At 46.7% G+C, this 57,270-nt stretch carries 57 protein-coding genes and 1 pseudogene (1 of these 58 only partly in view); 27 read left to right on the top strand and 31 right to left on the bottom strand.

Annotated features, from left to right (window positions below; all coding sequences use genetic code 11):
- From proX to AC6R1O_RS06255, 4 genes are all read left to right on the top strand, one after another.
- Nucleotides 1–892: glycine betaine/L-proline ABC transporter substrate-binding protein ProX (proX, locus tag AC6R1O_RS06240; RefSeq protein ID WP_500656717.1), on the top strand; the 892-nt coding region annotated here is incomplete at its 5' end.
- A 228-nt stretch (nt 893–1,120) separates the two neighbouring features.
- On the top strand, nt 1,121–1,753 hold the full coding sequence (locus AC6R1O_RS06245) for an esterase/lipase family protein (protein WP_500626676.1): 633 nt from the start codon (nt 1,121–1,123) through the stop codon (nt 1,751–1,753).
- A gap of 160 nt (nt 1,754–1,913) precedes the next feature.
- Nucleotides 1,914–2,423, top strand: coding sequence for a magnesium transporter (locus tag AC6R1O_RS06250; protein WP_334552032.1), 510 nt, complete (start codon nt 1,914–1,916; stop codon nt 2,421–2,423).
- Nucleotides 2,424–2,426: 3 nt separating this feature from the next.
- Complete coding sequence (locus AC6R1O_RS06255; protein WP_487902282.1) at nt 2,427–3,458, top strand: HlyD family secretion protein; 1,032 nt, start codon at nt 2,427–2,429, stop codon at nt 3,456–3,458.
- A gap of 74 nt (nt 3,459–3,532) precedes the next feature.
- On the opposite strand, the gene AC6R1O_RS06260 is transcribed toward AC6R1O_RS06255, so the two are convergent.
- A complete protein-coding gene (locus AC6R1O_RS06260) occupies nt 3,533–4,342 on the bottom strand; it encodes a LysR family transcriptional regulator (RefSeq protein WP_334552034.1) in 810 nt (269 codons plus the stop codon).
- A gap of 295 nt (nt 4,343–4,637) precedes the next feature.
- Here AC6R1O_RS06260 and AC6R1O_RS06265 point away from each other — a divergent pair, with 295 nt between their 5' ends.
- Nucleotides 4,638–5,231 (top strand): TetR/AcrR family transcriptional regulator, encoded by a 594-nt coding sequence (locus tag AC6R1O_RS06265; protein WP_500629512.1) that lies wholly within the window; start codon nt 4,638–4,640, stop codon nt 5,229–5,231.
- A 70-nt stretch (nt 5,232–5,301) separates the two neighbouring features.
- On the opposite strand, the gene AC6R1O_RS06270 is transcribed toward AC6R1O_RS06265, so the two are convergent.
- From AC6R1O_RS06270 to AC6R1O_RS06280, 3 genes are all read right to left on the bottom strand, one after another.
- Nucleotides 5,302–5,985, bottom strand: coding sequence for a glutathione S-transferase family protein (locus AC6R1O_RS06270; RefSeq protein WP_500637431.1), 684 nt, complete (start codon nt 5,983–5,985; stop codon nt 5,302–5,304).
- Between the two features lie 64 nt (nt 5,986–6,049).
- Complete coding sequence (locus AC6R1O_RS06275; RefSeq protein WP_500629514.1) at nt 6,050–6,589, bottom strand: hypothetical protein; 540 nt, start codon at nt 6,587–6,589, stop codon at nt 6,050–6,052.
- 112 nt (nt 6,590–6,701) lie between these two features.
- Complete coding sequence (locus tag AC6R1O_RS06280) at nt 6,702–8,678, bottom strand: alkyl sulfatase dimerization domain-containing protein (RefSeq protein WP_500637430.1); 1,977 nt, start codon at nt 8,676–8,678, stop codon at nt 6,702–6,704.
- Between the two features lie 157 nt (nt 8,679–8,835).
- Between AC6R1O_RS06280 and AC6R1O_RS06285 the strand changes: the two genes are divergently transcribed.
- A complete protein-coding gene (locus AC6R1O_RS06285; RefSeq protein ID WP_500629516.1) occupies nt 8,836–9,780 on the top strand; it encodes a LysR family transcriptional regulator in 945 nt (314 codons plus the stop codon).
- On the opposite strand, the gene AC6R1O_RS06290 is transcribed toward AC6R1O_RS06285, so the two are convergent.
- Complete coding sequence (locus AC6R1O_RS06290; RefSeq protein ID WP_500630752.1) at nt 9,773–10,456, bottom strand: hypothetical protein; 684 nt, start codon at nt 10,454–10,456, stop codon at nt 9,773–9,775. The two genes, AC6R1O_RS06285 and AC6R1O_RS06290, sit on opposite strands and share 8 nt — an antisense overlap.
- 227 nt (nt 10,457–10,683) lie before the next feature.
- On the bottom strand, nt 10,684–10,962 hold the full coding sequence (gene ppiC, locus AC6R1O_RS06295; protein WP_334552043.1) for a peptidylprolyl isomerase PpiC: 279 nt from the start codon (nt 10,960–10,962) through the stop codon (nt 10,684–10,686).
- 206 nt (nt 10,963–11,168) lie between these two features.
- Between ppiC and AC6R1O_RS06300 the strand changes: the two genes are divergently transcribed.
- Together AC6R1O_RS06300 and AC6R1O_RS06305 are read left to right on the top strand one after the other, a co-directional pair.
- The gene (locus AC6R1O_RS06300) at nt 11,169–12,104 is read left to right on the top strand and encodes a chemotaxis protein (protein ID WP_500630751.1); all 936 of its coding nucleotides are present in this window, start codon (nt 11,169–11,171) and stop codon (nt 12,102–12,104) included.
- A 200-nt stretch (nt 12,105–12,304) separates the two neighbouring features.
- A complete protein-coding gene (locus AC6R1O_RS06305) occupies nt 12,305–13,321 on the top strand; it encodes a GGDEF domain-containing protein (RefSeq protein ID WP_500633654.1) in 1,017 nt (338 codons plus the stop codon).
- Between the two features lie 148 nt (nt 13,322–13,469).
- On the opposite strand, the gene AC6R1O_RS06310 is transcribed toward AC6R1O_RS06305, so the two are convergent.
- On the bottom strand, nt 13,470–14,402 hold the full coding sequence (locus tag AC6R1O_RS06310; protein ID WP_334552046.1) for an exopolyphosphatase: 933 nt from the start codon (nt 14,400–14,402) through the stop codon (nt 13,470–13,472).
- Between the two features lie 198 nt (nt 14,403–14,600).
- On the opposite strand from AC6R1O_RS06310, the gene AC6R1O_RS06315 reads away from it, so the two are divergent.
- Nucleotides 14,601–14,858: a putative hemolysin gene (locus AC6R1O_RS06315; RefSeq protein ID WP_500626685.1), complete on the top strand. Its 258-nt coding sequence runs from the start codon at nt 14,601–14,603 to the stop codon at nt 14,856–14,858.
- A gap of 44 nt (nt 14,859–14,902) precedes the next feature.
- Here the strand turns inward: AC6R1O_RS06315 and AC6R1O_RS06320 are convergent.
- A pseudogene (locus AC6R1O_RS06320) lies at nt 14,903–15,088 on the bottom strand (UTRA domain-containing protein); the annotation flags it as partial.
- Between the two features lie 86 nt (nt 15,089–15,174).
- Entirely contained in the window at nt 15,175–16,047 is an 873-nt protein-coding gene (locus AC6R1O_RS06325; RefSeq protein WP_500637429.1) for a YdcF family protein, read from the bottom strand.
- A 220-nt stretch (nt 16,048–16,267) separates the two neighbouring features.
- Here AC6R1O_RS06325 and AC6R1O_RS06330 point away from each other — a divergent pair, with 220 nt between their 5' ends.
- Nucleotides 16,268–17,635, top strand: coding sequence for an L-serine ammonia-lyase (locus tag AC6R1O_RS06330; RefSeq protein ID WP_500633651.1), 1,368 nt, complete (start codon nt 16,268–16,270; stop codon nt 17,633–17,635).
- Nucleotides 17,636–17,668: 33 nt separating this feature from the next.
- Here the strand turns inward: AC6R1O_RS06330 and yjjG are convergent, their stop codons facing one another.
- From yjjG to AC6R1O_RS06370, 8 genes are all read right to left on the bottom strand, one after another.
- Nucleotides 17,669–18,343, bottom strand: coding sequence for a pyrimidine 5'-nucleotidase (yjjG, locus tag AC6R1O_RS06335; protein ID WP_500626688.1), 675 nt, complete (start codon nt 18,341–18,343; stop codon nt 17,669–17,671).
- Nucleotides 18,344–18,501: 158 nt separating this feature from the next.
- Entirely contained in the window at nt 18,502–20,070 is a 1,569-nt protein-coding gene (locus AC6R1O_RS06340) for an ABC-F family ATP-binding cassette domain-containing protein (protein WP_500656718.1), read from the bottom strand.
- A gap of 365 nt (nt 20,071–20,435) precedes the next feature.
- The gene (locus tag AC6R1O_RS06345; RefSeq protein WP_500629529.1) at nt 20,436–21,134 is read right to left on the bottom strand and encodes an HAD family hydrolase; all 699 of its coding nucleotides are present in this window, start codon (nt 21,132–21,134) and stop codon (nt 20,436–20,438) included.
- A gap of 16 nt (nt 21,135–21,150) precedes the next feature.
- Nucleotides 21,151–22,053 (bottom strand): EamA family transporter, encoded by a 903-nt coding sequence (locus AC6R1O_RS06350; RefSeq protein ID WP_500629530.1) that lies wholly within the window; start codon nt 22,051–22,053, stop codon nt 21,151–21,153.
- A 66-nt stretch (nt 22,054–22,119) separates the two neighbouring features.
- Nucleotides 22,120–22,824 (bottom strand): phosphonate utilization transcriptional regulator PhnR, encoded by a 705-nt coding sequence (phnR, locus tag AC6R1O_RS06355; protein WP_500656719.1) that lies wholly within the window; start codon nt 22,822–22,824, stop codon nt 22,120–22,122.
- Nucleotides 22,825–22,833: 9 nt separating this feature from the next.
- Entirely contained in the window at nt 22,834–24,558 is a 1,725-nt protein-coding gene (locus AC6R1O_RS06360) for a putative 2-aminoethylphosphonate ABC transporter permease subunit (protein WP_500629532.1), read from the bottom strand.
- A gap of 8 nt (nt 24,559–24,566) precedes the next feature.
- On the bottom strand, nt 24,567–25,673 hold the full coding sequence (locus AC6R1O_RS06365; protein WP_500629533.1) for a putative 2-aminoethylphosphonate ABC transporter ATP-binding protein: 1,107 nt from the start codon (nt 25,671–25,673) through the stop codon (nt 24,567–24,569).
- Nucleotides 25,674–25,998: 325 nt separating this feature from the next.
- Nucleotides 25,999–27,009, bottom strand: a complete 1,011-nt coding sequence (locus AC6R1O_RS06370) for a putative 2-aminoethylphosphonate ABC transporter substrate-binding protein (protein WP_138955325.1) — start codon at nt 27,007–27,009, stop codon at nt 25,999–26,001.
- Between the two features lie 266 nt (nt 27,010–27,275).
- On the opposite strand from AC6R1O_RS06370, the gene phnW reads away from it, so the two are divergent.
- From phnW to phnX, 3 genes are all read left to right on the top strand, one after another.
- Nucleotides 27,276–28,379 (top strand): 2-aminoethylphosphonate--pyruvate transaminase, encoded by a 1,104-nt coding sequence (gene phnW / locus AC6R1O_RS06375; protein ID WP_500629534.1) that lies wholly within the window; start codon nt 27,276–27,278, stop codon nt 28,377–28,379.
- 26 nt (nt 28,380–28,405) lie between these two features.
- Nucleotides 28,406–29,785 carry an aspartate aminotransferase family protein gene (locus tag AC6R1O_RS06380; protein WP_500656720.1) on the top strand — a complete coding sequence of 460 codons (1,380 nt, stop codon included), beginning with the start codon at nt 28,406–28,408 and terminating at the stop codon, nt 29,783–29,785.
- Nucleotides 29,786–29,862: 77 nt separating this feature from the next.
- Entirely contained in the window at nt 29,863–30,678 is an 816-nt protein-coding gene (gene phnX / locus AC6R1O_RS06385) for a phosphonoacetaldehyde hydrolase (protein WP_500629536.1), read from the top strand.
- Nucleotides 30,679–30,980: 302 nt separating this feature from the next.
- On the opposite strand, the gene AC6R1O_RS06390 is transcribed toward phnX, so the two are convergent.
- Both AC6R1O_RS06390 and AC6R1O_RS06395 read right to left on the bottom strand, forming a co-directional pair.
- On the bottom strand, nt 30,981–31,859 hold the full coding sequence (locus AC6R1O_RS06390; RefSeq protein ID WP_500629537.1) for an alpha/beta hydrolase fold domain-containing protein: 879 nt from the start codon (nt 31,857–31,859) through the stop codon (nt 30,981–30,983).
- Between the two features lie 47 nt (nt 31,860–31,906).
- Complete coding sequence (locus AC6R1O_RS06395; protein ID WP_500629538.1) at nt 31,907–32,203, bottom strand: hypothetical protein; 297 nt, start codon at nt 32,201–32,203, stop codon at nt 31,907–31,909.
- 550 nt (nt 32,204–32,753) lie between these two features.
- Between AC6R1O_RS06395 and AC6R1O_RS06400 the strand changes: the two genes are divergently transcribed.
- Nucleotides 32,754–33,224 (top strand): arsenate reductase/protein-tyrosine-phosphatase family protein, encoded by a 471-nt coding sequence (locus tag AC6R1O_RS06400; protein ID WP_500629539.1) that lies wholly within the window; start codon nt 32,754–32,756, stop codon nt 33,222–33,224.
- A 134-nt stretch (nt 33,225–33,358) separates the two neighbouring features.
- Here the strand turns inward: AC6R1O_RS06400 and arsJ are convergent, their stop codons facing one another.
- The 5 genes from arsJ to AC6R1O_RS06425 form a co-directional block, all read right to left on the bottom strand.
- A complete protein-coding gene (arsJ, locus tag AC6R1O_RS06405; protein ID WP_500629540.1) occupies nt 33,359–34,585 on the bottom strand; it encodes an organoarsenical effux MFS transporter ArsJ in 1,227 nt (408 codons plus the stop codon).
- A gap of 49 nt (nt 34,586–34,634) precedes the next feature.
- Nucleotides 34,635–35,132, bottom strand: a complete 498-nt coding sequence (locus AC6R1O_RS06410) for a cyclin-dependent kinase inhibitor 3 family protein (protein ID WP_500629541.1) — start codon at nt 35,130–35,132, stop codon at nt 34,635–34,637.
- 12 nt (nt 35,133–35,144) lie between these two features.
- Entirely contained in the window at nt 35,145–36,146 is a 1,002-nt protein-coding gene (locus tag AC6R1O_RS06415; protein WP_500630740.1) for an ArsJ-associated glyceraldehyde-3-phosphate dehydrogenase, read from the bottom strand.
- A gap of 11 nt (nt 36,147–36,157) precedes the next feature.
- Nucleotides 36,158–36,499 carry a metalloregulator ArsR/SmtB family transcription factor gene (locus tag AC6R1O_RS06420; protein WP_500626700.1) on the bottom strand — a complete coding sequence of 114 codons (342 nt, stop codon included), beginning with the start codon at nt 36,497–36,499 and terminating at the stop codon, nt 36,158–36,160.
- A gap of 76 nt (nt 36,500–36,575) precedes the next feature.
- Nucleotides 36,576–36,947 (bottom strand): hypothetical protein, encoded by a 372-nt coding sequence (locus tag AC6R1O_RS06425; RefSeq protein WP_500626701.1) that lies wholly within the window; start codon nt 36,945–36,947, stop codon nt 36,576–36,578.
- 172 nt (nt 36,948–37,119) lie between these two features.
- Here AC6R1O_RS06425 and AC6R1O_RS06430 point away from each other — a divergent pair, with 172 nt between their 5' ends.
- The 5 genes from AC6R1O_RS06430 (at nt 37,120) to phoU (ending at nt 41,567) form a co-directional block, all read left to right on the top strand.
- Nucleotides 37,120–38,112, top strand: coding sequence for a PstS family phosphate ABC transporter substrate-binding protein (locus AC6R1O_RS06430; protein ID WP_500629543.1), 993 nt, complete (start codon nt 37,120–37,122; stop codon nt 38,110–38,112).
- Nucleotides 38,113–38,182: 70 nt separating this feature from the next.
- The gene (gene pstC, locus AC6R1O_RS06435; RefSeq protein WP_500629544.1) at nt 38,183–39,115 is read left to right on the top strand and encodes a phosphate ABC transporter permease subunit PstC; all 933 of its coding nucleotides are present in this window, start codon (nt 38,183–38,185) and stop codon (nt 39,113–39,115) included.
- Nucleotides 39,115–40,035, top strand: coding sequence for a phosphate ABC transporter permease PstA (gene pstA / locus AC6R1O_RS06440; protein ID WP_500626703.1), 921 nt, complete (start codon nt 39,115–39,117; stop codon nt 40,033–40,035). Before pstC ends, pstA begins: the two co-directional genes overlap by 1 nt.
- Before the next feature lie 14 nt (nt 40,036–40,049).
- Nucleotides 40,050–40,910, top strand: a complete 861-nt coding sequence (gene pstB, locus AC6R1O_RS06445) for a phosphate ABC transporter ATP-binding protein PstB (protein WP_500629545.1) — start codon at nt 40,050–40,052, stop codon at nt 40,908–40,910.
- Between the two features lie 9 nt (nt 40,911–40,919).
- A complete protein-coding gene (gene phoU / locus AC6R1O_RS06450; RefSeq protein WP_263837494.1) occupies nt 40,920–41,567 on the top strand; it encodes a phosphate signaling complex protein PhoU in 648 nt (215 codons plus the stop codon).
- Nucleotides 41,568–41,680: 113 nt separating this feature from the next.
- On the opposite strand, the gene AC6R1O_RS06455 is transcribed toward phoU, so the two are convergent.
- The 5 genes from AC6R1O_RS06455 to AC6R1O_RS06475 form a co-directional block, all read right to left on the bottom strand.
- A complete protein-coding gene (locus AC6R1O_RS06455; protein WP_161441081.1) occupies nt 41,681–41,917 on the bottom strand; it encodes a thioredoxin family protein in 237 nt (78 codons plus the stop codon).
- Between the two features lie 9 nt (nt 41,918–41,926).
- Nucleotides 41,927–42,931 (bottom strand): permease, encoded by a 1,005-nt coding sequence (locus AC6R1O_RS06460; RefSeq protein WP_500629546.1) that lies wholly within the window; start codon nt 42,929–42,931, stop codon nt 41,927–41,929.
- A 132-nt stretch (nt 42,932–43,063) separates the two neighbouring features.
- Nucleotides 43,064–43,630: a sigma-70 family RNA polymerase sigma factor gene (locus tag AC6R1O_RS06465; RefSeq protein ID WP_500629547.1), complete on the bottom strand. Its 567-nt coding sequence runs from the start codon at nt 43,628–43,630 to the stop codon at nt 43,064–43,066.
- Nucleotides 43,623–44,687, bottom strand: a complete 1,065-nt coding sequence (gene arsB, locus AC6R1O_RS06470; RefSeq protein WP_500637415.1) for an ACR3 family arsenite efflux transporter — start codon at nt 44,685–44,687, stop codon at nt 43,623–43,625. Before arsB ends, AC6R1O_RS06465 begins: the two co-directional genes overlap by 8 nt.
- A 45-nt stretch (nt 44,688–44,732) precedes the next feature.
- Nucleotides 44,733–45,071 (bottom strand): metalloregulator ArsR/SmtB family transcription factor, encoded by a 339-nt coding sequence (locus AC6R1O_RS06475; protein ID WP_285357904.1) that lies wholly within the window; start codon nt 45,069–45,071, stop codon nt 44,733–44,735.
- Between the two features lie 606 nt (nt 45,072–45,677).
- On the opposite strand from AC6R1O_RS06475, the gene AC6R1O_RS06480 reads away from it, so the two are divergent.
- On the top strand, nt 45,678–46,499 hold the full coding sequence (locus AC6R1O_RS06480; protein WP_500630734.1) for a LuxR C-terminal-related transcriptional regulator: 822 nt from the start codon (nt 45,678–45,680) through the stop codon (nt 46,497–46,499).
- Nucleotides 46,500–46,580: 81 nt separating this feature from the next.
- Entirely contained in the window at nt 46,581–47,837 is a 1,257-nt protein-coding gene (gene tyrS, locus AC6R1O_RS06485) for a tyrosine--tRNA ligase (RefSeq protein WP_500630733.1), read from the top strand.
- Between the two features lie 400 nt (nt 47,838–48,237).
- Here the strand turns inward: tyrS and AC6R1O_RS06490 are convergent, their stop codons facing one another.
- A complete protein-coding gene (locus AC6R1O_RS06490; protein WP_500656721.1) occupies nt 48,238–49,431 on the bottom strand; it encodes an acetate/propionate family kinase in 1,194 nt (397 codons plus the stop codon).
- Between the two features lie 376 nt (nt 49,432–49,807).
- On the opposite strand from AC6R1O_RS06490, the gene AC6R1O_RS06495 reads away from it, so the two are divergent.
- The 5 genes from AC6R1O_RS06495 (at nt 49,808) to AC6R1O_RS06515 (ending at nt 54,794) form a co-directional block, all read left to right on the top strand.
- The gene (locus AC6R1O_RS06495; protein WP_500656722.1) at nt 49,808–51,421 is read left to right on the top strand and encodes a putative bifunctional diguanylate cyclase/phosphodiesterase; all 1,614 of its coding nucleotides are present in this window, start codon (nt 49,808–49,810) and stop codon (nt 51,419–51,421) included.
- Nucleotides 51,422–51,786: 365 nt separating this feature from the next.
- Nucleotides 51,787–52,866: a porin gene (locus AC6R1O_RS06500; protein WP_500633633.1), complete on the top strand. Its 1,080-nt coding sequence runs from the start codon at nt 51,787–51,789 to the stop codon at nt 52,864–52,866.
- Between the two features lie 170 nt (nt 52,867–53,036).
- A complete protein-coding gene (cueR, locus tag AC6R1O_RS06505) occupies nt 53,037–53,423 on the top strand; it encodes a Cu(I)-responsive transcriptional regulator (RefSeq protein ID WP_500630730.1) in 387 nt (128 codons plus the stop codon).
- An 89-nt stretch (nt 53,424–53,512) separates the two neighbouring features.
- Nucleotides 53,513–54,013, top strand: a complete 501-nt coding sequence (locus tag AC6R1O_RS06510) for an RNA-binding S4 domain-containing protein (RefSeq protein WP_500630729.1) — start codon at nt 53,513–53,515, stop codon at nt 54,011–54,013.
- Nucleotides 54,014–54,179: 166 nt separating this feature from the next.
- Complete coding sequence (locus AC6R1O_RS06515; protein ID WP_487902300.1) at nt 54,180–54,794, top strand: response regulator; 615 nt, start codon at nt 54,180–54,182, stop codon at nt 54,792–54,794.
- Nucleotides 54,795–54,805: 11 nt separating this feature from the next.
- On the opposite strand, the gene AC6R1O_RS06520 is transcribed toward AC6R1O_RS06515, so the two are convergent.
- Nucleotides 54,806–55,702 (bottom strand): LysR family transcriptional regulator, encoded by an 897-nt coding sequence (locus tag AC6R1O_RS06520; protein ID WP_500630727.1) that lies wholly within the window; start codon nt 55,700–55,702, stop codon nt 54,806–54,808.
- A 303-nt stretch (nt 55,703–56,005) separates the two neighbouring features.
- Between AC6R1O_RS06520 and AC6R1O_RS06525 the strand changes: the two genes are divergently transcribed.
- Nucleotides 56,006–57,270, top strand: the 5' portion of a protein-coding gene (locus AC6R1O_RS06525) for an EAL domain-containing protein (RefSeq protein ID WP_500656723.1). Its footprint extends 514 nt past the window's final position; 1,265 of the gene's 1,779 nt are visible here — the first part of the coding sequence; it begins with the start codon at nt 56,006–56,008; its stop codon lies beyond the right edge, outside the window.

Genomic DNA, 57,270 nt, shown 5'->3' on the forward strand with positions numbered 1-57,270 from the left:
ATCCACCGTCGCAGAAGAGACCTTTCAAACACTGGTTGTCAGCCGTGCCCTCGAAGAGCTTGGCTACGAAGTGGCTGAACCAAAAGAGGTGGATTACAACGTCGCTTACACCTCGGTAGCAAAAGGCGATGCCACATTTCTTGCCGTCGGTTGGTTCCCTCTACATGCCGATAAATACACCATGGCGGGCGGCGATGACGTGTTCTACCGTCAAGGCGAATACGTCAGTGGTGCGGCTCAAGGTTATTTGATTGATAAGAAGACCGCGGAACAGTTCAATATCTCCAACATCGGCCAGCTGCAAGATCCGAAAATTGCTAAGCTGTTTGATGCTAATGGTGACGGCAAGGCTGACCTTACTGGCTGTAACCCAGGCTGGGGCTGTGAAATGGTGGTCGAAGCGCAACTCGACGCCTATAAACTCCGTGATACGGTGACGCACAACCAAGGTAACTACGCTGCCATTATTGCCGACACCATCTCACGCTATAACAAAGGTGAGCCAATCCTATATTACACTTGGACACCGTATTGGGTAAGTGGCGTTCTGGTCCCAGGCAAAGATGTCGTTTGGCTGGAAGTCCCTTTCTCTGCCTTACCCGGCGAGCGCAAAGACGTCGACACCTCACTGCCGAATGGCAAAAACTACGGGTTCGAGATGAACTCGATGAAAATCGTCGCCAACAAGACGTTCGCCAATCAAAATCCTGCTGCGGCCAAGCTGTTTGAAATCATGAAACTCGATATCAATCATATCAGTGCACAAAATATGATGATGAGCAAAGGTAAAAACAGCTCAGCGGACATAGAGGCCCACGTTGAAGGTTGGATAAAAGCCAACCGCTCGCTGTTTGACTCTTGGGTTGAGCAAGCTAAAAAAGCCGCCAAATAACCGCTTCCGCCCCTTGCTTCGCAAGGGGCTTTTTGATTGGATCAAGTAAGCGCAACGATATGACCATCAAGCAAACCACTCGCTAATTAATCACTCAACACACATTCATTGCCGCTCACTCTTGTCTCTGGCGGCCGGGCGCGTCATCATAGTCCTTGGCCATCATTTTGTTTTCCGCCCACTTTTTACTCTTCATTTTATTTCGCGGATTTCTCTTGGGAGGCAGTTGTGAACATCGTGATATTACATGGACTCTATATGCATGGCCTGGCAATGCTGCCACTCAGTCAGCGGTTACGAGACCTTGGCTATGACACAAAGACGGTCAGCTACAACAGTGTGGCAATCAATGAGCAAGTTGTGTTTTCTGACATTAGTTCAGCGCTCAGCCGCCATCAACCAAATGTGTTGGTCGGTCACAGCTTAGGAGGATTGATTGTCAAACACTACCTAGAATCGACCCAACCGAGCACAGATGAGATCTCACACGTTGTCGCCATTGGCTCGCCGCTTCAAGGCGCCTCTATCGCAACGCGAATACAGAAGCTCGGTATCGGCGCGATTTTAGGCAACGCACCTGAATTTGGGCTCACTCAACATGAGGAGAGTGTCTGGCGAGTACCACAAAAACTAGGCAGCATCGCCGGTACCTTGCCCGTCGGCGCACGCCCCTTGTTGATGATGGACAATAGCGTCGCCTCCGATGGTACGGTGACGCTCGAAGAGACCAAAATCGATGGTATGACTGATCACATTGCCAAAGATTACAGTCACACCAGTTTAATATTCAGCCGCTTTGTGACCCAGCAAATCGATCATTTCATTCGCCATGACCATTTTGACCATACTGCTGTGCGCTAAAACATAACCAATAGAGATGTATTTCATAAATATCGCTGTGTATGTGAGGTGAAAACAATGTGTTATTCTGTGATATAGATTCAGAATATCCGTTATTCCGAATCGCACATAAGATTCTTGTATTATCGCTGATGGAATAATTACCAAGGCAATATAGCTCATGAATCCATCAAAAAGCGAAGCATCCAATCAAGGAGCGGGTGCAAAATTCATTAGGATCGTCAAGTACATAGCTTTGTTCATTATCAAAGCTGTGGTCGCCATTTCCGTCCTTGTTGGCTCCTCGCTTGCTCTCTCAAAGCTGGGTCGCATTCACGGTAAATCACTCCCTGAAGAGTACTTTTCTGGCGGTTATCCCACCATTTTGCGCCTACTCGATTCTGAAATCTTCATGGGCTTCGTTTTCTTTGTTACCGTCGCGTTGATCGTCTATGTCGCCTACCTACTTTGGCAACTTCACGAAGTCGCGGTTCACAAAGCGGCGGAGATGTCGAGCGCGCACACTCAAATCGTTTTTGCATTGTCTCTTTGTGGCCTGTTCATCGACAAAACATGGTGGGTTCTTGCCATCATCATCGCATTCGCTCGTTGGGACGTGTTAGCCAACGAAATCTCTAACATTATTCGCAATGGCCGCAAGCCTGAAAGCCAAGCACGCGTCGAGGACTAATCCATGAAAGAAATTATGCTACCTTACGTTCTGATCTGTTGGATCTTGGTGAAGGCGGGTGTGGTGCAATGGACACTACGCAACGCGGCTATCATGATCGGGACAGGCTTTTTCATCGCGATCGCGCTGTTTACCGCTCACCGCTTCTGGTCGCCTGCGGACCTGACTGACAGTACCACAGTTAAAGCGCCGCACGCGGTACTTAGCCCACTGCTTGGTCAAGAGATCGATCAAGTGTATGTCACGCACAACCAACACGTGAAAAAAGGCGACTTGATTTACACGCTGAGAACCGAAGATACCGTGTCTCAAATGAAAAGCCTAAACGCGCAAAAATCAGCGGCGGAAGCGGAAATTCTTGCACTGGTGCGCCAGATGGACAACGATCGTAAAACGCTCGACCGTCTCAATAAACTGAAAGATTTTGCTAACGAAGCGCAGCGCGACGACACCCGTACTCGCATTGAGACCACGGAAGCGAAGATCGCCTCGGTGAATGCGCAAATCCTTAATATTGAAGCACAGATCGCCACCGCTGATTGGCAAAACGATCGCCGTGAAATCCGCGCGCCGTTTGATGGTCAGCTAGGCATCACCAACATCGTTCAAGGTACACGCATTGGTAACATGCACCTGTACGATACCAGCAAAAAGTTTGTTGAAATGCGTATCGCCGATCAAACATACAGCGGCATCGAAATTGGTCAGTTTGCTGAGTTTTACGTCGATGCTTACCCAGGTGAAATCTTCCGTGGCCGCGTACACAGCATCACAACCGGTACCGGTGAAGCGCAAGTGTCTGTCTTCAACGGTTCCCAACATGTTCGTCAGCACGTCGGGAACAATATGGGCTCACACGGCCGTACCATTGTCATCGAATTTGTAGAACCAGAAGGTTACAACATCCCAATCGGTGCAACCGGTTCAGGTTGGGTATCGGCGAAAAAGCCGCACCAGATGCTCGGTTTCATGGACATCATTGGTGGTGCAACCGTACGTTTGAAAGCATACAAAGCTTACCTCTCTGCTTTGTAATGATTTCTTGACGTAAAAAAGCGCGCTGTGAATCACAGCGCGCTTTTTTTATTGCTTTCTATTTGATTGACACGTTACTGCTGCCAGTTCAACGCTTGATTAAGAATGATGGGCTCAATGATGTTCATCAACCATTTGGTTTTAGCCGAATTGCGACGTGATGATTTGGTGATCAACGCCGCTTCCAACGTCACTTTGGCGTGGCCGTCATCAGGTCTTACAGGTCGATAGCGAACCGTGTAACAACGATCCATCAATTGATTCATTAAATCATAGTTGTCGACAAAAATGCTCGCTTCGATGCTTGGGTCAAGGCGCTGAAAGTAGTTGTGGTAGTCGTTGATGCCAGAGACCAAAAACTTGACGTATTCGCCAGCGACATTGCCTGAAAATTCGCCCGTCACACTCTGAATACGCTTTTGATAGAACACTTGGGGTTTGTCATTGAGCATGTGCAGACCAATATCGACTTCACCCTCTTCGATCATGGATTCGCTGAGTTTATTCCAAACGCGTAATTCGATGATGGCGTCGGTTTGTTCTCGAATCGCCATAATGATCTCTTTGCCCGCTTGCACCACATATGGCTCCACCATATGGATCACGACTTTCTGGACGTTTTTAGGGTCAAACTCTTCTGGATTGAGCGCCTGCTTGACTTGCGCAAAGGCGTTGCGCAGTTTGGGCTCAATGCTCATCGCATAGGAAGTGGGGGTGAGGCCGTCTGCGCTGCGAATAAACAGAGGGTCATCGAGGTCTTCACGCAGCTGCGCCAACACTTTCGACACATAGGATTGAGAACGTCCAAGTTTACGCGCCGCCGATTGGGTGGAATGTGTCTGCATCAACACGAGAAAAACTTGGAGTGAGTTGTAGTCTCTCATTAAAAATGACCCATCTGGTTTTAACTGTAACGAAAGATAAACAGTATCCTAGCCTATGTCTAGTGTGCGCTTCGCATTATCGCCACATGTTTCTGTTGTTTATCAGCAAGTTGAAGAAAGTTATAAACAAATTGTAGCTCATATATGACTAAGCTAACACAAACCGCCTGATTGATTCAGTAAACCAAGGAAAGATTCTGCACGGCGACATGGCGCATAATCACTCAAGTTGAACGATCGTTACTCCCTTCGCTATACTAAAGCAAACTCGCATTCGTCAACATCAAGGATCCCTATGCCAAGCCGAGCCAAATTCAATCGTGATGATGTCATTGACAAAGCCAAAGACCTCTATTGGGAAAAGGGCTATCACGGCACCTCCATGCGTGCGCTGCAAGAGGCCATTGATATGCGCCCTGGAAGCATCTACGCCACATTTGGCAGCAAAGACAAGCTCTTTAGTGAAGCGTTGCACCGCTATGCAGAGTTGGGTCGTGAACGTCTACAGCGCTGCGTCGCGCAAAGCGATACTCCTCTTGCGGGGCTAAAACAATTTGTGCGCGCCCTAATCATTGATAGCCGAGACAGCGCGCCAAGCGCGATGTGTATGATCGTAAAATCTGTCGCTGAATTGACCGAGTCCGATAATCCTGAGCTGCTCGCTGAAGCGAAAACGCTGCTTCGACGGGTAGAAAGTGCGATTGAGCAGGTGCTCATTGACGCCAAAGCGCAAGGTGAACTGAGCGAGGCGCAAGATCCAGCGGAACTGGCTCGCTATTTACAAGTGCAAATCATTGGCCTGCGCACTTACGCGCGCGCCTGTGACGACCGCTTGTTGATAGAAAACATGATTAACTCGGTATTTAGCCAGTCACCGATACGAACGTAAGCCACCATTGATCCAAAACTAAAAAACACGGCGCTCGATGCCGTGTTTTTCATTACGCGCCTAAAACGAATTAATCCTCTTTAGGAAAGTTAGACGGAAATAGCGCTCGGCGCGCCACATCGTCCACCTCAGTTTTAAACTCACACGTTTTTGCTATCGCGCGTGCCTTCTCTACCGCCGGTCTGGCATTGATCGCGTTGAACCAGCGCTTCAGATTCGGGTATGAGTCTAAGGCAGCGTCGTCACCTAACACAATCGGCGCTTTATCAATCCAACCCCACGCCGCCATATCAACGATGGTGTAGCTATCGCCGACAATGAAATCACGCCCTTCAAGGTGTGAATCCAACACTTGATAATGACGCTGCGCTTCACGGTGATAACGGTTTGCTGAGTAATCGTTGCCTGCAGGTGCTGCGCGTTTAAAGTGCACCGACTGACCCGAGAACGGACCAAGACCAGAAGCGATAAACATCAGCCAAGAGAGCAGTTCCGCGCGATCGTTCGCTTCACCGCCAAATTGACCGGTTTTCTCCGACAGATAGAGCAAAATCGCGTTGGAATCAAACACACGTTGGCCATCGTCTTGCAACGCTGGGGTCTTGCCATTGGGGTTAATGAGACGAAACTCTGGAGTGTGTTGTTCGCCTTTGAGGGTATCAACGGGCGCCAGTTCAAAATCTAGCCCCGCTTCTTGCAGAAATAGCGCCACCTTCATCGGGTTTGGCGTGTGGTGAAAATAGAATGTCAGCATGACTCGCTCTCCTTGTTTGAACACTTATTCAAGCACAACAAGAACGATCGTTCAACTTAATCCATCAATTTGTTTTTTGACCCTTAAAGAGAGCAGTAAACCAATCATCTAACTGCTTCACCTCTGCCGGCTGTCCATTGATGACGACCCAACCCTGGGATTTGGCTTGCGGCCAATCGATCACGCCTGTTGCTAACGCATCCAGCACATCCAGCTCGGTCACCAACAAAAGGTCATCTTCGCTTGGTAGCGTATCACGGCCTTTCATTGACACTTTTTCGCCCAACACGACCTCACTGTAGTGGCCTTTGACCGCTTCAAAGAGGGAGAATGGGATCGGTGAATCCGCCGATTTCGATAACGCTTGAGTAAACGCAAACAGGTAAAACTGCTCCGGTTTCGCTTGATTGGCGAACTGGTTGGATTGGCGTGCGGTGATCACCTTATCAAACACTCCAAGCGAGCCTGGCTCTGAGACAAAGTTAAACCCCGCCGCTTGGTGCAAACCGCACGCCAGTAGCGTCGGTGACAGCATCAATAACACCAGACTAAAACCGCGTTTGGCGAGCGTGGCGCAGTAAAGCGTGAACGTCTTGGTACGCATAAGATTCCTCATTAAACCATTACTCTATTAACAAAAAGGGACCGTGAAGGTCCCTTTGTCGTCAATGATGTCCTTGAGTAGAGTGATGAATGAACTCTACGTTATGTACGACTTAGCGAACAATCAGCATCAAGTCTTGCGGCGCTGTTGGCTTATCAAAGTAGCTCATGAACTGACCAAACCCTTGAATATCACCCGCTGCGAAGGCAAATTTACCAGCTTGCAGATTTTTACCAATCGCTTGTTGTGCATTTGGTCCCGCAAGAAGAATCTCGTTCAATACGGCACGAGTGGTGTCAATCTGCACGTCCGCGGTATCAAGCGCTTTAGTGTGCAACTGAGCAATACCGTTGCGGATTTCGATGGTGAACGCTTCCTTGGTATCGCTAAAGCGGTACGTCATCGCCATATTCACATCAAGCGTGTTTTCCGCAATCAGTGTCGCCGTCATCATGTCAAAAATTTGCTTGCTTGGTAGCGCCGTCAATACGTCAACCGATGCGAAGCTGATCATGTTAGAGAAGTCACGCGTACCCTCAAGTTCAGCCGCCGCGTTTAGCGCCCAGTTACGCCAGTTGATGTTGACCTGCTCAGCAGCCCACGCTTTGTAAGCGTTCGCTTTTAGTTCACGCGCACCCATGTCGTCTTTGTTGACCGTGATTGGGTAAGACAAAATTTCTGCTGCGAAGGTGTGGTTACCTGCATCGATAGCCGCTTGCGCTGTGTGCATGATGTTGTCTCGGCCACCCATGATTTCAACAAACGCTTTCGCGCGTTGCTCGTACGCCATTGGCTCTAGCTGCCACGGGTCACCTTCGAAGAAACCGTTGTAACCCACGTAAATCTGACGAACTGAGTGTGCAACGGTACCGTAGTGCTCACCAAGCCAAGGGTGTCCAGCCAAGTGTGCTGGCAATTTCACTGCTTCAACAAGCTCATCAGGTGTTAGGCCTTTGTTCATGTTGCGAATGGTTTGGTCGTGCACGTATTGAATCGCATCGCGGTAAGCCGTCAAGACATTCGAAACCGCTTCTTTGCCTTCCACAGGACGACCGTGAGAGTTAATCATGACTTCAGTGTCGAACTGACGCATGATGTCGATGCCTTTGAACCATACCGATGGGTCACGGAATTTGGTACCACGAATCGTATGCAGGTTAGGGAAGTTTTCACCTTGCAATACTTCTGCTGCGTGCAGCACTTTTTGCTCTGGTAGGTAAACGACCAGCTCATCCGCCGTTTCAGATGGTACGTGAACGATTTCAAGCTTGACGCCCGCAATCGTGATGTCTAGACGATCTTTAAACTCAAGGTTTGGCTCGATGAATGAGATGTCGCCTTGCATAAAGCGTGGACCTAGGCCGTCATTAACAGTACCGAACTCACCTTCAGGCACGTGTTTTGCGCCAGTGTAAGATGTGCGGTGACCAAACAGTGGACCTAGGTTTGATGACCAGTTTGCCACTGCCGCAGTCAGGGTTTCTTGTGCGATGATTTTTACTTCACCAGACGCCACTTGCTCGTCGGTTACCCAAGCGCGAACGCCGGCAATATGGTCAATGTGGTTGTGTGTGTAGATGATCGCTTTCACTGGCTTATCTGTGATAGCTTCAAATTGCTCTTTCACTGATTGTGCCATTTGTACCGATTCGCCTGGATCGATCACGATGATGCCGTCATCACCTTCAATCATCACTGGTGTATCAAGACCAAAGCCGTAACCTAGGTAGATGTTGTGATCCACTTGGATAATGGCTTGGTCCATTTTCAGGCCGTGCTTGGTGAGGCTTGGGTGAACATGGTCAGACTCCTGGGTAAACGCCAAAGATTCACCCGTTTTTGACAACACTTGAATACGCTCACCTGGCCCCCAGAACATGTTCGACTCGTGTTCAAAAAGTACATCGCTGCTGTAGCGAGCCAGTAAGTCAATATTTTGGTATTGAGCCGCTTGAGAAGTGCGAAGCTCACTACCAACCGTTGACGTTGCTTCAACGGTTGGCGTGTTAGATTCCGTCGCACAGCCCGTTGCGAAGAGCGCACTTGCGATAGCCAGTGGGAGCGCGAGTTTTTTCAATGTCATTGCCATTTTCACGACCTTAATTTTGTCAGGAAACATTTAATCTTTCGCAGTGATTGTATGACTTGATACCCATCGCAAACACAGAGCAATACGATTTCAATCCATCGAAATTACGATATATAATTAAAAGTAGAATCGGCGGATACGATAGGTAAGTAAGCTCATGAAAAACAACGACATCCCTAATTTCAACCTGCTGGCTGTATTCGCCACCGTGATAGAGCATGGCTCACTGAGCCGAGCAGCGGATCATTTAAGCACCAACCAATCCACCATCAGTACGGCGATTGCAAGGCTTAAACAAGAACTCGGGCAAGAGCTGTTTATCCGTCAAGGTCGAGGGGTGGTACCGACCACTTATGCGTTAAGCCTCTACGAACAAGTACGAGACCCCATCCAGCAACTCGGTGGGGTGTTTAATGCGCTCGAACAGTTTAATCCACGCACCTCACAGCGTAAATTTGTCTTGGCCGCGCCAGAGCACTTGCAGTGGGTTTTGCTTGATGGTTTCTCTAAGTTGAGCGACACACAAGTGACCCTTGAGATCTACGATCAACCGGATAATGACGATAAGAGTTATGAAGGGTTAGTGACGCAAAAGTTTGATGCGATGATCGACATCTTAGTTTCTGAGTCACCCAGTATTGAAAGCGCCCACCTTTTCGATGGGCGCTTTGTGATTGTTTGCCGCGAGCAGCATCCGCGAATTCAAGGCAGCATGACTCAAGAGCAATATTTTGGAGAGAGCCATGCCGTCTTAGAGCGCACGCGTAATCAAACCTACAGCTTAGGCCACTACACCAACATAGACATTTCTCGACGTAAGGTGGTCTATCACGGTCGTTCGTTGTTTAACAATATGATGCTGTGCAGCCAGTCAGACATCATCACCATCGTCCCGCTGTCGGTCGCTTTGCAGTTTAAAGCGCGTTTGCAACTGCAAGTGATCAACCCGCCCTTCTCCCACACTCAGATGTCGAACTATCTGATATGGAATAAGAAGCACAGTAAAGACCCGGCGCATCAATGGTTTCGCCAACAAGTAATGCAAAGCTTAGACAACACCAAGCAGCTGATTAACCCGAATATGGGCTCGGGCGTTATTTAAACTCGTAAGTGTACGACGCGCCGAGTTTGTTGGTTTTACCAAAATCATCGTCTGCGATGATGCCGAAGAAGTTGAACGACTGCGCCTCAGAAATTTTGTAGCTCGCACCTGCACCGCCCCAATAGCCCGAGTAACTGTCCGAACCGCGTGATGCACCGCCAAACGTCATCATCGACCATTTCTGAGTCAACGGCTTGAGGGCAAACGCACCGATGTAGCCACCATGGCTCGAAGCTGGCATTAAGACGTAGTCGTTCTCAATGTCGCTCTCATCACGCACGGCAAATTCACCGTCGTTGTAGCTATAACCCGCCATTGGGAATATCTGCCAGCCCATTGGTTCGATATCAAAATAGCTCAAAGGAACAAACGTGCCGATACTGTAGTTGTTTTTGTACGCCTCATCATCAAATTCGGTACGGCTAAAGTTGAAGTTGAGAATACCCATCGGCAACAACCAAGAGCCCCCGACGCGCCACTCATCGCCATCCGCGTTGATACGCCCATTGATCATGCGCGCATCATCAAGGCCAATCGAACCAGAGAACTTCAGCCCTTCACTGTAGGCAAAACCAGCTTTGGTGACAATTTTGGTTGGATCTTCATGGTGCTTCTCTTGAGCAGAAAGCCCGGTCGAAAGAAGAACAGAAGCGAATAAAAACGAAAACTTGCGCATAAACATCTCATGTAAGTTGCTAGAACTGATAATGAGCAACTCAAAGTCCGTTTCATGCCAACACTCATTACAATATTTAGAAATTTAGACCATTTAGTCTAATTCTCATCTGAGCGTTAATGGGAATAACCGATATTCCTACCCCGGTCAATCAACTTGTTTACAAAGCGCTCGAAAGATCTCAGCTTACGGACAGCGGTGGTATGAAAATAGCGATTAATAAAGTATTAGGTGCGGTATAGAACCTTTACCACATGCCAACCAAACTTGGTTTTCACTAGGTGCGGGACCAGTGTCTCACCCTGAAAACAGACTTTGTCAAACTGAGGCACCATCTGACCGCGACGGAATTCACCGAGATCACCGCCGCGTTTGCCAGATGGACAGGTGGAGTATTTCTTTGCCAGAGTCTGGAATTTCGCGCCTTTTTTCAACTGTTTAATGATGTCTTCGGCTTGCTCTTTGTGCTTAACCAGAATATGGAGTGCGGCGGCAGTGTTGGCCATAGTACAAACCTCAATGTTAGGTAGATTTCAACGGAGCGTGATTGTAACCAAACAAAGTGAGATCTTCACCCCATGTTTGAAGCTTGAGTGTCATTAATGCTGCGAATGCCATTCAAGTAAGACTAAATTTGCCCGATATCATTGAACCTACCTCAAGATCCATTACCCTTTAATATAGATAGAGACCCAACGAGAGTATGAAGTAAATGGCGAAAACTCCGAGTAAAGCAAATCAGTCACAAGGCATGTTGATGTTCACGTTGACCAGCAACAAACAACTGTTTGCGATCGGCACACTGAAAGTACGCGAAATCGTACCTTTTCAGCCAACCACTCAAATACCCTACTCGCATCATCATGTGATTGGCACTGTGACCATTCGCGACAAGACCATACCTGTGATTAATATGCCGGCCGCGATTGGCTTTCGTCCTATTCAGCCGGAGGAATACAACGATTGCTACCTGATCGTGACCGATTGTCTGCGTACTGTCGTGGCGTTTATGGTGCGCTCGATTGAAAAAATTATCGAATGTGACTGGAAAGCGATCGAATCGGCACCCAAAAGTGCCGGCAACAATGTGTTCGTCACGGGGATCACACGCTATCAAGACAAAATTGTGCAGATGTTGGATGTTGAGCTGCTGCTCGCCAAGATTTACCCGCAGTACGAATCAACCAAAATTCCAATGCTCACAGACATTGAGCGCGAGCGCCTAAAAGCGCTCAATATTTTGTTGGTGGATGACTCTTCCATTGCACGTAAGCAACTGGGGGATGCGCTCGACAGCATAAATATCCCTTACAAGATTTGTAACAATGGACTCGATGCATTGCAGTTGATGCGTGAAGAGGCCGCGCGCGGCAAACCGATTGAACTCTTGGTGAGCGACATTGAAATGCCGGGCCTGGATGGCTACGAACTGGCGTTTGAAACTCAAAGCGAACAGCAGCTTAGCCGAGTGTATATCATTTTACATACCTCTTTATCGAGTGAAATTTGTGTCGACAGAGCACATCAAGTCGGCGCCCATGAAGCGTTAGAGAAGTTCAATGCCGCAGACCTGATTAAGGCGATGCTGCGCGGGGCGGCCAAACTGGAAGAAGGAAACGTGCGCAACGCCGATGCGGTCAGCATTTAGGCGCGGCCGGCATCTAGGCAAAGTGATGATTTAAACACCAAGCGCTCAATTCGGCTGATATTTTTACAGGATATACATCACGCATTTGCATGAATGGCCTAAATAAAAACTCGTTAATTTTAATAAATTTAGGCATCATTCATCAATATCCACTAATCTTATTTTAAGACTCCTGTTACGGTTAAAACTATACAACAACGATGACAGACGAAGATTTCAAAAAGTCGACGGCGAATTTGAAAAAAGCGGTGCCCCTGATGATGAAACATCATGTTGCGGCCACACCCTCAAACTATGCGCTTTGGTACACTTATGTAGATAATGCGATTCCCAGATTGAATCGTGAACTCGATGCCGTGCTAGAAAACTATGGCATCTGCCCACCCGCTACCTGCGAGCAACTCTACAAAACCCATGTGGCAGGCCAAGTCGAAACCGATATGAGCAACCTGCGAGCCAACATCGAAATATTGGTCAATGAGGTAGCGAGCTCAGTTAGCGATACGCTCACTGACACCTCTCAATTCTCGCAAATGATAGACAAAAGCTTTGAGAGCTTAGAGCGAGTCGATGGTAACTCGATGACCATCGACGAAGTGATGAAAGTGGTGCGCCAATTGGTGTCGGACTCCCATGAAATTCGTCATTCAACCCGTTTTTTAAACAGCCAACTTGAGACAGCGACCGCTGAAATTAATTTGCTCAAAGCGCAACTGGCCGAAGTGCAGCAAGACGCGCTATTTGACTCGCTCACCAGCCTCTACAACCGCCGCGCATTTGACAATGATCTTCGCACCCTTATTCGCTCCGAGCAGAACATGTGTCTCATTCTGGCTGATATTGACCATTTTAAAGGCTATAACGACACCTACGGCCACTTGTTTGGGGACACGGTCATCAAAGGCATCGCAAAGCGCATCCAATTGAGCTGCCGCGAGGGGATCCATGCCTATCGCTTTGGCGGCGAAGAATTTGCCCTGATTGTCCCCAATAAGTCACTGAGGATCGCCAGACAGTTCGCCGATAGCCTACGCCGCGCGGTAGAAAAGCTCTCTATCCGTGACAAGCGCTCTAACAAACCGGTGGGCAACATTACCATGTCACTCGGCGTTGCAGAGTTTGAAGTGGGTGAAAGTGCTGAATCGCTAATTGGCCGAGCCGATGGGCTACTCTACGAAGCCAAACAGCTCGGACGCAACCGTGTGATGCCGCTTTAAGCGCTGGATGATGAGCAAGTGTGCACCTTGTCCTGAACACTGGTCATCTTTTTGGCAACGGATTCTCGATAACACGCACGCCTAATGACAAGCCCCGCTCAACTGAGCGGGGCTTGTATCATTTATCTATTGTGATCAACGTTTTAGCCTAACCGTCTGCGGTGATCGCCGCGATCAGTGCTTGTTCGACTTGGTCGGCTTTGTCGTTATCGATTTGGCAAGTCCCGGCCGCTTTATGACCACCACCGCCGTACTTCAGCATCAACTCACCAACGTTGGTTTTAGAGCTGCGATCAAAAATGGATTTTCCCGTCGCGAAGACGGTGTTTTGTTTTTTGAATCCCCACATCTTGTGAATCGAGATGTTGCATTGTGGGAATAGCGCATAAATCATAAAGCGGTTGCCCGCATAGATGGTCTCTTCATTGGTGAGGTCAAGCAGCACCAAGTTGTCGTACACCGTGGCGCAGCGCATGATCTGCTCTTTGAACAGGGCTTCGTGCTCGCGATACAAATCAATACGCTCTTTGACATCTGGCAGTGCCAGAATGTCTTCGATAGTGTGATTTTTACAGTATTCGATAAGATCCATCATCAGGTTGTAATTGGAAATACGAAACTCGCGGAAACGACCTAAGCCCGTGCGGGCATCCATGAGGAAGTTGAGCAAGTTCCATCCGGTCGAATCTAACACCTCATCTCGATTGAATTGAGCGGAATCACCCTTATCGACGGCTTCCATCATATCTGTCCAGTGTGATGGGAAGACCGCCTCCCCACCGTAGTAATCCCAAACCACACGCGCGGCAGAAGGCGCATTAGGGTCAATAATGTGATTGGGGCGCTCGCCCGCGTTGCGAATCGTCTCGGACAAGTGGTGGTCAAAAATCAAATGAGCGTCTGCCACATAGGGCAAGTTCGTCACAATATCGTTTGGAGTTATGTCAACAAGCCCATCTTGCATGTCTTTAGGGTGTACGAACTTGATATCATCAATCAAATTAAGCTGCTTCAATAACACCGCGCATACTAGACCATCAAAATCACTGCGAGTAACAAGTCGATATGTTTGTTCGGACATCTTGGTTTCCTTTGCCTACTGTCTAAATGGGAAGACCTTCCCTGCTGCTTCTTAAACTTTAGTACCAACAGAGCAAGGTTGAAAACCGTTAACTCAATAAAATTTGGAGTAAAACATACTTTTGGCAAAGTTAAGACACGTTTCTTTAGGTAATCTTCTATACTCGATATGCATCTAATTGAAATTTGGAGATATTACATGAGAAATGCCGCTTTGCTTTTGACATTGCTTGGCGCCGCTGTGCTCACCGGTTGCGCCAACGAACCCGACGAATATGAAGTGAAAGAGTACACATCCATCGCAAATCCAGCCGCTGTCTACTGTGTTCAGCAGCAAGGTGAACTAGATACCGTGAGCGAAAACGACAAACGCGTTACCTACTGTGTGTTGCCAGATGGCAGTCGACAAGAGCAATGGGAATACTATCGAGAGAGTCAGCAACAGCAAAGCCAGTAAACGCCTCCTTAGGAGAAGAGCGCTAGATTAGGCGCTCTTTTATTTTAATAGGGCAAGCTAGACTCAATCGCAATCGCATCATGACGCCAATACTCAATATCAGTGAAAACCGGCTCTCCTGCACTATTCAGATAAACCTTCTCTAACACCAACGCGGACGTACCAACCGTTGCGCGTAGGGCTTGAGCTATCTCACCATGCAACGCGCTCATACGAATGGCGTAGCTTTCTCTGCCTGCTGGACAATCGCCTGCTTAATGGTTGCGTACTGCACTTTCTCTCCCTTCTCCCTCTTCCTCTTCGTTTCGCTGTCAGTTTACGCGCCCTTGTCTGGGAAAGAAAGCTTGCCAAAGTCATGTGATTGTTCTGGATCCCAATGGCGATTGAGCGCTTTAAGGGACTGATCAAAGCAATTTAACGCACCATTAAGCTGTAAAATAGAGATCGCCTCTCTCGTGAAGCGCAGCGCCTCCTCTAACTGAGATAACAGCGCTGCCCCAACTCTGTCTCGCGTCAACGATTGGAGCTGTTCGAGCGCGTGATGCGCCTGATGCTCACAATATTGGCGCCTTGGAGATGGATGAAAATCAATCTTGCCTGCCACTACCCCTTCTAAGTAAACACGGTAGGTCGTCAACGCATCACAGAGCAAAAAACCGATCCCTTGTGTAGGGTATGGGTAAGGTGCCAAGACATGAGCGTCCGCTTGCGGGCAAATAGTGATGCTTAGTCCTTGCCGAGCACACTCTCGCGTCATCATGCCCAGCAAACCCTGCTCAGGGAGCCAGTGTTCAATCTCAAAAATACGCTTGAGGTGATAATCGGTGGAGACAAATAAAATGTTGAGAGGAGTACTTCCCCCTACTAATCCACTTTTCACCAAGGTGTTCGCGGCATTGGCAACATTTTCGATGGTATTGGTGGATGTATCCTCAACCAAGAGCCGATCTTTAGGCAGGCTGGCCCAAAACGAATCGGGCGCACGCTGCTCGAGTGCCTCGCACATCGCGCTCGCCTCTGAGACCGTTTGCCCTGACGTTCGACCGCCACAGAGCACCACGACACTCTGCGCAAGGTTCAATCGTTCTACCTGATGGATCAACGCATCGATTCTTGATTGCCCTTCGAGCGTCAACTGATTGTTGACCAAGCGTTTTCCCAACACAATGACGGCATGAGATATATTCATCAATCGTCAACTTCTCAACTTTTTATTCTAGATATTAATAATCTCTGTACAAAGTTTCGCTCATTACGTAGCGTAAAGCAGACTATTCTAAAAGTAGCTAGAATAAGTAAAGATCAGTGATACTCGTACAGCTTACTCACGGCGCACCGCTGGAGAACGTGGCACAACGAGTACAACAATAAGAGAGCCTGAAACCACAGGTCAATAGGAAGTGATGAACATGCTGTCAATTTTCGACATATTTAAAATCGGCGTGGGCCCATCGAGCTCACACACCAACGGACCCATGCTCGCGGGGTATCAATTTACCCAAGCGTTAAACGAGCAGCTCAACCACACCTCTCGGGTGCAAGTGGACTTATATGGCTCACTCTCATTGACGGGCAAAGGCCACCACACGGATAAGGCCGTCATTCTCGGCTTACTGGGTAACCGCCCCGACACCATAAAAATGACCAGCGCCAAAGCCTTATTGCAACAAGCGATGGACGAGCAACAGCTATTACTTGCGGGTCGCCAAACCATCGCGTTTCATTACCAAGGGGATATTCTGTTCCACGATGACAGCCTGCCTTTGCATGAAAATGGCATGACCATCTCTGCTTTCGATGAAACGGGCGCCATACTGCTTAAAGAGACCTACTACTCGATAGGCGGCGGCTTTATCGCAACGGAAGATGAACTGACCAACGGCAGCAAAATAACCCCCGTTACCGTGCCGTTTCCTTTTAAGAGCGCCGATCAAATGATCCAGATGGCGGAGCAACATGGATTGAGCCTTGGTGGAATGGTGCTGCAAAATGAATTGTGCTTCTTCTCTGGCCAAGAGATTGACGAAAAAGCCGAGCAAATTTGGAAAGTGATGACACTGTGCATGCAACGAGGCTTTGATACCGAAGGCATCCTTGAAGGTGGCCTGAACGTAACGCGACGCGCGCCAAACTTGCTTAAAAAGCTGGAAGCCAACGCCGCCGTTGAAAATGACCCAATGGAAATCATGGATTGGATCAACTTGTTTGCCTTCGCTGTCAGTGAAGAAAACGCCGCCGGTGGCCAAGTAGTGACATCGCCGACCAACGGCGCTGCAGGCGTCATTCCCGCCGTACTCATGTACTACCACCGCTTTATCAAGGAACTAAACCTCAAACAGATCAAAGACTTCTTGGCCGTGTCCGGCGCTATCGGCATTTTGTATAAAACCAATGCGTCCATTTCAGGTGCAGAAGTGGGCTGCCAAGGTGAAGTCGGCGTATCGTCGTCCATGGCGGCAGCGGGCTTGACCGCACTTCGAGGAGGCAGTAATGAACAGATTTGCATTGCGGCCGAAATAGCGATGGAACACTCCTTGGGTATGACCTGCGACCCGATTGGCGGTTTGGTGCAAGTCCCTTGTATCGAGCGCAACGCTATGGGCGCAATGAAGGCCATTAACGCCTCCAGAATGGCGCTCAAGCGAACCAGCAAATGCCTGATTTCTCTGGATAAGGTGATCGCAACCATGTATCAAACCGGCAAGGATATGAATCGTAAATATCGCGAAACCTCACTCGGTGGTTTGGCTGTGATTCACATGGCGCCGTGTGAATAGCCCTAAGGCTAAGTCTCCACTCTGAATACCCTATTACGCCAACAATATCGCTTTGAGATCAAACAGAGACTCTACGGTATAGTTTGGCGTAATGCCTTCTACGTTTGGCAAGCGATGTGTGTTGAGCCAGCAAGTCTCAATACCAAAATTGATTCCGCCCAAAATGTCTGAATGGGGGTTATCGCCCACCATAAGGACTTTACTTTTACACGGCTGCGCCATTTTTTCATGGGCGTGCGCAAAGATCGCCAGATCAGGTTTGGCTACACCGACTTCTTCCGAGATGATCACGTGTTCAAAGTATTCACTCATGCCAGTGCGCTCAAGTCGAATCGCTTGCAACTCGGTAAAACCGTTGGTGATGATGCCAAGCTTTGCGCGCCCATTCAGCGCTTCCATCAGCTCTTTTGCGCCGGGAAGTAATGTGCAGATATCTGCCATCGCTTCAAGAAACGCACGGTTAAGCTCTGCGGTAGTGGTGTTCAGTTTTTGCGCCCACTCAACAAATCGTGTGTGTTTCAGCTCATCAGCGTTAATTTGCCCCTCTTGGTACTTGACCCAAAGCGGCTTATTGATGGCTTGGTAATGGTCATAATCCTGCTCGGTAAACACCACACCCTTACGCGAAAACATCAACTGCATGCCTTTGAAGGCATCAAAGTGGAACAGGGTGTCATCGGCATCAAACAAGATCCAATCGTATTTCATTCTTCTCTCCTCTCTCGTTGGCCGCTAGTGTAGATTGTTTTGGCATAAATGCAGCAGCTAAATTGACTTCTATGACTTAGCTCAATACCCCGCCCTTCAGTGTGGTGAACACTCGACCTATCCTTGTATAACAATGAGCAGCTCTCTGACTTGGCGCGCTACTCACCAATCTGCCATTCAACCCCTGCGTCCGAAGCAAATTCGTCATCGTGAGTCACCAATAAAAATCCCCCGGGATACTCATTGAGTGCACGCGATAAATCTTGTTTCGAGTCGAGATCAAGATGGTTGTCAGGTTCATCAAGCAGAAGAAAGGGCTGATTGAGTTGGTGACTGACAATTAACATCGCCAGTTTCATTTTCTCGCCGCCGCTTAATACATCCGCCAACCGAAAGACAGTGTCACGCCTAAAGCCTACACCAGCCAACAGAGTACGAGCCTTCATTTCCGTCATACCCTGGCACTGGGTTAACAGGTTATCAAGCATAGAGCGATCGCCTTTTAACGCCGCAAAGTGCTGGTCTAGATAAAAGAACTCAGTATTGATTCTAAGCTGCCCGTCACGCAGTGCGTACTCACCGAGTAGGGTTTTGAGCAAGGTTGATTTGCCGCTGCCATTGTCGCCAACTAGCCGTACCTTATCGTTAGCGGTTAAGCGCAGTGTCATCGGCTCTGAGCGACCATACGCTAAGACGCCATTTTCCATCATCACGACCGATTTATCGCTAACCTTTCTCTCGGTGAGATAAAATGTCTGCGCTCGGTTTTCCTCATACCTTGAAGTTAGCGCTTGCTGCGTCTTATTGAGATAGGTTTGTCGCTGCTGCTCATTTTTATTACGGTTTGAGGCACGAGCCGTCGCTTTGTCCTTTTTACCATCGAGCAAAATCTTAGGCTGACTGCCACCGCGGCGAAGTCGGTTGCCTTGTGCGGCTCTTTGCTCCGCTTTCTCCCGGTTACGTTGCACCTCCTCCTTGAGCTGTTTTTGCTGCTTTTTGAGATGGGATAATTGCCGCTCAACCGCATTTTGTTCAACGCGTTGCTGCTCGGCATAGTGATCGTAATTACCACCATAGATATTCATCCCTAGGCTCGATAGCGCCCATATTTCATCCATCTCCCGCAATAACGAACGGTCATGACTGATGACTAACACCGCCCCTGAATACTGCCTGATTTGCGCAATTAGCCATCGCTTCGCCTTGATATCGAGGTGATTAGAGGGCTCATCGAGGATCAATAATTCCGCCTGTGATTCAAACCGTTGCCAAAGCTGAAGACGAGCCAATTGACCACCACTAAGCTGAGCACATAGCATCTGTGGCTTAGGTGGCAAGCCCAATAGAACCAGTTGCTCAGATAGGCGCTGCGGCAAGTCCCACTCCTCACCGACTTGTTCAAACCACTGCGTGTCGCACTCGCCATTTTCAATCCGCTCAAGCGCCTCGAGAATGGCGTGCTTACCCAAAAATTGGGCAATGGTAAGCTCCCCGCTCACTAGCCCGCCTGCGTGTTGACGATAGATTGCTGTCTTTTGCGGAGACATCACATGGCCAGAGCTAGGCGCTACCTCACCTAACAGAATTGAGGCTAACATGGATTTTCCGACCCCATTACGCCCGACAAGCCCAACGCGGGATTTGGTCATCGAAAAAGTTAAAGAATCAAACAGTCGCTCACCATTTTCAAATTGGTAACTCACTGAACTTGCTCGTAAAAATGGCATAGCAATGCCTCCTGTTGTAACAGGGGCCTTCGCCGCAGCAATAGATAACCGAATGTGTGCAATAAGCGAATTCGTTCTTTGAGGATAGAAATCCTAAACGACACGAACAGCAAATAGTTGATAGTGAGCTACGCCGACTAACCCTGTGAATCCAAAAAACCGATGTGATATGGAAGCAGGTTTAGTTGTTCATCGCGGCGCAATCTCCGATAGAAGTGATGTGGGAAGAGTAGCCCAATGACTAAAGTTGGGTCAAGCCTTGTGAATGAGCCACTGGAAGAGTCGTGAGCCACCACTGAGAATAAGCGAGTAGTAGGTTCGCTTTTCTCCATTCGATGAGCGGCATGCTTACAGCCGCTCATCGATTATTTGGCAACCACACCATAAGTATTACGCCCATATTGGCTCCCCCAACACAATATGGGCCAATTGCGCTCTGCCCCTATGATTCTTAGTTTAGGGCATGGATTAACAAGGTAGGTGTAGTCCGCATACTCACACAATGGCAAGTCATTTATGGAGTCTGTAAAAAAGTGAATCTCCGAAAAAGACTGTTTCGTTTCCTTCACCCACTGCTCTAGTCGAGCGACCTTACCCTCGCGATACGTCGCTATGCCGTTTATTTGTGCACTGTAGCAAGCGTGCTGCTCTACCAAATCAATACCCAGAGCAGTTTTAATACCTAAGTAACGCGCTATAACTTCGACTAGAAAAGTGACACTAGCTGAAATAATGATCAACTCTGCGTGTTCGCGTACTAGTTTCTCAATTAGTACCTTAGATTGCGTAAACTGCTTGGGAAGAATATAGCGTTGTACACACTCTTCAACCCAATCACTAACTTGCGCTTTTGGAATAGCCGTAAGCGGTGCTAAAGAAAAATCTAAGTAACACTGCATATCTAACTCTCCTTTCGCATATAGATTCATTAAACGCTTGTCTTCGTCAATAAAGTTATGATCCGTTACAATACCTTTCTCGACTAAAAACTCGTTCCAAATCATAGAGCAGTCGGCATTGATGAGAGTTTCATCCAAATCAAATACATACAAAGGTTTAGACATTTCTTTCTCCAATTAGTCATTTCAGAGCATGAATCAAACCTGTTATCACTAGGACGATTCCTACAGAACGAGTTCGATACCACCTCTCTCCCAAGATATAGATCCCCATAAACAGTCCAAACACAATGCTGATTTGCCTCAGTGCCACCACTAAACTCACATTGTCTGTCATGGTCATCGCAAACAACACCAAGCCGTAGGTGGATGCCATCATTACCCCTGCCATGCTGGCTGTTTTTCGGATCTGCCACGCTGTCTTAATCTCATCTGGCTTGCCTGTAACCAAGCACCACACAAGGGCAGGAATACCTATCGCCCAAAACTGCACGCCTAAGTAAAAGATCGCACTGTACTGATCATTCAAAATCTCTGATGCTTGTTCTGTGAGTAAACTCAGCGCTTCTTTGTCGACCACCGAGTAACCCGTTGTGCCTATTGCGGCAATCAATGCCCAGAACACACCAACGTTCAAATAAGAGCCCAGCGTCATTTGGCGAAAGTTTGTCAGTGGTACCAGCATACAACCAAAGGTAATCAGCAAGAATCCGAGCCACTGCTGACTAGATAATTCATGCCCCAATGCCACACTGATTGCGCCGACCATCATCACAGGCAGTGCCCGAGCAATCGGATAAACCACACCCACGTCTGCGTGCTTATAAGCGACAATCAAACCGACCAGATAGACCATTTGTGAAATGCCGCTAATGAACAGCAATCCCCAAAATTCACTCTGCAATGATGTCCAGCCAATGGTCGCCAAATACCAAATCAGATAAGGGGTAAGAATGGCACAGGCAGAAAAGCTGGCCGCCATCGTAAACGCAAGTCCAGAACCTGAGTTACTTTTACCAAGGATATTCCAGCCCGCATGGAGAACAGCAGAAAAAACGACGAGACCAATCGCCAACAAATCCATTTCAATGTTCCTGTCTGAATAAAATAAAGGCCCCGAGATGGAGCCTTAGATAATGAGAAAATCCACTTAACGATTGAGTTCCGCCAGAGATTCAATGCTGATGGCATCGTGTCGCCAATATTCGATATCGCAATCAATCAACTCACCGTGCTGGTTATAGTTGATGCGCTCCACCACCATCGCTGGCGTACCGGCTGTCGCGCGCAGTGCCTGAGCCATTTCACCCAACAAAGTGCTGGTTGAAATGCGGTAGCGAATCTTTTGATACGTCACGCCATAATGCTCGCGGTAAATGTCCGTCAGTGAGTTTGACAAATCATAGTCCAGCAGATTCGGAAACAGCTCTGGGCGAATATAGTTTGTTACGAATACTACAGGTCTATCTTCAAGGTATCGCACACGGTCGACTCGATACACGTCCGTGAAAGGTTGCAAGTCCAACAAGCGTGCCGCTTGTTTGTTTGCCAACGTTCCTTTTGCTGCGACCAACTCCGTTTTTGGCACGCGATTTTGCGCTTTCGCCATGTTCGCGAAGTTCAGAGTTTGGGTTGGGTCGTAACGCAATGGCTCGGGTGAGATAAACCAACCTCGGCGATCTTCGCGATAGATTCGACCTTCTGCTTCCAGCAGTGATAAAGCTTCACGCAGAGTGACGCGTGTAGTATCGAACGACTCCGCCAACTTACGCTCTGCTGGCAGTTTTTGACGCGGCGATAGCATGCCCGCTTCAATCTGTTCAACAATCGAATCTTTAATTTTTACGTATTGCACGAAGTGTCCTTATCTTTTGCGCCAAGCTTGTGTGCGATTCTCTAACAATTTACCCAAAGTCATCTGAACAATCTTCGCAATTGCGGCAGCCATCATGATCATCACAGCCATCGCTGCTGCAGCGCCAGTTTGACCTGCATCGTCCATATTCAGAATCGAGACCGAAGCCGGAATCGTATCGGTTGAGTAAAGGAATACTACCGCAGAAGTGGTGGTCAATGCATTAACAAACAAGTAAGTCGCAATGTCCAAAATCGCAGGTAAACACACAGGTAATGTCACTTTAAAGAACAACTTGTATTGAGGAAGCTTCACCGATGCCGCCGTGGCCTCAATCTCCGATGGCAACTGCTTTAGCGCTGTCAGTGCAGTCATGTGACCCACTGTGTAGTAATGCACTACCGTGTTAATCACTAAGAATGCCATGGTGCCATAAAGCACGTTCAGGGGATTGTTCGCGTCATTGAAGTAAAAGATGTAGCCCAAGCCAAGCACCATACCCGGAACTGCCATTGGCACCACGCTAAGCATTTGCATCACCTGACGAATTGGACCAAACGCACGCCCTTTCTCAATGCAGTATGCACCGACAAAGATGATAGCTGTGCCGATCACTGCCGTCCAACCTGCCAGCGTTAGCGAGTTGAAGAATGGGCTCCAACCGTAAGTGCTCATTTCAGCAAAGTTGTAGTTGTTTAGCGTCAGCGCTTTGTTCCAAGGCCAGAACGTAACTAACGAGCCATACACTGCCATGCCAAGCACAGCCAACACTGCGATAGAAATGATGCTGCAGTAAACCAAACAAATGCTGTCGCGCGCTTTGTTGGGTTCTGGCTGATAAGGCACCGAGCGAGTGTCAAATAAGCTCTTCTGTTTTTTCTGTACCCAACGGTCTGCACCGAACGCCATTACCGCTGGGAATAACAGCATAATGCTGGTCACCGCACCCATAGCAAAGTTTTGCTGTCCCACCACTTGCTTGAAGATGTCAGTCGCCAGAACGTTGTAGCTGCCCCCAATCACTTTCGGCACACCAAAGTCCGTGATAACCAGCGTAAAGACGACGATAAGCGTACTGATCAAACCGAATTTCGCCGCAGGTAACGTCACCATAAAGAAGGTTTTGATGGGTGAGGTTTTAAGTGCGCGGGCTGCTTCATACAAACGGGCATCTGAAGTGCGCAGCGAAGTGGTTAAGATCATCAATGCATGAGGGAAGGTCCAGAAAATCAAACCCATCGAGATACCAATCACGCCGTAAACTGAGTTTCCTAACAACATCTCTTTGGCAATGCCTTGATTACCGAAAAGGAAGATCAAACTGATCGCCGGTAACAACGAAGGCGCAAGGATTGGCGCAGTACCTAAGATTTGGAACAAACCTTTAAACGGCATGCATGAACGAGTCAGCGCGTAGGCATAACCAAACGCAAGTACACCCACCACCGAGGTTACAATCACGCCCAAAGTGAAGGTGTTTCCCACCGACACCCACAAGCTTGAAGAGGAAAAGTACGTCGCAAAGTTTGCCAATCCAACAAATTCGCCATTGGCATTTTGCACACTCTTGGTCAACATTGCCCAAAGCGGCATTAAGATGAACAGCACCATCATGGTCGACAAGCCAGCGAGCAAACCAAACAACACTAGGTTGTCGCGGCTGACACGTCCGAGTAGGGATTTTGCTTTGTCTTGAGTGGTCAGGCTATTCATCGTCATTGTCTTCGCATCCATGTTTACACCTACGCTGCTAGCGCTTTATCAACCGAGGGCACGGCGTAACCATGCAGTCCTTCTTCAGCAAACTGGATGTAACGTACATCGCCCGCCTTGATATTGAGTTTTTGAAGCGTTTCTACAGGCACATCCACGACGATGGTTTTCGTTGAGCTGTCGTTTTGCAATACGCAATCAATGCGGAAAAACGCCCCTAGAAACTCGGTTGCCGTAACTCGCACAGGTAAAGAGTTGTTGTAGTTTTCAACGAACTTGATGCTTTCAGGACGCACCGCAAGGTCAAAGCGGTCACCACGTTGTATCTTACGATTGGTCAAGCTTGGCGCTGGCATTAGGGTTTCTGCAATTCGTAATTGGGAGTCCGTTGCTACTGAGGTTTCAATAAAGTTCATGCTGCCGACAAACTCAGCGACAAAGCGCGTGGCTGGTTGCTGGTAGATCTCTTGAGGCGTACCGACTTGCTCAATCACACCATGGTTCATTACCACAATACGATCCGCCATCGACAACGCTTCATCCTGATCGTGCGTAACCATGATGGTGGTGATGCCCAGCTTGCGTTGCAACTTACAAATCTCGTCACGTAAGTGAACACGTACTTTTGCATCCAGCGCTGACAGCGGCTCGTCAAGTAACAGTAGACCAGGTGACAGCGCCAACGCCCGAGCCAAAGCGACACGCTGCTGCTGACCACCAGAAAGTTGGTTGGGGAATTTCTCGCCAGAGGTTGGAAGACCAATGGTTTCTAACCAGTAATCCACCTTCTCTAACGCTTCTTTGGTCGACATGCCTTGGTTCTTCAAACCCACTGCAATGTTCTCTTGCACAGTTAGGTTCGGAAACAGCGCGTAAGATTGGAATACGATGCCGAAATCGCGCTTCTCTGGTGGTAGGAATGTGGTCTCTTGACCGTTTTGAAAGATTGCACCAGATGTTGGTAGGTCTAAGCCTGCAATGGCACGTAATAGAGTGGTTTTACCGCAGCCAGAAGGACCAAGAAAACAAACGAACTCGCCCTTTTCGATCGCTAGCGAGATTTTCTTTAATGCAGTGAACTGTCCGAACTGCTTCACTACATTTTCAATATTTAGGTAATGTTGGTTAGTTGACATAACACACGCTCCAAATGGTATATACCAACTTTAGTTTTGGATTGTTACGTTCCAATGACAAATTTATAGCCAGAAGATGACAAATAGATGAAGGGCGATGAGGTTTGTTCAAGTGGTAATTAGAGATTCCCGACTCGCTCCTCCGTCGCTCTCGAGAATGACGTTATGAGTACGGATAGAAGATCCCAACTTTCTTAAGTCCGTCATTCCAGCAAACCTAGATGAGACTAGGAATCTACTTGCCGCAAACTCTAAAATAACAGGGAAAACAAAAAATCCACCTCAACCGAGGTGGACTTCAATATTCAACTCAAAGCAAATTCAATTAAGACTTTGGCTCTGATTTCGCGTCAAACTTCTCAGACCATGCAGCTAGGATTTCTGCACGCTTGCTGCCCATTTGCGCGAAGTCCATCTTCGCCATGTTCTCTTGAACATTAGGGAAGTTAGACACAGTCGCTTTAACTTCTTTATGTGCAACCACTGGGTACATTTCTACGTAAAGCTCGTTTGCTACTTTAGAGATTGACCAGTCGACAACGCGCTTCGCTGCATCAGACTCTTTTACTAGACCAACGGCTTCTGATTCCCAGCCGATGCCTTTTGGTGTGATAACCGCTAGTGGTGCGCCTTGTGTTTTTAGCTTCGCGCCGCGGCTCGCCATCGAAATACCGATAGCCACTTCACCCATACCCGCTTGAACACATGGCTTAGAGCCAGAGTGCGTGTAGTGTGCAATATTCTTGTCTAAGTCACGCATGTAGTTCCATGCCTGATCTTCACCCATGTTTTGTAGCCAAGCAGAAACCTGCATGTAGCCAGTGCCAGAAGAAGCTGGGTTCGGCATTGCAATGTGACCTTTGTAAACCGGCTTTGTTAGGTCTTCCCAAGACGTTGGCTTAGGCAGGTTAAGTTGTTTCGCTACCGCTTCATTGAAACAAACTGCGTTAAAGAACGCATCGTTACCAAACCAAGCTTGGTTTGATTGAGGGTCGTTTAGGTTCGCATGTAGCTCTTCCAAACCTTTTGGTGTGTAAGGCTTAAGAAGACCTTCATCTTTAAGAAGTGCCATTGACGAGCCAGCCAGACCCCAAACCACTTCCGCTTGAGGGTTGTTCTTTTCTGCCAGCAATTTCGCCGTCATGATACCGGTTGAATCGCGAACCCACTTAATCTTGATATCTGGGTTATCTTTCTCAAACGCAGACTTGTATTTAGCAAGAATGTCAGTTTCGAAAGCGGTGTAAACCGTGACTTCCTGTGCTGCCATTGCATTCGTAGCTAGCAGAGAGACAAGTGCAGCCAGCGATCCTTTCATCAAACGGTTTTTCATCATTTTCTCCAGTTAATTTGGCTAAGTTTTAATTTGGTCTGTACCAGTTGACGATAACCACCCTACTGAGCCTTTGTGACGAATTCATGACCATTAAATGGCAGTTTTGCGAAAATTATCGATGAATAATCGTTCAATTGATCCACCATTTTCTGGATATTAAAGTTTTATGAAATTGGAGATTCGCCTATTTACTGCCCTTTTCTTCCTCGCTAGAGTGAACTCGAAATTTGGTGTATACCAATTAGCCTATTCTGATGGAAATCGAGATGAAAAACGAATACCTACTACTGACTCCAGGTCCTCTATCTACTTCTGAAACGGTACGTGAAGCCATGCTAAAAGACTGGTGTACTTGGGATGATGAATACAACAAAGACATTGTAGAAGTGATCCGCACTAAGCTTGTAAAACTGGCGACGGAGCAAGACGGCTACACCAGCGTACTAATGCAAGGTAGCGGCACCGCATCAGTCGAAGCAACGATTGGCAGTGCCATTGGCAAAGATGGAAAATTGTTGGTTGTCGACAACGGTGCTTACGGTGCGCGTATCGCTCAGATCGCTGATTACCTAAATATTCCATGCCATGTAGTTTCCCCAGGCGAAACATCACAGCCACACTTGAACGAGGTGGAAACTGCATTGGCATCGGATCCTGCGATCACACACGTGGCGATTGTTCACTGTGAGACAACCACTGGCATGCTGAATCCAATTGAGGCATTTGCTTCTGCGGCAAAAGCACACGGTAAAGTCGTGATTCTCGATGCCATGTCGAGCTTTGGTGGCATTCCTATCGATATCGCAGAGCTAGGCATCGATTTTATGATCAGCTCTGCAAACAAATGTATTCAAGGCGTACCGGGTTTTGGCTTTGTGATTGCAAAAAAAACTGAGCTCGAAAAGTGCCAAGGTCAGGCACGTTCTTTGAGCCTTGATCTTTACGACCAGTGGCATTGTATGGAAGTGAACCACGGCAAATGGCGTTTCACGTCTCCAACTCACACGGTTCGCGCTTTCTACCAAGCATTGCTAGAACTGGAACAAGAAGGCGGCATTGAGGCTCGTCATCACCGCTACCAAACTAACCAGAAAACACTGGTTGCAGGTATGCGTTCTCTGGGGTTTGAGCCACTGCTGAGTGATGACCTTCACTCGCCAATCATCACTTCTTTCTACTCTCCGACGCACAGTGATTACCAATTCAAAGCGTTCTACACGCGTTTGAAAGAGCAAGGTTTTGTGATTTATCCGGGTAAGGTATCGAACGCAGATTGCTTCCGTATTGGCAACATTGGCGAAGTTTACCCAGCAGATATCGAGCGCTTAATCGGTGCGATTGAAAAAGCAATGTACTGGCAAGTTGCGTAAAGCAGCCTTCTGATTGAGAGAGCGTTATGACTCAGAATATCAAATCGACTCATTTTCGTAGTGAAGGCGATGTCAACACAACACCAGCGCGCCAAGCTTGGAATGCATCGATGGACGACGAACGCACGCAAGCATTATTGAAGCGTGATTCGGAAGTCTTTCTTCATCAAGCCATGTCAACGCCTTGCTTAGATACATTGGAAGCAGCAGAAGGCATCTACATCCAAGATGCTATCGGCAAAAAGTACATGGATTTCCATGGCAATAACGTCCATCAACTGGGCTACGGTCATCCGCATGTGATTAAAGGCGTGCAAGAGCAAATTGCCAAACTGCCGTTTTCACCACGTCGTTTTACCAACGAGACCGCGATTGAATGTGCCGAAAAACTCACCCAAATCTGTGGCGGCGAATTGACCCGCGTGTTGTTTGCTCCGGGTGGCACATCTGCGGTTGGCATGGCACTTAAACTAGCGCGCCACATCACGGGCAACTACAAGGTGGTCTCTCTGTGGGACTCCTTCCACGGCGCATCATTGGATGCCATCTCAGTAGGTGGCGAAGCGTGTTTCCGCCAAGGCATGGGTCCATTAATGGCAGGTGTTGAGCGCATTCCACCAGCGGTGTCATACCGTGGTGCTTTCCCAGTTGCGGACGGCAGCGACGTGCATTACGCCGACTACCTTGAATACGTGATTGAGAAAGAAGGCGGCGTGGGCGCGTTTATCGCAGAAGCGGTTCGAAACACGGATGTTCAAGTGCCAAGTAAAGCCTACTGGAAACGCATCCGTGAAATCTGTGACAAACACAATGTCATGCTGATCATCGACGACATCCCAAACGGCATGGGTCGCAGCGGTGAATGGTTTACCTACCAAGCCTACGACATCGAGCCAGATATGCTCTGCATCGGTAAAGGTTTGGGTGGTGGCTTAGTGCCTATCGCAGCCATGGTCACCAAAGACAAGTACAACACCGCCGAGCAAATCTCCATGGGTCATTACACTCATGAGAAAAGCCCTATTGGTTGTGCTGCAGCACTGGCAACCATGGAAGCTATTGAGCAAGACGGCTTGCTAGATAAAGCCAAAGCCGACAGCCAGTTCATGCGTGAAAAGATGCTAGAGATGAAAGCTAAGTACCCAGTGATTGGTGATGTGCGTGGCATCGGCATGTTGTGGGGCATTGAGCTGGTCACCGACCACGAAAGCAAAGCACGCGCGTATGACGAAGCGGAAGCTGTGCTTTACCAATGCCTCAACAATGGCTTGAGCTTCAAGGTATCGCAAGGCAATGTGATTCAACTCAGCCCACCGCTGATCATCACTCGCGAACAACTGACAGAAGCGTTGGCGATCTTCGAAGAAGCCATCGCCAAAGTGTGCAAAGACTTTAACTACTTCTAACCTCAAAACCAATTGATTCAGAGCGCAGTTCCGACGTGTAGGCAAGCGCTCTGGCAAGCAAAAAAAAAGGATTGAACATGAGCAACTCACCAATTCAAGCAGTGATCTTTGACTGGGCTGGCACTATCGTCGATTTCGGCTCTTTTGCGCCAACCAGTATCTTTGTGGAAGCATTCAAACAAGGCTTTGATTTTGAAATCGACCTTGAAGAAGCGCGCGAACCAATGGGTCTTGGTAAGTGGGATCACATCCAAGCTGTGGGTCGTATTCCTGCGGTTGATAAGCGTTGGAATGAGAAGTTTGGTCGCTCAATGACCAGCGAAGACATCGACGCTATCTACGCAGCATTTATGCCTCTGCAAAAAGCAAAAGTGGCTGACCATGCAGACCCAATCCTTAATGCGATTGAAGTTGTGAACGGTCTGAAAGACAAAGGCATCAAGATCGGTTCTTGTTCTGGTTACCCTCGCGAAGTGATGGACGTGCTAATTCCAGTGGCAGCGGATTACGGCTACAAACCGGATTACGTAGTAGCAACGGATGACCTACCGCAAGGTGGTCGCCCTGCACCATTTATGGCACTGAAGAACGTGATTGAGCTGAATGTTACTGACGTTAATGCGTGTATCAAAGTGGATGACGCAGCACCGGGTATCGACGAAGGTCACCACGCCGGTATGTGGACCGTTGGCTTGCTGCTTTCTGGTAACGAAGCAGGTCTAACGTTTGAAGAATACCAAGCCGCGGACGAAGCAACGCTTAATGCTGCTCGTGAAAAAGCGCGAGCAAAATTGCTCCAGAGCTCGCCGCACTACCTCATCGATACGATCGCAGACCTCCCTAGTGTGATTAAAGATATCGAGAGACGTTTGTACGTTGGTGAACGCCCTTAGTGTGTATTGGTTCTGACTAGATCTGATACTTCAATTTCAAAAGAAGACAGTTACCCACTTTGACTGAAGGCGCTGCATCCGCAATCAAAGTGAGTAACTCTGATGCTTCATACTAATCACCAAACTACCACTATCTAAACTCAACCTTACTGCGATTCAACCACTGCCTGAAAATGAGCCAGCCGCTCCCATTAATCAGAATGATAAAATGCCCAATAGAGATACATGAAAAAGCCAACTGTAATCACAGTTGGCTCAGTATTCCCCCCTTGAACTTTTAAGCCTTATATTGACTAGAGCTGTTAGTTCGGAAAGTGTTTATTTAAGAAGTCCAAAACATGAGCAACGTACTTCTCGGTATCAAAGACAGGTGCACTGTGTCCTACACCTTCTTCAATGAAAAGTTGGTTGGTAACTCCATACTCATCAAGCTTAGCCTTAAGTATCTCACTTTGAGATAGAGGCACTCGCTTATCCAAGGTGCCGTGTAACTGTATATATGGTGGAGTATTTTCATTCACATAACTTGTCGTTGATGCTTTCTTGGCAAGCTTTGGAATATTGTTTGGAATATCTCCTAAGAAACGAGATACAGACGATTTTTTGCTGGTTTTCTTGCCACCTTTATTACTTAACTCAAGTAAATCGGTAGGGCCAAAAAAGCTTACTACGGCTGAGACCTTGTACTTTGGTGGCTCATAGAAATCTACTTGGTTGTATGCCGAGTTAGTCGCACCAATAAAGCCAGCGAGGTGCCCGCCAGCAGAGCGTCCCATGATCACAACATTGTCCACTTTAATACCGAGCTTTTCAGCATTGTCGTACAAATAGTTCAGTGCATCATTAATGTCTTGTACTGGTTGAGGGAAGATCGCTTCTCCACTTAAGCGATAATCAACTGAAGCTAGCGCATAACCTTCATTCAACACAGACTGAAGTAATAATGGGTTCTTTTCTGGGATGGCGTCTTTGCTCCCACGTTTCCATGCACCACCATGTACCCAGACTAATAACGGGTACTGAGTATTTGATTCAACCGAAGGAGTATAAAGATCGAGTTTAATCTCTCTCTCACCTACAGTTTTGAACAAGATATCCTTCTCTACATTGAACTCCCCAGCCAAACAGACAAAGGGCATAAGTAGCAGAGAGGTCATCGCAGACTTAATTTTCGTATTCATTGTTTTCGTATTCATTGTTTTATTATTCGCTTAAAAAAGTGAGTAGATTAGAAAGTCGCTTCAGCCGCTAACCAGTAGCGTCGGCCATCTTCAATGTAGCCAAACTCTTCCTCTGTGGTTTGCTCATCGAACAAGTTATAAACCGCTGCCATTAACTTCACATTCTTAGTTACACGCCAGTTCACACCGAGATCCACGTTAGTAATAGAAGGTGCCAACGTTCTTGTGCTATCACTAGTGATGTTGTTTTTCTCTTTGCCTTGATAGTTCATGCGGGCCCATGAAGCAACATCATCACGCACTGCCCAATCACCATCAAGCTTCCAGTAGGTGGTATAGTACATAAATCTCTAAAGTTTGTGGTAAGTGTTTTCGATACTACAAGGTACTATTGAAACACAAGTCTGGTAGCAGGACAGTTTCCGTGCTAACACGAAAAGGGGCAAAAACAAGTCAACACGAACCTTGCAGACTTAAGGGCACAAAATGAACTATAGAAGCCAATAGAGCGAGTAATGGAGGTACCGTCATGCGCTGCTTTGCGATGGTCTATCCAACATATGATAACGAAAAAAGCGAGCACAAAGCTCGCTTCTATCTATTTGATTTTAAATGTAATTAAAGCAATTCAACCGACTGTTGGGCGATCACAAATTCTTCGTTGGTTGGGTTTCTATTAGTATCGCACCTACTAACAGGGATTTGGACAGAAATGTTTTATATGGTTTACTAAGGTATGGAAAAATTTATTGTGCAATATTGATAGTGCAGACGACTCGCTTTCTCAGCGTATTTCCATGAGTTAGCTCATGCCTATTTTCAACCGTCAACAAACTGTAATGAAAGCATGATAAATGTCGAATTTAGTAATCCTAAACATCTGCAGGGCAATTGATGAAAATATTATTTGTGTGCAAACATAATGCAAGCAGAAGCATTTTGGCTGAAGCAATTGCAAAAAAATACCTGCCTGAAAATTTCCAAATCGCAAGTGGCGGTAGCCATCCTAAGGGTCAGATCAATCCTCGTATTGCACAATACCTTGATATGCTTGGTTTTGATGCCTCTGAGTTTCACAGCACGTCATGGGAAGAAAGGCTGAGCTTCCATCCAGATCTGATAATTACTGTGTGTGACACAATGCACAATGAAACTTGCCCAAACTGGTTATCTGCTGGTATTCGTGTTGCTTGGGATCTTGAGCCATTGCCTAATGATGAAGCTTCAGTCTCCGAATTTAACAAGCAGTGCGATAAAGTATACTCCTCTCTAAAACGAAGAATTGAAGCTCTTGCAAACATCGATTTTCAAAATCTCGATTCTGAAGAAATAAAACAGCATGTGCTCGATCTGAAATCAATGTAGATAAGTGTATACGTAACGAACTGATACTACTTCATTAACGTTTTTTATAGCTCTCGCTTATTCGATGACTTGAGGCTAAAAAATAATGCCAGCAATCGTAGCTGGCATTGGTGAACAAATCTGCTTAGTTTTATTTATTGCTGAGCCAGTTTTTGATTTGTACCTATAGGCAGCCAAAACGAAATAATGGTCGTTAATGCTAAGAAGGCAAAGGATACCCATAGACAGGCTGAGAACCCCCACATTTGGAACACCCATCCAGATAGAACCGTCCCTATCAAACGCCCCATTGCGTTTGCCATGTAGTAGAAACCGACATCCAGAGAGACACCATCTCCCTTGGCATAGCTGACGATTAAGTACGAGTGCAGAGAAGAATTAACAGCAAACACAGCACCAAAAATCATCAGTCCAACGACAATCACCACTTCTGGGTGCCATTGCTGCTGCACACTGTAAGCAATTACGCCAGTCACTACAGACAATACCAACGCCCACACTATCGCGGCTTTACCATCAGGCGCATGCCCCGATTTACTGCCTGTGATCTTTGGTGCAATCCCTTGAATGATACCGTAACCGATAACCCAAATAGCCAAGAATCCACCTACGGCGCTATGATCCCATCCAAATACAGATCCCAAATAAATAGGCAGTGCAATCACAAACCAAACGTCACGCGCACCGAACAAAAACATACGAGCAGCAGATAGAATGTTCACGCTGCTCGATTTGGAAAAAATTTCAGAGAACTTAGGTTTATTTTTCGCTTTGCCAAGATCGGATTTAAGGCTAATCACACTGCCGATAAAGACCAGTAAAAGAACACCCGCCATCGCAGCTACCGCATATTGGAAGCCAATCATCGATAACAACGCACCACCTAAGAAAAATCCTGCACCTTTTAGCGCGTTTTTAGAGCCTGTAAGTATGGCAATCCACTTATACAATGCTCCTTGTGCATTCTCTGGCACCAAGGTTTTGATGGAGCTTTTCGCGCTCATCTTGTTTAGATCTTTGGCAATACCTGACAAGGCTTGTGCAGCCATGACCCATGGAATTGAGAGCCAACTTGCAGGAACGGCCAGCATTGAAAGAGCGATGATTTGCATTCCCAAGCCAATATTCATCGTTCGGTTCAAACCAAGACGAGCACCTAGCCAGCCACCGATGAGGTTCGTGACAACGCCAAAGAATTCATAAAAAAGAAACAGGGAGGCGATCTCTAAGGTTGAATACCCCAAGTCATAAAAATAGAGCACCACCAACATACGTAGTGCGCCATCGGTAACGGTGAAGTTCCAATAGTTAAATGTGACCAACATGTACTGGCGGACATTTTGGTTGAGCTTCGACAACATATTTACTCTCTTTAAAAAAAGAGCCGCCTTAGGCAGCTCTTTAAGGCTTTTACTGATTAGCAAATTGGTGGATGTACTCAACTTGTACATCTTTGGTAAATGCGCCAGGTCTTAACGACTGGACATGGGTGATGATTTCTTGCAGCTCCCAACCTTTCTCTAGCAAAAGATGGGCAGCAAGCAAACCTGTCCGTCCCGATCCCCCCATGCAATGCATCGCTATCTTTTCGCCATGTTCTATAGCTTTGTGTAGCGAAGGGGATATATGTTTCCAGCGAGCCTGAAAATCTTCACCTGGAGCACAGTCATCTTCTATCGGTGTGTGAAACCATTGCAAACCTGCTTTTTCGACAATATTAGGCAGATCGCCAACGCCTTTTTCTTGCATCTCATGAGTGCTCAGTGCTGTAACAACGACAGTTACACCTTGAGATTTGAGTTGATCAATACTGTCACTTAGCGACGCTTTTTTAGTGCCAGGGCAAGGAGTTAGTACTAACGCTGCGTTATTGTCTTCAACAGGCAGTTCCCACGTAGGATGTGTCATTTGTTTGCTTCCTTATGCTAGGCCGACTTTACGAACAAGTTCTGCGGTACGTGTTGCGTAACCCATTTCGTTGTCATACCACGCATAGATTTTAACCATACGCTTGCCAACCACCATAGTTGAAAGCGCATCGACAATCGTTGAACGTTGGTCCCCTTTGTAATCAATAGAGACAAGAGGGCGTTCTTCGAAACCAAGTATGCCTTTCAGTTCATTCTGCGACGCTTCTTTAAGTAAGTCGTTAACCTCTTCAGCCGTAGTGTCACGCTTAACATCAAAAATAATGTCGGTTAAAGAGGCGTTAGCTAACGGCACGCGCACTGCATGACCATCAATTTTTCCTTTAAGTTCAGGGAAAATTTCGATAATCGCTTTCGCAGAACCTGTAGTTGTTGGGATCAAACTCATACCACAAGCACGCGCACGGCGCAGGTCTTTATGCGGAGCATCGAGAATAGTTTGGGTGTTAGTGAGGTCGTGGATCGTTGTAAATGACGACTGCTCAATACCGAGCTTCTCATGAATCACTTTCACCACAGGTGCAATGCAGTTTGTGGTACAAGAGGCAGCGGTCACAATCTGGTGTTTTTCTGGGTCAAAAATGTGGTCGTTAACACCAACAACAATGTTAGCAATCCCATCTTCTTTTACTGGGGCGGAAACCACCACACGTTTAACACCTTGTGCCAGATACAGATTTAAGTACTCAGATTTACGGTGCTTACCCGTTGCTTCAATCACCACGTCACAACCTGACCAATCTACCGCATCGATGGCTTTCTCTTGTGAGGTAGCAATGCTTTTACCGTTGATGATGATGGCGTTACCTTCACTCGCCACTTCGTGGTGCCAGCGACCTTGCACTGAGTCAAACTCAAGCAGGTGAGCTAAGGTTGCCGCATCACCTGCCACATCGTTAATCTGAACGAACTCGATTTCAGGCCAATCAAACGACGCTCTCAGCGCTAAACGTCCAATACGACCGAATCCATTAATTCCTACTTTGATAGACATCTTATTTTCCTTTAAACACAACATTCTGGACGAGATTTCATCTCGGATAAGCGTTGAATATCTTGCTGGTATTCTGCTTTTAGGCAGTTAGAGTCAACTAGCCCTTGGATCTGTTTTCTCATCCAACCAGGAAGCTGATCCGATAAGCGGTAAAAAACCCATTGCCCCTGACGGGTATCAACCACCACACCACTTGAACGTAGCAATGCAAGGTGGCGAGAAATTTTAGGCTGGCTTTCGTTAAGGGCTTCTGTCAGTTCCCCGACACAGACCTTTTCTTCACGGGCAATCATCAACAAGCAACGAACCCGCGTTTCATCTGAAATTAATTTAAAAAACTGGTGAGGTAACATGCTCAGTCCTGCGGTATATGTATATGCGTATATATTATTTTATATATAAGGTCTGTCAACAAAAAATGCAGGAACGTTACAGGATGACATCGCAACGAGAGGAGAAATAGCTAATGTGATTCTGTAGTTCTTCCATTGCATTTTGATTACAAGTCACTTCCCAATAAAGGTTTTTTTGATATGCCTCTCTACGCCGTCCAACTCGATGCATCGCGTAGTTGATGTCAATGACATAGTCATAGCCAGGCTCTATCTCATCCGAGGCATCTAAAAAGAGATAACCAAAATATCCAAAGCAATCCAGCGTATCGCCGCAGTCTTCTTCGTTGGGCAACCTTTCATAGCTGATGTGATATCGATCACTAGAACGACTAAAAAGAAGCTGCGCAGCAATACAAGCCAGATCGGAGGTTGGGTAGCTAATGAAATGTACAGTTCTCTTATCCATTCTGGCATTCTCATCAATAAGTAAGATTCCACAGTTGTAAAAACATACAGCATATTTTTATGTTCGTACATATGGATGAATGTATATTTAAATAAACAGACACAAAAGTGTCACAAATGAGTAGTAACGTAACCATCGAAGTTATCAATGACGCAAAACATGGAGATAAGTCATGAAACATACTTTGTCAGCAGCCTTAGTTGGCGCGACGTTACTCGCAGCTAGTCAAGGCGCATTCGCACGTGATCTGGTTAAAATTGATGGCTCTAGTACAGTTTTCCCTATTACTGAGGCGATGGCTGAAGAGTTTCAGATTGCAGAGAAAGGTAAAACCATGGTCACCGTTGGTATTTCTGGTACTGGCGGTGGTTTTAAAAAGTTCTGTCGCGGTGAAACGGACATTTCGAATGCCTCTCGACCAATTAAGGATTCTGAGCGCAAGCTGTGTGCTGAAAACGGCATTGAGTTTATCGAACTACCAGCAGCACTTGATGCGCTGACTGTGGTTATCAACCCGAAAAATGATTGGGTTAAACACCTGAACGTCGAAGATCTGAAAAAGGCTTGGGAACCAGCGGCTCAAGGTAAGGTTATGACATGGAAGCAAATGAATCCTGCTTTCCCTGATCGACCACTTAAACTTTTTGGTCCTGGTACGGACTCTGGTACTTATGATTACTTCCTTGAAGCGATTGTTGAAGGCAAGTCTAGCCGTGGCGATTTCACCGCCAGCGAAGACGACAACATCATCGTACAAGGGGTCTCTAATGACGTTGATGCACTGGGTTTCTTTGGTTTGGCTTACTATGAAGAAAACAAAGACAAACTAAAAGCCGCACCAATTAGTTGGAAAGGGAGTCAACCTGTAGCGCCAAGTGTTGAAAATGCGAAGAATGCAACTTACCAACCACTCTCTCGTCCAATTTTCATCTACGTGAATAAAAAATCAGCCGATGAAAAAGCGCACGTTGAGCGTTTCGTAGACTTCTATATGGATACTTCACATGCTCCTGAGCTGGTAAAAGAAGTTGGCTATGTCCCACTGCCTGACAAAGCCTACCAGTTAGCGCAACAAAACTTTAAGCAACGTCGTACGGGTTCTGTTTTCCACGGAGCCGAAGTCGGTGTCGGTATTGAAGAGCTGTTAGCTCGTACTCCTAAGTAAGTCATTATTGTATTGATTCATGGAGGGAAGCTTTGCTGCCCTCCTTGTTCTCTTTACGCAGGCAATGAATATGAATACTACTCAATCCAGTTCTTCAAGCCTCTTGGTCTCTGAAGCCTTTTTAAAGCGACGTGCATTTTGGAATGTGGTGAGTCGTTACCTTCTTATGGCAGCAGCTCTGGCTTCCATTTTTGTCACTATGGGTATTGTGTACGTGCTGGTTTCAGAATCATTACCCTTTTTTCAGCATGTATCAATTCTCGATTTTCTCACTGACACTCAGTGGACACCGATGTTTGCTAATGCGCACTTTGGTGTGATGACGTTAGTCTCAGCAACACTCACCGTGGCAGGTATTGCTCTTGGTGTCGCCATTCCTGCGGGGATTGGCCTTGCCATTTATCTGAGTGAGTACGCCAGCAACCGAGTACGAGAAGTGGTTAAACCTTTCTTGGAGCTTTTAGAAGGCGTACCAACGGTTGTTTATGGCTTCTTTGCGCTACTTTTTGTTACGCCGCTACTGCAAACTTTCATTCCAAGCCTGTCAGGTTTTAACTTGTTAGCGCCAGGTATTGTGATGGGGATAATGATCCTACCGTATACGGCCTCCGTGAGTGAGGATGCGATGCGCTCTGTGCCTATGCACTTAAGAGAGGCAGGCTATGCATTGGGCTATTCTCGCTTTCGTGTTGCAACACATATCGTGATACCTGCTGCCTTATCTGGCATTACTGCCGCTTGTATTCTAGGTATGTCACGTGCGGTTGGTGAAACTATGGTTGTAGCGATTGCAGCGGGTCAAAACCCACGATTTGGTTTTGACCCAACCGAAGGTGCTGCCACCATCACATCATTCATCGTACAGATGGCGATGGGAGATTTACCTCATGGCACGATTGCCTATCAGTCTGTCTTTGCCGCAGGCTTAGTACTTTTCATCATCACTCTGATTTTTAACATCCTCGGTTTCTACCTACGCCGTCGATTCAGAGAGGTTTACTAATGCAGAACACCACTTTAACTCTCGACCAAATCGTCCGTAAAAATAAACAAGCCGATCTCACCGTAGCAACGATTGGGATCATTATCCTACTTACTGCGATGTCACTGCTGGTCAGTGTTTTTGCCGAGCTGATTTATTCTGGTTTTCCTCGTCTTTTTGACGCTGACTTTTATACCAACTTCCCTTCACGACACCCAGAGCGTGCGGGTATTTTATCTGCATGGGTTGGCACCAGTCTTGTGATGTTGGTGACGGCTTGTATCGCCATCCCCTTTGGGGTCGCCGCAGGGTTGTATCTTGAAGAGTATGCGCCAAAGAACTGGCTGACTAATATCATTGAAATCAACGTCAGTAACCTAGCGGGCGTGCCTTCCATTATCTATGGCTTACTTGCTTTGGGATTGTTTATTTATGGTTTTGGTTTAGGGGAAAGCATCATTACGGCGGGCTTAGTCCTCGCGCTACTGATCCTTCCTGTCATCATCGTATCGACACGAGAATCGATTCGCAGCATTCCTCAAGAGCTACGTGAAGCCGCTTATGGTCTGGGAGCTGACCAATGGCAAACTGTGCGCATGTACATATTGCCCGCTGCAAGACCTGGTATTTTAACTGGCACGATAGTTGGATTGGCTCGTGCTATTGGTGAAGCTGCACCTGTTATTACCATTGGTGCGCTAACCTTTATTGCCTTTTTGCCCAGTTCACCTTTCCAAAGTGAGTTCCCATTTATCAATTTTGAGTGGTTGTCCAGCCCGTTCACTTTGATGCCTATCCAGCTATTTAACTGGGTGTCCCGCCCCCAAGCGGAGTTCCACATTAACGCTGCTGCGACAGGTGTTGTGCTTATGGCGATGACAATATTGATGAATGGTATTGCCATTTATATCCGATACCGACTGCGTCGTAACCTGAAGTAAGAGAGAACCAAACAATGACGACACAAACCATTTCAACTTTCTCTAGCCAATCAGCGGCAACCGAGCAAGACAACGTGAAACGCAGCTCAACGATATCGGCTGCTTCCTCAGTGAAAGAGACGCTTCGTGCAGAAGTCAAAAACCTCAATTTCTGGTACGGCGGTAAGGTTCATGCTTTGCACAATGTCAATTTACCGATTGCGGATAAAAAGATCACCGCATTGATTGGCCCATCTGGCTGCGGCAAGAGTACACTGTTGCGCAGCTTTAACCGAATGCATGACCTCTATCCAGGCAATCGCTATGAAGGAGAAATCCTGTTGCATCCTGGTGCTCACAATCTGATTGATATGGATCCTGGCTTAGTCCGTTTAACGGTCGGCATGGTGTTCCAAAAGCCCAACCCTTTCCCGAAAAGCATTTATGAAAATGTGGTGGCTGGGCTGCGTATTCGCGGTGTCAGTAACAAAGCCGAGCTTGATGCTCGTGCAGAAGAGTCGCTACGAGGTGCAGCGATTTGGGATGAAGTCAAAGACAGACTTCACACCTCTGCCTATGGGTTATCTGGAGGGCAACAACAACGCCTTTGTATCGCGCGAGCATTAGCGCCAAAGCCAGATTTGTTGCTACTGGATGAGCCGACATCGGCATTAGATCCGATCGCAACAGCCAAGATTGAAGACCTACTGAGCGACTTGCACAAAGAGACTACGGTAGTCATGGTAACGCACAACATGCAACAAGCAGCGCGTATCTCTCACTATACCGCTTACATGCATATGGGCGAAATGGTCGAATTTGCGCCAACAGATACCTTGTTTACGTCACCAGCAAAAGAGAAGACTCGCGACTACATCACAGGCCGTTTTGGTTAGGAAGATAAAATGGAAAATCATACACTAAAGAAATTTGATCGTGACTTAGAACAGATAAAAACCGAACTCAATGAACTCGCCAGCATTGTGTTAAAAGAGTTCGAGCAAGCGATTGATGTCTTTGATAAACCTAATACTGAGCTAGCCGATAACATTGTTGCTCAAGACCGTATCGCCAACCAGTGCTTGAGTAACATCGAGCAACATGGAGCCAGAGTATTAGCTCGTCAACATGCCGTAGCCGATGACCTCCGCTTTATTCTCTCATCAATGCGCATCGCACCCAGGTTAGAACGTGTCGGTGATTATGCAAAATCGATGGCGGTAAAATCGAGTCAATTCAAGCAAGTTATTCCTGATGAACTTAATGAGATATTCCACCAGATGCATTTACACCTAGTGACAATGCTGCGTAGTGTCATTGAGGCATACAATACTAAAAATGCCACTCAGGCGAATGTTGTCTGGGAAGGCGATGATACGCTCGATGCCTATTATCGAGATGTATACACACTACTCATTCAGGGCTTTAACCAGCAAAACACTTCATCTCAACAACTGGTTGAACTGTTGTTCATTGCGAAAGGGCTAGAGCGAGCTGGCGATCATATCAGTGACATAGCCACAGATGTACAGTTTATGGTGAATGGCGCTTAAAAGCGCACTTTATGAGAGTCACGAAAGTTTAATGGTTCTATCAGTAGCTACCAATTATCTATCGCCTGTTTCTAAAGCCTTCCTTACGGAAGGCTTTTATCATTCATATTGTGTTAACGAGATAACCAATTAATCACGCTCTCGGAGCTTGGGATCCCACCTGCGTGAACCACTTCTTCATCCATGACAACGCCTGGTGTAGACATCACGCCATAATTCATGATCGTTTCAAGGTCGGTTACTTTTTCAACCGAAACATCAACGCCTTGCTCTGCCGCAACTTTCTCAATCAGTTTCGCGGTATTGACGCAGTTGGCACAACCTGACCCTAGTACTTTAAATGCTTTCATGTTTATCTCCTAAAATTGCCAGAACAGTAAGTTAAATATCCACCCCATAACAGTAAATGCTGTCAGCAGTAGACTAAAAAGAAGTCCCAGTAAGCGCCATTGCATCACTTGTTTTAGCATGACAAATTCAGGGACACTTGCAGCGACAGTGCTCATACAAAACGCTAATGTCGTACCAATGGGAAGACCATTTCTCAGTAAACTCTCCATGATAGGAATCACCCCCGTGGCATTGGAATACAAAGGGATACCAATTAAGACTGAAGCTGGAACCGACCACCACTGACCTGCGCCTAAGTGGGCTTCTATCCAGCCATCAGGTACAAAACCATGTAAGCCTGCACCTATACCCACGCCAATAAACACCCATTTCCAAACCCGACCGATGATTTCAACCATTTCTTGTTTGGCGAACTGATGTCGATACAAAAGCGTGATTGCAGACTCTTCGTTACTAACGTTCAGATTTCCCTGAGTATGCTGTTGGGCTTGGGCTTTCTGCATGGCTTTTGCTGCAAATGGCTGTAACCAACGCTCTGCTCCTATCAGATCCAGCAACCAGCCACTCAACATCCCGATAAGCATTCCAATCAGGACGTACATGATGGTGAATTTCCACCCAAGTAGGCTAAACAGAAGCAATACTGCGATTTCATTGATCAATGGCGAGGTAATCAAAAATGCCATGGTGATCCCAAGTGGGATACCTGCGGAGGTAAAGCCAAGAAAAACGGGAATGCTTGAACATGAGCAGAATGGGGTGATCGCCCCGAAAACACTTCCCGTCACATAGCCAAAAAGACGGCGCTTTCCCGCAAGATAGTGTCGTACTTTTTCAACATTTAAAGAAGCGCGGAACAAAGCAATGACATAAATCATGACGACCAGCAACGCCATGATTTTACTAGTGTCTTCTATAAAAAAATGAATAGTATCTGCCAGCTTAGTACCTTGCTGCATAGCAAATAACTGGTAGGTCATCCAATCAGCAAGATGGGTAAAGACTTCAAACATATCGGCTCCTTCAACCTCGTTATTTATTTCTTTTGTGACTAAGACGAAGTCGGTGCCGAAAGGATGCAAAGAATTTTATGAATATTTATTTTACAGGGGTGCTCTGATACTTAATTAGATTCAAGAAACGATCTATTCTCGAAAAAAGCAACAAACACGCTGTTGTTCGTCGAAACGTATATGACATTGCGTTTGCAAAACGTGTTTGAGTTTTTGTCTAGCACGCTGAATACGTGATTTGGTTGCCACTAAAGTGAGTCCATTTTGCTCGGAAAACTGCTCTTGAGTAAGACCTTGTAGGTCACACTGTTTGATAATTTCGCTTTCAGACGCAGTCAGTTTTGATAGCGCTTTAGGTAGACATTGCGCAAGGCTATCGACGGCGGGAAGTTCATGTTTTTCCCATATCGGCTCATTATCTCTCAGATCCTGGACTTGTTCTTGATTCGCCTTACGTTGCTTATCAATGAGCATATTCCGCGCTACCCGATATAGCCACGCTCTTTGGTTTTGAATATCGCAAAACGCTTGCTTCTGCTTTAACGCCTTCAAGAAGGTATCTTGTAGTAAATCAAAGCTCAGCTCAGGATCACCTGTTTGCTTAAGCAACCAGTAGTAAAGCTCGGACTCGGAAAGATGCCATGTCTCAATGAGACATGGCACTGCTGAAGTTTGTTTCGAAATACTGCTCTTAGGCATAATATTTACGCTTCATTCTCAAGGCGACGTTAACCAACGCGATTAAGACAGGCACCTCTACCAAAGGTCCAATCACACCCGCAAATGCTTGGTCAGAGTTTAATCCAAATACAGCGATTGATACGGCGATAGCTAGCTCGAAGTTGTTACCAGATGAAGTAAAGGCGATGGATGCATTTTGGTCGTAAGGAATACCCATACGCTTCCCAATGTAAAAGCTCACAAAAAACATCACCATAAAATAGATGATAAGTGGTACTGCAATACGGAATACATCCATCGGTAACTCAATGATCATTTCACCTTTCAGGCTAAACATCAAAACGATGGTTGCCAAAAGCGCAATCAGGGTAATTGGCGAAATACGAGGGATGAAGACTTCGTTATACCACTGTTCACCTTTTGCTGAGACCAATAGCTTACGGCTTAGGAACCCTGCTAAGAAAGGGATGCCTAAATAAATTAAGACGCTTTGTGCAATATCCCAGATAGTGATGTCAACAACGAAACTTTCAAGACCAAAGTAAGGGGGTAAAACAGTAATAAACAGCCATGCCATAAAACTGTACGTGACAATCTGAAACGCGCTATTTAAGGCAACTAAGGTTGCTCCGTACTCTTTGTTTCCGCCGCTGATGTCATTCCAAACCAACACCATTGCGATGCATCGAGCAAGGCCAATCAGAATAAGTCCCACCATATAGCCAGGTTGATCACGTAAGAAAATGATGGCCAAGATGAACATCAAAATCGGTCCCACGAGCCAGTTCATCACTAAAGAAAGCGTTATCGCGCGTTTATCACGAGTTACCTCACCTAAAAGGCTATAGTTCACTTTCGCCAATGGCGGGTACATCATTAAGATGAGGCCAATAGCAAGTGGGATATTGGTTGAACCAACAGATAGGCTTTCGTTCCACTGAGCGACTTGAGGAAATAACACGCCAATCCCGACACCAACTGCCATTGCAAGAAAAATCCATACGGTTAAGTATCGATCAAGAAAACTCATTTTTTCAGATGCGCTGGTTTCGACACAGCTTGAGACATTACTCATACAAACCTCTTTCATTTAAAATTGATAAACCAACGGAATAGAGCATTATTCGTTCACAACATTCGTACATGATTTGCCTTTGATGAACTGCAACTCTGACTCGATAAATGTCAAATTATGCTTAAGGGTGATCTCCAGCACTTGCTTGACCCAAGGAGCTAACACGGGGTTGATTTGGTAGTAAACCCACTTACCACGTCGCTCATCCAGAACAAGCTCGTGTTTTCGCAATTCGGCAAGATGCCGAGAGACTTTGGGTTGACTGAGATTTAGCGCTTCCATGAGATCACAGACACACAACTCGCCTTGCTTCTGCATCAACAGCAGAGACTTAAGCCGAGTTTCTTCAGAAAGTGCTTTGTAAAGAAGGATTGGATCAAACATAGGAACCATTCAATGCCATAAAACATATGAAATATCATATATCTTATCTTTCATATATGTCAATTTTCCAATTAAACAGTGCTTCTGAGAGATAAGTTAGATTAGGAAAAGTAAGTCGATAACTATGAGAAATTAGCGTCTTAATATTGAGACCAAATTGGAATGAGGCAAAACAAGTCAACACGAACCTTGCAGACTTAAGGACATAAAATGAACTACAGAAGTCAATAGAGCGAGTAATGGAGGTGCCGTCATGCGCTGCTTTGCGATGGTCTATCCAACATATGAGCACAAAAAAAGCGAGCACAAAGCTCGCTTCTATCTATTTGATTTTAAATAAAATTAAAGCAATTCAACCGACTGTTGGGCAATCACAAATTCTTCGTTGGTTGGGTTTCTATTAGTATCGCATCTACTAACAGGGATTGGACATAAACGCGTTACGAACCATAACACACTATAATTTTTTGGATTACCTCAAGTATTGCAACCATACACTCAGAATGACATGAAGGGGGCCAAATTCAATTGTCCAATACAGATAACTTTGGGGTAACAGCCTGTTGCGTTATGCTTATCCCAATCTTTATTGACTCGCGAATCCCCATGCCTAACGACGCATTCAACACTCAACTTGCAGAGACAATTTCTGCTCTTAACTCACCAAGCTTTACGCCTAAACTGATGCGCGTTATTGCTTCGTTATTGAGTTTTGATTGCGCGGTGATCCTCGGCTACCGCGAAGGCAAACACCCTATCTACTTGTATGATTCGATTGAAAATGAACGCGAGCTTTTGTTCCAGCGTTATCTCACCACCTCTTTTCAAAACGACCCGTTTTACCAGAAGCTTAACGCCAACAAAGAGCAAGGCATCTTCACGCTCAAAGATGTCGTAGGTAAAGACGTCGCGCGCAACGATCTCGATTACCAAGTCTACTGTGAGCAGTTTTACCATCAAACGGGCTGGAAGGATGAACTTAGTATGCTGATCGAAATCGAGCCGACACGTTGGGTGATGCTCTACTTCGGTTTTATGCAGGACGATAAGCGCTTCACCAAGGCTCAAGTCACCAAGCTCAAATCTTACTTCGCGATTATTCAGTCTTTGTGCCAACAGCACTGGAAACAAACCGAGTTTACACTCGCCGAACCAGTCTTCAGCCCTAACGTCTATTCAGGACAAATGCGTGCCGCGATTGAATCCGCACTGGCATCGTTTGGCCAAACCGTCCTCACTAATCGAGAACAAGAAATCGCGGCATTGATCGCGCAAGGCTATGACAGCAAAGAGATTGCAACGCAGCTAGATGTGGCTGAGGGCACCGTTAAGAACCACCGTAAACGCATCTACGCACAACTGAATGTGGCGTCGTTGAGCGAGTTCTTTCAGCTGTTTCTTAACCACCTGATCACTCAATCAAGATAACAAACTGTCCCTTTAGGGATATATCTCGATTCCGCATCGCCTTTTAATCTGAATACAACCAAACCAGATAAAGATAAGACGATGACACTGATTGAAGATTTACAAGCTCGCGGCTTGATTGCCCAAGCGAGCGATTTAGACCAAGTTCAACAACTGCTTTCTACGCCACAAACCTTGTACTGCGGTTTCGATCCAACCGCAGGTAGCCTGCACATTGGCCACCTTGTACCACTAATTATGCTCAAGCGCTTTCAAGACGCTGGACATCAAGCCATTGCTCTGATTGGTGGTGCAACGGGTATGATCGGTGACCCGAGCTTTAAAGCCACTGAGCGGAGCTTAAACTCAGAAGAAACCGTAACGGGCTGGGTACAAGATCTGTCGAATCAAATTCAACAGTTGATTAATAACCAAGTCAGCAAGCCAATGATCATGGTAAATAACGCAGATTGGGTGAAGAAGATTAACGTGATCGACTTCTTCCGCGACGTAGGTAAGCATTTTTCCGTAAATACCATGATCAGCCGAGAGTCGGTGAAGCTACGTTTACAACGTCCAGATCAAGGCATCTCATTTACCGAGTTCAGTTACGCACTGCTGCAATCTTACGACTTCGCAGAACTAAACCGTCAGTACGGCTGCCGCCTACAAATCGGTGGCAATGACCAATGGGGCAACATTGTTAGCGGCATTGACCTTACTCGCCGTCAAAATGGTGAGCAGGTCTTCGGTCTAACCTTACCTTTGATCACCAAATCTGACGGCACTAAATTTGGTAAAACCGAAGGTGGCGCAGTGTGGTTAGATCCAAGTAAGACCTCGCCTTACGCTTTCTACCAATTCTGGTTATCCGCGGAAGATGCCGATGTTTACCACTTCCTGCGCTACTATACCTTCTTGAGTTGCGATGAGATTGCTGCAATTGAAGCACAAGACAAAGAGAGCAAAGGCAAACCACAAGCACAGCGTATCCTAGCTGAGCAAATGACGCGTTTTGTCCACGGTGAAGAAGGCTTAGCAAGTGCAGAGCGAATCACTCAAGCGCTATTTAGCGGCAATGTGCAGCAGCTAAGTTTGAGCGAGCTAAAACAGTTGGAACTCGATGGCTTGCCCAATATGCAAAGTGCTGAGCGAGACTTGTTAGAGCTTCTGGTTGAGTCAGGCTTAGCCAAATCAAAACGCATTGCCCGTGAACTGATTGGCAGCAACGCCATCAGTGTGAATGGCGAGAAAGTTGATGCAGAAAACCCAAACTTGAACTTCCCGCTGTTCGACCAGTACTGGTTACTTCAACGCGGTAAAAAGCACTTTTACTTGGTGAGACGTATAGTGGGTTAACACACTTCAGTTAGGGGCACACCGTACCTCAAATCATTATTTGCCATTGAACATTGCAATGGCAAAATGATGACGCTGATAATTTAGTGATATTTGCAGGTCTAATATTGCACAGCAGTTTATAGTGGCTTAGCAAATTTAGTTGGAGATCTAGGCATAAGGAAGAGTATATCAAATTACGCTTTAGAGAACCAAGTAGCTAAACGCTCGCAACACAGATAGGGGCAAAAACAAGTCAACACGAACCTTGCAGACTTAAGGACATAAAATGAACTACAGAAGCCAATAGAGCGAGTAATGGAGGTGCCGTCATGCGCTGCTTTTCGATGGTCTATCCAACATATGAGCACAAAAAAAGCGAGCACAAAGCTCGCTTCTATCTATTTGATTTTAAATGTAATTAAAGCAATTCAACCGACTGTTGGGCAATCACAAATTCTTCATTAGTTGGAATCACTAGGGCAAGTGCGTTAAGCAGCTCAGACTTACCAATGATACCCTCGCTGCCAAAGCGTGCGTCTTCGTTACCCTTCACATCTTCGACAAAGCCAAGTAGACCTAGGTTGTTTAAGATCTCACGGCGGATATCCAGCGCGTTTTCACCGATACCACCGGTGAAAATGACCGCATCTAGGCGATCGAGAGGGATCAGGTATGAACCGATGTATTTGGCAACGCGGTAAGTGAATACCTCGAATGCCAATTTCGCGCCTTCGTGTCCCTCTTCCATTGCTTGAAGAATACCGCGCGCGTCAGAAGTGACACCCGATACGCCCAAGAAGCCTGATTTTTTGTTGAGCGTTTCAAAGACTTGCTCTTGGGTCCAACCTTTTTTCATCAGGAACTCGATGATACCTGGGTCTAGGTCACCGGAACGTGTACCCATCATAAGGCCCGCTAGCGGAGTGAAACCCATTGAAGTATCGACTGATTGACCATCTTTGATAGCACACACAGACGCGCCGTTACCCAGGTGAACGGTGATGAAGCTGCACGACTCGACGGGTTTATCCAGCATTTTTGCCGCTTCGCGGCTAACGAAGTAGTGACTCGTACCGTGGAAGCCGTAGCGACGAATACCGTATTGTTTGTACAATTCGTTAGAAATCGCGCCTGTAAAGGCTTTTTGTGGCATGGTTTGGTGGAAAGCAGTATCGAACACGGCAAACTGTGGCAGTGCCGGGAAAGCGTCCATCGCCGCTTTGATGCCTTTCGCGCCAGCAGGGTTGTGCAGTGGAGCAAGATCAGAAAGGTTTTCGATCTCTGCCAGCACGTTAGCATCGATACGAACCGTTGAGGTGAATTTCTCACCACCATGAACAATGCGGTGACCCACAGCGACCAAATCTTTGTCCAGACCTAGCGACTCAATGAGTAATACAATACGATTAATTGCATGCTGATGATGGTTGTCTGGCGCGTCAATCGCTTCTTCTATTTTCTCGCCATTAAACTTCCAACTGATGGTCGCTTCGGGCATTCCAAAGCATTCACCCAAACCGGAAACGATTGCGTCACCAGTGGCAGAATCAATCACTGCGAATTTTAGTGAAGAACTGCCAGAGTTAATCACTAGAACGTACGAATTAGACATGGGGGAGAGTTCCTGTTTCAACGTGAGTGGGGAAAGCCGTCTGCTTCATCTACTTAAAATCATTATTCAATATTTTTTTAATCTTTCAACTAATTTTATCAACATTAAACAAATCAGATAAAATTTATTGATCTGCCGCAAAGTCTGAATTTTTTCTTAGCTAAAAATTAATACAAATTGTCACCGACTTTAGGCTCTATAGAGTGTTCTTATCTGACAAAAGGCAAGCGTAAACCCTAAATGTTGCAAACATCGGATGAGACGCTGTTTGGTATTCCCGCGAGAACATGCCTACACTTTAAAAAGCAGTGTTCAGTCAATTGCGTACCCGTGAAGCTGCCCTACTTTGCTGTTAATCCGCTGATGAGAGATAAATGTGTCAACCATTGCGATAAGCTTTATTGCCCTTGGCATTCTCCTACTCGCCGCTAGCCTTGCGACCGCGCGTGAGATCTGCAACAACACTCGCTACATTGGTTGGCGGTTGCTGACATTACTGATCTTTCTTTTTATCGCTGGCTACAGTGCCATTTTCCTTATTTTGCTTAATGACAGTGATGTCGGTCATGTGATGTTTGCACTCAGCAGCATTCTTTTTGCCGGCAGTGTGTTCGTCTTTATGGTGACGCGTTTTAGCTTAAGCAGTATTTCTCGCCTAAAGGATTTAGCCGAGCAAGAGAAATACAACTCACTGCATGACTCGCTCACCGGGTTGCCCAATCGCAAATACTGCATCGACGCCTTAGATGAGTACATTGTCAACGGGCGCACTTTTCAGTTTCTGCTGCTCGATATTGTCAACTTCAAACAAGTCAATGACGGCATGGGCCATTTTTGTGGTGATCAACTCTTGATTCAAATCGGTCACAGATTGAGTGCCTTGATGGGTCAAGATGCGATGTTGGCGCGTCTTGGTGGTGATGAATTTGCGGTGATTGCCAAGCTAGAGCATCGAACAGAAGGGCTTAAATTGGCCAAGAAGATCAACAAAGCGTTGAGCCAACCCTTTCTGCTCGAAGGGTTTGAGCTGACAAGCAGCGCGGCGATTGGCATTAGCCGCTTTCCCGATCATGGGCTGAGCGCCGAAGCGCTGATGAAATCCGCTGATATGGCGATGTATTGGGCGAAAAATAACGGCAGCCTCATTGCCCATTATGATGAGCGCATGTACCAAGGGGCGAAACAAAAGCTGCAGATCTCACGTCAGATTGATGCGGCACTCGAAACCAACGAGTTCCAAATTTTCTATCAACCGATCATCAATAGTAAAAAAGAGGCGGTGTGTGGTTATGAAGCCCTGATTCGTTGGATAAAAGATGACGGTACGGTGATTAGCCCCGTTGACTTTATCCCGATTGCCGAGCGGAGCCACAAAATCGTTTCAATCACCAATTGGGTGCTAAAACGAGTGACGCGGGATATTGCGCAATTTCAGCAAAGTGGCATTCATTATCCTGTTCACATTAACCTGTCCGCCAAAGATTTGATGGGCCAAGGTTTGGTCAATCAACTGCGTGAATTGGTTGACGAACACCCGGCGATTACCGATTACATCGTACTGGAAATAACGGAAAGTACCGCCATCAACCGTTTGCACAGCCCAGAGAAACTGCTCTCTTCGATTCGGGCGTTAGGGTTCAAAATCAGCTTGGATGACTTTGGTACCGGCTACTCTTCTCTCTCTTTATTGCGTGACTTGCCCGTCGATCAAATCAAAATCGACCGCTCTTTTTTGTATCAACTGGACACCAATGATCGCAACGACTCTATTGTCGCCAACGCCATCACCTTGGCGCACGGCTTAGGGTATACCGTGGTTGCCGAGGGCGTGGAAGATCAATCGGTGCTTCGCACACTGAAAGGCTATGGCTGCGACTATATCCAAGGGTATTACTACAGCCCAGCCATGGCGCTTGACCAAGCCATTCGTTGGACTCATGACCACACGACTCAGACAGCGGCCCCACTCACTCAATCCCATAGCCTCTAAGCAAGGGGCTCAAACCACCGTTCAAAAAGTTATGTTTGTAGAAATTGACAGGTACAACCAGTTAGCTAAAGGTAAAATTTCGCACCCACTCATTCGCGACCTATATAAGAGCAAAAAAGCACAAAACCCACCATATTCACCTTCGCCTAAAAACATTCTAAAAATAACCAATAAAAAATATAAAAACACAAAACACTACCTGTAACCTGCTGTTTTTGTTTGTTATTTCAAATATCTAACGTTTTATCATGTTTTTGAGAGCTTCATCGAACTTTCAAGATAAAGTGCATCCCACGTAATCAAACGTGATAACCCGCTCATTTCGTTACGTTTATCGAATGGGCTGATTCAATATGGACTTTATGATGAAAAAAACGATTCTTGCAGTAGCCATTGCCTCTCTTTCTTCAACAGCAATGGCGGTTGAGCTTTACAACAACGACGGTACGACTTTCGCCGTTGGCGGTCACGTATCAGTTAACCTAAACGGTTCTGAGCAAGGCGACACTGGCGTTGGCTCGAACTCTCCACGCATCAACTTCACCGCCACTCAAGACCTAGGCAACGGCTTCACAGCTGACGCTCGCGGCGAATGGCAACTGAACTACCTAGACGGCGGTGACAACACTTTCACAACTCGTCTTGGTTACGTTGGTTTAACTCATGAAGATTTCGGCCGCGCAGTCGCAGGTACTCAGTGGGCACCTTACTACGACGTAGCGGGCGTAGCAGATATGCCAATCGCGTTTGCTAACGACTTTATCTACGACAACCACGGTGCATTTGGTACGGGTCGTGGCGAGAACATGATCTCTTACCGTAATGGCGTTGAGCTAGGTGAAGCTGGCGCACTAGACTTTGGTTTCGCGTGGCAAGGTCAACAAAGTGATGAGCTAGAAAACATTGGTGCATTAAACTTTGAATATGATGTAAAAGACCGTGTTCAAGCAACGGCTTCATACTCAATCATGGGCGCTAAGCTAGGTTATGCTTACAATACTGGTGAGATCAAAAACGCGACATTTGGTAAAGGCGATGCGACTTCTCATGTAGTTTCTGCTGCATACGGTTCATATGGTAAAGGCCTGTACCTTGCTGGTGTCTACGCTTCAAACGAAAATATGAACAGTGTTGGCAGAACCGCTGGTACTGTGAAGTCTAGCCGTCTATTGGAAGAATCGACTGCTTACGAATTCCTAGCAGCATACGCACTACCAAATAGCCTAAACTTCAGCATCAACTACGAAATGGTTGAAGGCAAGCAATTCAAATCAACGTCTACTAAAGAAACTACTCGCGAAGAGATGGCTCTACAAGTTGAATACAACTTCAAGCCGAACTTCGTAGGTTACACTGCTTACCAGTTCGACCTAAACGACAAACCACAAAACGTGAAAGTTGAAACTAACGACATGTGGGTTATCGGCGCACGTATCTACCTATAAGTTCTAGGTAAACGACTGTCCTTATTTGCTGGCGAATATTGCTAGCTATGCTCACCCCTTTCGGGGTGAGCTTTTTCGTTTTGGGCCCAAGATATTTTGGGCACTAGATAAGTGCATCAGCGATCATTTCGTAGTACAACATAGCCAAACATGAGACGAAAGGAGAGCGCATGAACATTGGCAGCGTCGCAGAACTGACTGGCCTATCCAGCAAGTCTATCCGCCTGTATGAGGAAAAAGGCCTCATTACCCCGCCAAGTCGCAGTGATTCCGGCTATCGGGAGTATGGCGAGCAACAGGTTCAAGAGCTGAACTTAATCTCGAGAGCCAAAAACGCCGGTTTCTCTTTGCAAGAATGTAAGGAGTTCGTCCAACTGGCGCACAACCCGCAGCGTAAAAGCAGTGAAGTGAAAGCCAGAGCACAAGTCAAACTGGATGAAGTGCAAAACAAGATTCGCCAGTTGCAAGAGATTGAAAAGCAGCTCAAAGAGTGGGTCGCCGCTTGCCCAGGCGATGCAAGTAGTGAGTGCCCGATCATTAAAGATTTAACGCAATAGATTGCATCTTTGGTCGATGCCAGTACACTGCGCGGCACGATTATAGTAATGCAAGAAACGTTTAGCATCAGGATTTGTGAGAACCCGTTATGTCTGAGTATGAGTCAGAAGAGATTGAAATTGAAGCGATCGGTATTGAAATCGACTCGCAACCTATTGAGCTTTATAAAATCTTTAAAATCGCCAATCTCGTCAGTGGTGGCGGTGAAGCCAAGCACATTATCTCTGAAGGCTATGTCGCGGTGAATGGTGAAATAGAAACGCGCAAACGCCGTAAGATCATGGACGGCGATTTGATTGAGTTCAACCAGCAGTACTACATCATCATTTGTGCCGATGGTGAAAGCAGCGGTGTCAACGACTACTACTACGCTGATGACACTGGCGAAGAGCACGACATCGAGAATCCGGTGGATGCCACGCAGCCAAGCGCACTGGAACTTGAGGAAGAGAAGTCCGTAGCCTCGACTCGGGCGCCTGAGCAGAGCCCTTCGCACAAGCCCGAACCAGCGAGCGCACAAACATCATCGACACCCGATAAGCCAACACCAAGCAAAAGTGGCGGACGTAAGTCGATCGACTTCTTCTAAGAGATTGATATGGTCGGCATGTTGACCCCGTTGACATGCCGCTGACTGACTTTCCGAAACGGAAATTCCTCTTTTCCACACCGTCTTTCAGATTTGGATTACATTAACGCCATCGATTAGTGCATGGATGCGTTTCACGTAAATCAATAAGAGAGATAAAAGAAAGATGAACGCACAGCTCAACACACCGTTTACCACACTCATCATCGACCGTCAGCCCATGTTTCAAGAAGCCCTTACTCAGGTCATTGAGACACTTTTTCCGAATGCGCAGGTGGAAGCGACCAGCTCATCACTCAGCGCACTGCAATATTTGCGTCAACACCCCTGTCATTTGGTGGTGCTTGATGTTGAACTCGACAACTCTGACGGTTTTGAATTTGTGCGCCGCGCCCGAGCTCGCGGTTACACAGGCAAAATTGTTTTTGTCTCAGGCCACCATCACCCACTCTATTCCGATACTGCGCATAAAATTGGCGCCAATGGGTTTGTGTTAAAAACAGAATCGACCACCACCATTGCCGAATCGATCAATAGCGTGGTGCGTGGCTACTTGGTTTTCAAGCAAGACGCTGAGCAAAGTGCAAAACATCCGGCGCTTTCAAGTCGAGAAACCATCGTTCTCAACTACTTGATTCAAGGCTACTCGAACAAGCGGATTTCTGAGCTGCTCTCTTTGAGCTCGAAAACCATCAGCACCTATAAGACCCGCATTCTCGATAAATACCAAGTTGAGTCCATCATCGAGTTGACTCGTCTGCAAAGTCAGCTCGCCGCCTAAGTACGATAGATTTAACCGGAGAACACGTGCTGCTTGAGTTTACTCACCAGCAGATCGTGTAATGGGCTCCCTCGATTCTTTAAGCGAGATATGCTGACAATCGGGGGCAGCGGCGTTCCCATTAGGCTATCAGGGAGCACTGTCACCGCCAGATTTGGCCGCTTGGTCAGCGCGGGAAGCTTAGGTAAGAAAGCGGCGCACTCGATCTCATCAAGTACCTCAAACAAACAGGTCATATTGTCTACGGTCGCGATGTCATTAATGGCAATGCCGCGCTCTGCCAATGCCACTTTGGTGGCGGCTTTCGAATGCTGCCACCCTTTCATTTCCATTAATACAAACGGCATCGCAAGCAAATCGTCTAGAGTTCGCCCAGCATAGCGCTTGGCGCAGATAATACTGGCATCACACTGCCCGAGCCTGTGCTGGTAGAGGTTCTTCGTCAAGTCACCGTTAAAGTATTGAACGCCAATATCGACTTTATCATCAAGAATGTGGCTGACCGAATAGTCATTCCAAGTGGTGATATCAATCGGCGCGCGTGGGAACGTGTCTAGCAAGTCAATCAGAAGATCTTTACCTACCAAATATTGCACCACGCTCGGCAAAGCGATTTTTATCGGCTTTTGATACAACTGAGGTTCAAAGGTTTTGTCTTGTACCGAATATTGGATAAGCTCCAATCCTTGCTCAACACCAGGCAAAAGCTTGAGCGTGAACTCAGTGGGCTCAAACTCGTGTGCTCCTCTGACAAATAAAGGGTCACCAAGCTGCTCTCGCAACTTAGCGAGATGCTTACTGACCGCACTTTCAGTTTTTCCCAACTCTTTTGCGACCGGTTTTAACTGCTTATGTTTCGCCAACAGCAGCAATACTTTAAGTAAATTGAGATCAAGCTGAGACTTCATAATAAGAGACGAGTTTGATAGTTTTGGATAATGCCACCGTAGCACAATCCACTATACTCGCCAATGCGCAGCGCCTTAGGTGATTCTCTTCACACATTCATCAATATTATTGAATGCTCACTCAATAATATTGTCTATTCACTGCATCTATATCAAAATTAATAGAGAATCGTTATCAGTTAACGCGCTTATTGTTGGCAGTAGCATCAAATGTATGAAACAATGTTCAAAATTTTTGCTTAACACAGATAACCACAATAAAATCAATGATTAAGCAATCTAAGGCTAGGTCTTTATTTCGATATGTCTAAGTACACCATTCACAGTCTGTTTGATACGCTCAAAGCTGCAGAAGAGGCTGAAAGCGGCGGTGCGGTAGAGTCGATTGCCCATAACGCTGAGCATCCTCTCTCTGGCGCTCAGCTCGACGGCCTAATGGACAACCACTTTAAGCACATGTTTGATGTGTTTAATGACGGTATCTTTTATATGTCCGACAATGAACATGTCTGCTTTTATAGCCCCGCCTTTTATCGCCGATTTGGCATCAATACCGGCCATTCTTGTTTGAACGAGTGGCTGAAACTGGTGCATCCGTTGGACAGAGAAATGCTCGATGGTCGCGTCGATGAGCACATCGCGCAAGACAACCTCAAAATGACCACGCAATATCGTATTCGCGCCACCACCGGCGACTACGTTTGGCTAGAAGCGACGTCTATCACCAAAACCATCAACGGTAAGCGTTTTATGGTTGGGTGCCACAAAGACATCTCACAACAAAAAGATATGGAAGCGTTTTTACGTCACACGTCGCTGTTTGATATTCCGACTGGTCTTGCCAACGAGCAAAAATTGACCCTCGATCTCAACCAGCTGACCGCGCCGGTGAGCGAACAGTATCATCTACTGAATATCCATGTTAGCGATCTGCGTACCTACCTTAGCCTGTATGGCTCACAGAGTATGCGCGATGTGCTCAATCACCTGTTGATCAGCCTAAAAACACTGCCTGATGTGTTGGTGGATATTTACCGTATTCGCTCTGATGACTTTGTGATTCTATGTCAAGGTGACTACACCACCGCTGCACTGAACGATCTCGCCCAGCGCATTATTACGCAGTACCAAAATGCGCTCAACGAACAGGGCGTGTTGTACGGCCGTGATATGGTGATAGGCATCTACCCTAACTTCCCTACCGATGCCGCGCCAGAAGATACCCTTAAAATCGCTGCGCGTACCTGCCACTTTGCAGTGGAACAAGGTGACGGAATCATCAGCGTTTATGATGACAAAACCAAAGATAAGGTCGATCGCCACTTCTACATCGAACGTGAACTTGGTGAGGCAATTCAAGGCGAAACGCTGAACGTGAAGTTTCAGCCTATTATTTGTACCCAGCAAAACCGCGTGGCCAGCTTTGAAGCACTCGTACGCTGGAAAAGCCGCGAGATGGGGGAAATTTACCCCGACGAGTTTATAGCGCTAGCGGAAAAGAAAGGCTTAGTGTCTGAATTGGGCTACTTTGTGTTTGCCAAAGCCTGCGAGTTCATCAAAGCCTACTC

The organism is Vibrio sp. R11-SG3-ISO3-SZ, assembly GCF_059834345.1.

Bases quoted from the DNA above. Each gene is read 5' to 3' on its own strand.
- AC6R1O_RS06250 (WP_334552032.1), top strand. From the start codon at position 1,914: ATGAATCCATCAAAAAGCGAAGCATCCAATCAAGGAGCGGGTGCAAAA.
- AC6R1O_RS06255 (WP_487902282.1), top strand. From the start codon at position 2,427: ATGAAAGAAATTATGCTACCTTACGTTCTGATCTGTTGGATCTTGGTG.
- AC6R1O_RS06260 (WP_334552034.1), bottom strand. From the start codon at position 4,342: ATGAGAGACTACAACTCACTCCAAGTTTTTCTCGTGTTGATGCAGACA.
- AC6R1O_RS06265 (WP_500629512.1), top strand. From the start codon at position 4,638: ATGCCAAGCCGAGCCAAATTCAATCGTGATGATGTCATTGACAAAGCC.
- AC6R1O_RS06270 (WP_500637431.1), bottom strand. From the start codon at position 5,985: ATGCTGACATTCTATTTTCACCACACGCCAAACCCGATGAAGGTGGCG.
- AC6R1O_RS06275 (WP_500629514.1), bottom strand. From the start codon at position 6,589: ATGCGTACCAAGACGTTCACGCTTTACTGCGCCACGCTCGCCAAACGC.
- AC6R1O_RS06280 (WP_500637430.1), bottom strand. From the start codon at position 8,678: ATGGCAATGACATTGAAAAAACTCGCGCTCCCACTGGCTATCGCAAGT.
- AC6R1O_RS06285 (WP_500629516.1), top strand. From the start codon at position 8,836: ATGAAAAACAACGACATCCCTAATTTCAACCTGCTGGCTGTATTCGCC.
- AC6R1O_RS06290 (WP_500630752.1), bottom strand. From the start codon at position 10,456: ATGCGCAAGTTTTCGTTTTTATTCGCTTCTGTTCTTCTTTCGACCGGG.
- ppiC (WP_334552043.1), bottom strand. From the start codon at position 10,962: ATGGCCAACACTGCCGCCGCACTCCATATTCTGGTTAAGCACAAAGAG.
- AC6R1O_RS06300 (WP_500630751.1), top strand. From the start codon at position 11,169: ATGGCGAAAACTCCGAGTAAAGCAAATCAGTCACAAGGCATGTTGATG.
- AC6R1O_RS06305 (WP_500633654.1), top strand. From the start codon at position 12,305: ATGACAGACGAAGATTTCAAAAAGTCGACGGCGAATTTGAAAAAAGCG.
- AC6R1O_RS06310 (WP_334552046.1), bottom strand. From the start codon at position 14,402: ATGTCCGAACAAACATATCGACTTGTTACTCGCAGTGATTTTGATGGT.
- AC6R1O_RS06315 (WP_500626685.1), top strand. From the start codon at position 14,601: ATGAGAAATGCCGCTTTGCTTTTGACATTGCTTGGCGCCGCTGTGCTC.
- AC6R1O_RS06325 (WP_500637429.1), bottom strand. From the start codon at position 16,047: ATGAATATATCTCATGCCGTCATTGTGTTGGGAAAACGCTTGGTCAAC.
- AC6R1O_RS06330 (WP_500633651.1), top strand. From the start codon at position 16,268: ATGCTGTCAATTTTCGACATATTTAAAATCGGCGTGGGCCCATCGAGC.
- yjjG (WP_500626688.1), bottom strand. From the start codon at position 18,343: ATGAAATACGATTGGATCTTGTTTGATGCCGATGACACCCTGTTCCAC.
- AC6R1O_RS06340 (WP_500656718.1), bottom strand. From the start codon at position 20,070: ATGCCATTTTTACGAGCAAGTTCAGTGAGTTACCAATTTGAAAATGGT.
- AC6R1O_RS06345 (WP_500629529.1), bottom strand. From the start codon at position 21,134: ATGTCTAAACCTTTGTATGTATTTGATTTGGATGAAACTCTCATCAAT.
- AC6R1O_RS06350 (WP_500629530.1), bottom strand. From the start codon at position 22,053: ATGGATTTGTTGGCGATTGGTCTCGTCGTTTTTTCTGCTGTTCTCCAT.
- AC6R1O_RS06360 (WP_500629532.1), bottom strand. From the start codon at position 24,558: ATGGATGCGAAGACAATGACGATGAATAGCCTGACCACTCAAGACAAA.
- AC6R1O_RS06365 (WP_500629533.1), bottom strand. From the start codon at position 25,673: ATGTCAACTAACCAACATTACCTAAATATTGAAAATGTAGTGAAGCAG.
- AC6R1O_RS06370 (WP_138955325.1), bottom strand. From the start codon at position 27,009: ATGATGAAAAACCGTTTGATGAAAGGATCGCTGGCTGCACTTGTCTCT.
- phnW (WP_500629534.1), top strand. From the start codon at position 27,276: ATGAAAAACGAATACCTACTACTGACTCCAGGTCCTCTATCTACTTCT.
- AC6R1O_RS06380 (WP_500656720.1), top strand. From the start codon at position 28,406: ATGACTCAGAATATCAAATCGACTCATTTTCGTAGTGAAGGCGATGTC.
- phnX (WP_500629536.1), top strand. From the start codon at position 29,863: ATGAGCAACTCACCAATTCAAGCAGTGATCTTTGACTGGGCTGGCACT.
- AC6R1O_RS06390 (WP_500629537.1), bottom strand. From the start codon at position 31,859: ATGAATACGAAAATTAAGTCTGCGATGACCTCTCTGCTACTTATGCCC.
- AC6R1O_RS06395 (WP_500629538.1), bottom strand. From the start codon at position 32,203: ATGTACTATACCACCTACTGGAAGCTTGATGGTGATTGGGCAGTGCGT.
- AC6R1O_RS06400 (WP_500629539.1), top strand. From the start codon at position 32,754: ATGAAAATATTATTTGTGTGCAAACATAATGCAAGCAGAAGCATTTTG.
- arsJ (WP_500629540.1), bottom strand. From the start codon at position 34,585: ATGTTGTCGAAGCTCAACCAAAATGTCCGCCAGTACATGTTGGTCACA.
- AC6R1O_RS06410 (WP_500629541.1), bottom strand. From the start codon at position 35,132: ATGACACATCCTACGTGGGAACTGCCTGTTGAAGACAATAACGCAGCG.
- AC6R1O_RS06415 (WP_500630740.1), bottom strand. From the start codon at position 36,146: ATGTCTATCAAAGTAGGAATTAATGGATTCGGTCGTATTGGACGTTTA.
- AC6R1O_RS06420 (WP_500626700.1), bottom strand. From the start codon at position 36,499: ATGTTACCTCACCAGTTTTTTAAATTAATTTCAGATGAAACGCGGGTT.
- AC6R1O_RS06425 (WP_500626701.1), bottom strand. From the start codon at position 36,947: ATGGATAAGAGAACTGTACATTTCATTAGCTACCCAACCTCCGATCTG.
- AC6R1O_RS06430 (WP_500629543.1), top strand. From the start codon at position 37,120: ATGAAACATACTTTGTCAGCAGCCTTAGTTGGCGCGACGTTACTCGCA.
- pstC (WP_500629544.1), top strand. From the start codon at position 38,183: ATGAATACTACTCAATCCAGTTCTTCAAGCCTCTTGGTCTCTGAAGCC.
- pstA (WP_500626703.1), top strand. From the start codon at position 39,115: ATGCAGAACACCACTTTAACTCTCGACCAAATCGTCCGTAAAAATAAA.
- pstB (WP_500629545.1), top strand. From the start codon at position 40,050: ATGACGACACAAACCATTTCAACTTTCTCTAGCCAATCAGCGGCAACC.
- phoU (WP_263837494.1), top strand. From the start codon at position 40,920: ATGGAAAATCATACACTAAAGAAATTTGATCGTGACTTAGAACAGATA.
- AC6R1O_RS06455 (WP_161441081.1), bottom strand. From the start codon at position 41,917: ATGAAAGCATTTAAAGTACTAGGGTCAGGTTGTGCCAACTGCGTCAAT.
- AC6R1O_RS06460 (WP_500629546.1), bottom strand. From the start codon at position 42,931: ATGTTTGAAGTCTTTACCCATCTTGCTGATTGGATGACCTACCAGTTA.
- AC6R1O_RS06465 (WP_500629547.1), bottom strand. From the start codon at position 43,630: ATGCCTAAGAGCAGTATTTCGAAACAAACTTCAGCAGTGCCATGTCTC.
- arsB (WP_500637415.1), bottom strand. From the start codon at position 44,687: ATGAGTAATGTCTCAAGCTGTGTCGAAACCAGCGCATCTGAAAAAATG.
- AC6R1O_RS06475 (WP_285357904.1), bottom strand. From the start codon at position 45,071: ATGTTTGATCCAATCCTTCTTTACAAAGCACTTTCTGAAGAAACTCGG.
- AC6R1O_RS06480 (WP_500630734.1), top strand. From the start codon at position 45,678: ATGCCTAACGACGCATTCAACACTCAACTTGCAGAGACAATTTCTGCT.
- tyrS (WP_500630733.1), top strand. From the start codon at position 46,581: ATGACACTGATTGAAGATTTACAAGCTCGCGGCTTGATTGCCCAAGCG.
- AC6R1O_RS06490 (WP_500656721.1), bottom strand. From the start codon at position 49,431: ATGTCTAATTCGTACGTTCTAGTGATTAACTCTGGCAGTTCTTCACTA.
- AC6R1O_RS06500 (WP_500633633.1), top strand. From the start codon at position 51,787: ATGAAAAAAACGATTCTTGCAGTAGCCATTGCCTCTCTTTCTTCAACA.
- cueR (WP_500630730.1), top strand. From the start codon at position 53,037: ATGAACATTGGCAGCGTCGCAGAACTGACTGGCCTATCCAGCAAGTCT.
- AC6R1O_RS06510 (WP_500630729.1), top strand. From the start codon at position 53,513: ATGTCTGAGTATGAGTCAGAAGAGATTGAAATTGAAGCGATCGGTATT.
- AC6R1O_RS06515 (WP_487902300.1), top strand. From the start codon at position 54,180: ATGAACGCACAGCTCAACACACCGTTTACCACACTCATCATCGACCGT.
- AC6R1O_RS06520 (WP_500630727.1), bottom strand. From the start codon at position 55,702: ATGAAGTCTCAGCTTGATCTCAATTTACTTAAAGTATTGCTGCTGTTG.